Source organism: Pseudomonas wayambapalatensis, assembly GCF_049942315.1.
GTDB lineage: Bacteria > Pseudomonadota > Gammaproteobacteria > Pseudomonadales > Pseudomonadaceae > Aquipseudomonas > Aquipseudomonas wayambapalatensis.
Window position 1 is genome coordinate 1 of sequence record NZ_JBNFMU010000213.1, and the last position, 56230, is coordinate 56230.

Here is a 56230-nt window from a genome sequence, read left to right on the forward strand (position 1 = left end):
GGGTGTGCGGTTTTTTTTCTTTTTTTTTTTTTGTTTGTGGGCCCCCTCCCCCCCTTTTCTTTTTTTCCTCTCCTCCCCCCAGAAAGGACCCCGGACCTGCAAGACAAAAGGCTAATGGCCAGACCCCAAGCGGAACGAGAATGTTACCGGGTATGTCTAGAATTCACGGTAACCCTCGAGGAGTAAGCACGCCATGACCGCAATCCATTACACGGGCGAAGAGCGCAAAAGCCGTATCTTTGCCATCGTCGGGGCTTCTTCCGGCAACCTGGTGGAGTGGTTCGACTTTTATGTCTATGCCTTCTGCGCCATCTATTTCGCCCCGGCGTTCTTTCCCTCCGACGACCCTACCGTGCAACTGCTCAACACGGCTGGTGTGTTCGCCGCAGGCTTTCTGATGCGCCCCATCGGCGGCTGGATTTTCGGCCGCCTGGCCGACCGTCACGGTCGCAAGAATTCGTTGATGATCTCGGTATTGATGATGTGCGCAGGCTCGTTGCTGATTGCCTGCCTGCCGACCTATTCGAGCATCGGCACCTGGGCGCCGGCACTGCTGCTGTTTGCGCGGCTGGTCCAGGGCTTGTCGGTCGGCGGTGAGTACGGCACCACTGCGACCTACATGAGCGAGGTGGCCCTGCGTGGCCAGCGTGGATTCTTCGCCTCGTTCCAGTACGTCACCCTGATCGGCGGCCAGTTGCTGGCGGTGCTGGTGGTGGTGATCCTGCAGCAACTGCTCACCGAAGAAGAACTGCGCGCCTGGGGCTGGCGCATTCCGTTCGTGGTCGGTGCCGTCGCCGCGCTGATCTCGTTGATGCTGCGTCGGTCGCTGAAAGAGACCAGCAATGCCGAAACTCGCCAGGATAAAGATGCCGGCAGCATCAGTGGCCTGTTCCGCAACCACGCCGCCGCCTTCATCACGGTGCTGGGCTACACCGCTGGCGGTTCGTTGATCTTCTACACCTTCACCACCTACATGCAGAAATACCTGGTCAACACGGCTGGCATGAACGCCAAGAGCGCCAGCTTCGTGATGACTGGCGCGCTGTTCCTGTTCATGATCCTGCAGCCGCTGTTCGGCATGTTGTCCGACCGTATCGGCCGACGTAACTCGATGCTGTTGTTCGGCGCGCTGGGCACCTTGTTCACCGTACCGCTGCTGATGGCGCTCAAGACCGTGACCAGCCCGTTCATGGCCTTCGTGCTGGTGACCCTGGCGCTGTGCATCGTCAGTTTCTATACCTCCATCAGCGGCCTGGTGAAGGCCGAGATGTTCCCACCTCAGGTCCGTGCCTTGGGTGTGGGCCTGGCCTATGCCGTGGCCAACGCGGTCTTCGGCGGTTCGGCCGAATACGTCGCCCTGGGCTTGAAGACGCTGGGGATGGAGAACACTTTCTACTGGTACGTGACCGCCATGATGGCGGTGGCCTTCCTGTTCAGCCTGCGCCTGCCCAAGCAGGCGGCGTACCTGCACCATGACCACTAAGGACGTTGCATGAGCAACCAACTGTTCGACGCCTACTTCACCGCCCCGGCCATGCGCGAGGTGTTCAGCGACCGCGGCCGCCTGCAGGGCATGCTCGACTTCGAGGCGGCCCTGGCGCACGCCGAGGCCGACGCGGGGCTGGTGCCGCACAGTGCGGTGGTGGCCATCGAGGCGGCGTGCAAGGCCGAGCGCTATGACGTGCAAGCGCTGGCGCAGGCCATTGCAGTGGCTGGCAACTCGGCGATCCCGCTGGTCAAGGCATTGGGCAAGGTGGTCGCCAGTGGCGTGCCTGAGGCCGAGCGTTATGTGCACCTGGGCGCTACCAGCCAGGATGCGATGGACACTGGCCTGGTTCTGCAACTGCGTGATGCACTGGCGTTGATCGAGGCCGACCTTGGAAAGCTCGCCGACAGCCTGGCGCGCCAGGCTCTGCTGCATGCCGACACGCCGCTGGTGGGGCGCACCTGGCTGCAGCACGCCACGCCTGTGACGCTGGGCATGAAGCTGGCCGGTATGCTCGGGGCGTTGACCCGTCACCGCCAGCGCTTGCAGGAGCTGCGTCCGCGCCTGTTGTGCCTGCAATTCGGGGGTGCCTCTGGCAGCCTTGCGGCGCTGGGCAGCAAGGCGCTGCCGGTGGCCGAGGCGCTGGCGGCGCAACTTGGCCTCGCCTTGCCCGAGCAGCCCTGGCACACCCAGCGTGACCGCCTGGTGGAGTTCGCCTCGGTGCTGGGCCTGATCGCCGGCAGCCTGGGCAAGTTCGGCCGCGATATCAGCCTGCTGATGCAGACCGAGGCTGGCGAGGTGTTCGAGCCTGCTGCGCCGGGGAAGGGGGGCTCTTCGACCATGCCGCACAAGCGCAATCCGGTGGGAGCGGCGGTGCTGATCGGCGCCGCGACCCGCGTGCCGGGGCTGCTGTCGACGTTGTTCGCCGCCATGCCCCAGGAGCACGAGCGTAGCCTGGGTCTGTGGCATGCCGAATGGGAGACCTTGCCAGACATCTGTTGCCTGGTTTCCGGCGCCCTGCGCCAGGCACAACTGATCGCCGAGGGCATGGAGGTGGACGCCGAGCGCATGCGCCGCAACCTCGAGCTCACCCAAGGCCTGGTACTGGCCGAAGCGGTGAGCATCGTGCTGGCCCAGCGTCTGGGGCGCGACAAGGCCCATCACCTGCTTGAGCAATGCTGTCAGCGCGCGGTGGCCGAACAGCGCCACCTGCGTGCCGTGCTCGGTGACGAGCCGCAGGTCACCGAGCAACTGTCTGGCGAAGCGCTCGACCAGTTGCTCGATCCTGCCCATTACCTCGGCCAGGCCCGCGTCTGGGTGGCGCGCGCCGTGGCCGAACATCAACGCTTCACTGCCTGAAGGAGACCGCTGTGGCGCATTTGCAACTGGCCGATGGCGTACTGAACTACCAACTCGAAGGCCCCGAGCACGCCCCGGTGCTGGTGCTGTCCAACTCGCTGGGCACCAACCTGCACATGTGGGATACCCAGATGCCGCTGTGGACCGAACACTTTCGAGTACTGCGCTACGACACGCGTGGCCATGGCGATTCGCTGGTGACCGAAGGGCCGTACAGCATCGAACAACTGGGGCGTGATGTGGTGGCGCTGCTGGATGCCCTGCAGATCGAGCGCGCGCATTTCTGCGGGCTGTCGATGGGCGGCCTGATCGGCCAGTGGCTGGGCATCAATGCTGGCGAGCGCTTGCAGCGTCTGGTGGTATGCAACACGGCGGCGAAGATCGGCTCGCCTGAAACCTGGAATCCGCGTATCGAAATGGTCTTGCGCGACGGTGCCGAGGCCATGCGTGGGTTGCGCGATGCGTCCATCGAGCGCTGGTTCACCCCAGCGTGGTCGAGCGTGCACGCGGATCAGGTCCAGCGTATCACCGACATGCTCGCGACCACCTCGCCACAGGGCTACGCCGCCAATTGCGGCGCGGTGCGCGATGCCGATTTCCGCGATCAGCTGGGTGCGATCACTGCGCCGCTGCTGGTGATTTCCGGGGAGGCCGACGCGGTGACGCCGCCCTCGGGTGGCCTGTACATTCAGGAGCATGTGGCAGGCGCCGAGTACCAAGGCTTCCAGGCTGCGCACTTGTCCAACGTCGAAGTCGGCGAGCCGTTCAGCCGTCGCGTGCTCGATTTCCTGATGGCTCGCTGAGGACTACGCCATGGATGAGAAACAACGTTACGACGCTGGCATGCAGGTGCGTCGCGCGGTGCTGGGCGATGCCCATGTGGACCGCAGCCTGGAGAAACTCAACGACTTCAATGGCGAGTTCCAGGAGATGATCACCCGCCACGCCTGGGGCGATATCTGGACCCGCCCGGGGTTGCCACGCCACACCCGCAGCCTGATCACCATTGCCATGCTGATCGGCATGAACCGCAACGAGGAACTCAAGTTGCACCTGCGCGCGGCGGCCAACAATGGCGTGACCCGCGACGAGATCAAGGAAGTGATCATGCAGAGTGCGATCTACTGCGGGATCCCGGCGGCCAATGCGACCTTCCACCTGGCCGAGTCGGTGTGGGATGAGCTTGGGGTCGAGTCGCGTGCCTAGGCCATAGATCCCCACTGAATGCTTCGCGGGCAAGCCCGCGAAACATTCAGCACTGTTCCAGCGTCTACACAGCCGCCTTCTTCCCGCGCACCGCCACAGGTCCGGCATTGGCCTCCACGGCCTGCCTCAGCCCGGCACACAGCCCAAGCATGAACGCCAGTTCTGCAACCACGAACAGTGGCCCGATGATCAAGCCGCTGACATCGTCGACGAAGGCGGGCTTGCGGCCCTCGTAGGCATGCCCGACGAACTGGATGATCCAGCCCAGCACGAAGGCCCCGAGCCCGGCACTCAGCCACAGCCCTGTGCTTTGCAGCGCCAGCCATTCGCCTGCCCACAGGCACAGCCCCAGCAATATGCCCATGACCAGCCCGAAGCGCAGGTCCAGGCGCAGGTAGAACCATACCGACGCCGCCGCCACCAGCAGCGCTGGCGACAGCCAGATGCCGGCAACAGGCCAGCCGGGTCGTGACAGCAGGATGCTTACCGCCAGCACGATCAGTGGAATGCCGACGAAGTGCGTGGCGATGTTGCGCGGGTCGCGATGATAGGCCGCGTATTGACTCAGGTGTTCGACGAGGTTTTTCATTGTTGTTCCTCCATCAGGGGTAGCGACAGCTTGCCCCGTTCATCCGCCGTCGTCTGTCGCCTGGCCGACAGAGTCCGTTCAGAAGAGGTGTCATGGACAACCCCCAAGCCTGGCGTGCGCAGTTGAGCCACGGCCAGTGGTTTCGGCAGTTGCCCGCTCAGGTTCAGGATAGCCTGCTGGCACTGGCGCGTTCGCGTGAGCTGGCGGCCGGACAGTGCCTGTTCCAGCGTGGTGACCCGCCCTGCGGTCTGTATGCGGTGCTGGAGGGCGCCATGCGCGTCGGCGCGGTCAGCCGTGACGGCAAGGAAGCGCTGCTGACGCTGGTCGAGCCGCCTTACTGGTTCGGCGAGATCAGCCTGTTCGACGGCCAGCCGCGTACCCACGATGCCTTTGCCGAAGGTGTCACGCAGCTGTTGTGGATCCCTCAGGCAGCGTTGCTCGACTGGTTGGCACAGCATCCGCAGCACTGGCGCGACCTGGCCTTGCTGATGAGCCACAAGCTGCGCTGGGTGTTTGTTGCGCTTGAGCAGCAGCACCTGCTGGCCGCGGGGCCGCGTGTGGCCCATCGGCTGTTGCAGATCGCCGAAGGCTATGGCGAGCGCGATGTTGCCCAATGGCGGCTGCAGTTGTCGCAGGAGCAACTGGCGCTGATGCTGTCGCTGTCGCGCCAGACCATCAACCAGATCCTCAAGGCGCTGGAGCAGGCGGGGGTGGTGCAACTGGGCTATGGCGAAGTACTGATCCTCGATGCGCCGAGGCTGCGGGAGATGGCTGCGCATCCAGGCTGACCAGGGTATCGATCATCGCCCGTGCTGCCGGTGACAGGCGATAGCCGCTGCGGCTGATCACCCCGCAACGCACGCTCAGCACTTCCAGCCCCGGCGGCAGGTTGCGCCAGTGCAGGCGTACCAGGCGCCCGGCGGCCAGGTCCTCGGCCACGGCTTCCTCGCTGGCGCTGCCGAGGGTATCGCTGGCCAGCACCACGCTGCGCAGCACGGCCAGGTGTTCGGTCTGCAGGTGCGGGATGAAGTCGCTGCGTCCGCTGATGTTGGCCAGGCGCTTGCGTACACCGGGGGTGAGCAGGGCGCTGGCCAGGGGGTAGGCGAACAGGTCGTTGGTCGACAGGCTGTCCTTGGCCAACAGAGGATGGCCGGGGCGGCAGAAGAACAGGCCGGGGCGCGGGTTGAGCGGCTCAGTATGGAAGTTGGGGTCGGCCTCGAAGGGGCGTATATCGTCGACGAAGAACTCGATCTGTTCGCGGCGCAGGGCCTGGCCCAGGCGTTCGGCGTTGTCCACCTGCAGCTCGGTGCGGATTCCCGGATGCTGGGTGATGAACTGCTGCAGCGCGTCGGGCACCAGCCTTGCGGCCAGGGCCGGGCCGCTGCCGAAATGCAGCTCGCCGGCGTCGAGCTTGGTCATCTGCAGCACGTCGTTGCTCAGTTGTGCGGCCCCCTGAACCAGGCGTCGTGCATGTTGCAGCACCACCTGGCCCTCGGGTGTCGGTTGCAGCGTCTTGTTGCCGCGATCGACCAGGGCGCAGCCGAACTCCTGCTCCAGGCCCTGGATGGCGCGGCTGAACGCGGGCTGGGTAATGCCCATGGCTTCGGCAGCGTGGACGAAGCTGCGGTACTCGGTGAGGGCGATGAAATAGCGCAGTTGGCGAAGGTCCATATCGAGATTCTGCGGAGTAAAGAGGGCTCGTTTTAGACCTTGTTTCTTATTCCGTCAACGATGGTTTTGTTAGCTATTTAGCTGTTTTTGTTATTTGAAAAGGGGCGGACAAGCCCGCCCCCAAGCGCGCCGCGACTTTCACAACAGGCTGAACGGATAACTCACGATCAGCCTGTTCTCGTCGAAGGCGTTGGTGCTGAAGTCCCTGCGCATGGTGGAGTTGCGCCATTTCACCGACAGGTCCTTGAACGTACCGGACTGGATCACGTACGCCAGTTCGCTCTCGCGCGCCCATTCCTTGCCGTCGGTGATGCTGCCGACATGCACGTTGTCGCCTTTGATGTAGCGGTTCATCAGGGTCAGCCCGGGTATGCCGACGGTGGCGAAGTTGAAATCGTGGCGCAGTTGCCAGGAGCGTTCCTTGGCATTCTCGAAGCTGGCGTTGTAGCTGTCGTTGGCCAAGGTGCCGCCGCTGGTGCCGTTGACTCGCATCCACTCGTCATCGCCGCTGACCTTCTGCAGGCCGACATAGAACGTATGCCCCTGATAGCGTGCCGAAAGCATGGCCGAGGCGGTGCGGTTGTCCAGCTTGCCGGCGCGTTCGGCGCCGTCTTCCTTACCGATGAAGTAGCCCAGGTTCGCGCCCAGGGTCCAGTCGCCCAAGGGTTGGCTGTGCACCAGGTTGAAGTACTGCTGGCGGTAGATATCCTTGAGCTGGGCATCCCACACTCCGACCTGGGTGCGCTTGTCGTTGAAGCTGTACTCGCCGCCAGCAAAGTTGAAGCGGTCGGAGGTGAAGCCCGGGCGGCTGAACAGCGCCATATCCTCCATGCTCGCGTCGTTGCGTGGGCTGTTGCCACGGAACTGGCCGGCGTACAGGGTCAGCCCGGTGATCTCCCTGGAGGTGATCTGGCCGCCGCGGAAGGTCTGCGGCAGCGAGCGACCATCGTCAGAGCGCAGGATCGGCAGCACCGGCATCCATTCGCCGACCTTGAGTTCGGTCTGCGAAATCCTGGTCTTGAGTGCAACACCCAGGCGACCGAAGTCGTCGGCGGGGCGACCATCGTCGTGCACCGGCAACAGTTGCGTGCCGGCTGTCCCCTTGCCGCCATCGAGCTTGACCGAATACAGCCCCAGCACATCGACGCCAAAGCCGACGGTGCCCTGGGTGAACCCGGAGCGGGCGTCGAGGATGAAGCTTTGCGTCCATTCCTCGGCCTTGCCCTGGGCCTTGGCCGGGTCGACGAAGTTGCGGTTGATGTAGAAGTTGCGCAGGTTGAGGGTGGCCTTGGCGTCTTCCATGAAGCCGCCGTCGGCAGCGAGGACGGGCAGGGCGCAGGACATGGCCAGCAGGCCCGGCAGCAGCGGGCGGGTGGGTTGCAGAATGCTCATCTGTCGTGGATCTCTTGTTTTTATGGGCGAGTCGGAGCGCTGCAGGGTACGAGCCTGCAGGTCGACGCTTTTTTTTGGGATGAACTGTGCAACGTTGCGCAAGCGATGGTGCGCGGAAGGGCGGTGGAGTGGCAATTCGTTGCAAACGGTTGCGGGCGATAATCGAACGCAATGTTCCGGGTGGTTAATTAGGTGGCGGTGTTGGCCCTATCGTCTGGCAATCACCGGCACCGCCAAAACAAAAAGCCCACCGCGAAGGGTGGGCTCGATGCTGCTGCCAGGCCAATCAGCCTTTCGGTGTGGCCACCGACGCCTGCTGGTTGGTCTGCTCGTACCAGCCACCGCCAAGCGCCTTGTACAGGTTGACCTCGCTGGTCAGCTGCGACAGGCGATCGCTGATCAGCGCCTGCTGGGCACTGAACAGGTTGCGCTGGGCGTCGAGGAAGGTCAGGTTGCTGTCGATACCGATGCGGTAGCGACGCTCGGCCAGACGGTAGTAATCCTGGTTGGCGGCAACCAGGTCACGCTGGGCCTGCAACTGCTCCTCGAAGGTCTTGCGCGCGGCCAGGCCATCGGAGACTTCCTGGAAGGCGGTCTGGATGGTCTTTTCGTACTTGGCGACGTTGATGTCCTTCTGGATCTTCGAGTAGTCCAGGCTCGCCCGCAGGCTGCCGGCGTTGAAGATCGGCAGGTTGATCTGCGGCTGGAACAGCCAGGTCCCCGAACCACCCTTGAACAGCCCGCCCATGTCCGGGCTCAGGGTACCGGCGTTGGCGGTCAGGCTGATGCTCGGGAAGAACGCGGCGCGGGCCGCGCCGATGTTGGCGTTGGCAGCCTTGAGCAGGTGCTCGGCTTCCTGGATGTCCGGACGCCGCTGCAGCAGGTCGGACGGCAGGCCCGCCGGCACGTCGGCCAGCTGGTCGGCGTCGAGCTTCAGCGGCGCCGGCAGGTCGGCCGGTACACCGGTCCCCAGCAGCACGGTGAGGCTGTTCAGGTCCTGCGCCACCAGGCGCTGGTACTGCGACAGCTTGACCCGCGCGCCTTCGACGGCGGTGCGCGCCTGGCTCAGGTCGAGCGCGGAAGCCACACCGACCTCGTTGCTGCGGCGGGTCAGGTTGTAGCTTTCCTCGTAGGTCTTGAGCGTTTCTTCGGTCAGCTTCAGCAGCGCCTGGTCGGCCTGCCAGGTGTAGTAGGCGTTGGCCACGCTGGCCACCAGGCTGATCTGCGTGGAGCGACGCGCCTGCTCGCTGGAGAGGTAGGTCTCCAGGGCCTGCTCGCTCAGGCTGCGCACGCGGCCGAACAGGTCCAGCTCGTACGCGCTGACACCCAGCGTTGCCGAGTACTGGCTGGTGATGTTCGCCTCACCGGTCTGCGACAGGTTGGCCGGAACCCGCTGGCGGCTGCCGCTGCCGGTGGCCGAGACCGCCGGGAACAGGTCGGCGCGCTGGATGCGGTACTGCGCGCGGTAGGCGTCGATGTTCAACGCGGCGACCCGCAGGTCGCGGTTGTTGACCAGCGAGGTCTGGATCAGTTTCTGCAGTGCCGGGTCGTGGAAGAACTGGCGCCAGCCCTGTTCGGCGGCGGCCACGTCGGCCGACTGGGTCGGCGAGTACGCAGGGCCTTGCGGCCACTGCGCGGCCACCGGTGCTTCCGGGGTCTGGTAGTCGGGAATCAGCGAGCAGCCGCCGAGAATGAAAGCGGTTACCGCCAGGGACAACAAAGACTTGGTCATTGCCCAGCCTCATTACGTGGAGTTTCAGGGGTGGCGTCTGCTTTCGGCTCTTTGCTGCCGAACAGCGACGACACTGCTACGAAGAACAGCGGTACCCAGAAGATCGCCAGCACAGTCGCACTGATCATGCCGCCGATCACCCCGGTGCCGATCGCGTGCTGGCTTCCGGCGCCCGCGCCGCTGGCGATGGTCAACGGTACCACGCCGAGGATGAATGCCAGCGAGGTCATGATGATCGGGCGCAGACGCATACGGCACGCCTCGATCGTCGCATCGAACAGGCTCTTGCCCTGTTCGTGCAGCTCTTTGGCGAACTCGACGATCAGAATGGCGTTTTTCGCCGCCAGGCCGATGGTCGTCAGCAGGCCGACGAGGAAGTACACGTCATTCGACAGCCCGCGCATGCTGGTGGCGATCAGTGCACCGATGATACCCAGCGGCACCACCAGCACGACGGCGATCGGGATCGACCAGCTTTCGTACAGCGCTGCCAGGCAGAGGAACACGAACAGCAGCGAAAGGGCGAACAGCGCCGGCATCTGCGAACCGGAGAGCTTCTCCTCGTAGGACATGCCGGTCCAGGAGTAGCCGATGCCCGACGGCAGTTCGCCGACGATGCGTTCGACCTCGGCCATGGCCTCACCGGTACTGTAGCCCGGCGCCGGGGCACCGAGGATCTCGACTGCTTCCACGCCGTTGTAACGCGACAGCTTCGGCGAGCCGTAGGTCCATTCACCGGAGGCGAAGGAGGAGAACGGCACCATCTCGCCCTGGCCGTTGCGCACGTACCACTTCTGCAAGTCTTCGGGGCTCATGCGGGCACTGGAGTCGCCCTGGATGTACACCTTCTTGACCCGGCCACGATCGATGAAGTCGTTGACGTAGCTGCCACCCAGCGCGATCGACAGGGTGTTGTTGATGTCGGCAATGGTGACGCCCAGGGCACTGGCGCGCTCATCGTCGACGATCAGCTGGTACTGCGGCTCGTCGTTCAGGCCGTTGGGGCGCACCGCAGAGAGGATCTTGCTCTGCGAGGCCTTGGCCAGGAACTGGTTGCGCGCTTCCATGAGCTTCTCGTGGCCGACGCCGGCACGGTCCTGGAGGAACACGTCGAAGCCGGTGGCGTTACCCAGCTCGAGCACTGCCGGCGGTGCGAAGGCGAACACCATCGCATCGCGGAAGCTGAAGAAGTGCTGCTGGGCGCGGGCCGAGAGATTGAACACGCTGTTCTCGGCCGAACGCTCGCCCCAAGGTTTGAGCATGATGAACGCCATGCCCGAGCTCTGGCCACGACCGGCGAAGTTGAAACCGGTCACGGTGAACACCGACGACACGGTGTCGGCTTCGTCCTTGAGAAGGTATTCGCGCATCTTGTCGACGACCACCTGGGTGCGTTCGGCACTGGAACCGGCCGGGGTCTGCACCTGGGCGAAGAGTACGCCCTGGTCTTCTTCAGGCAGGAACGCGGTGGGGATGCGACTGAACAGCCAGATCATGCCCACCACGATCAGCGCATAGGCCAGCAGGAACGGGATTTTGTTGCGCAGGATGGTGCCGACACTGCGCTCGTAGCCCTTTACGCTGCGGTCGAAGTTACGGTTGAACCAGCCGAAGAAGCCGCCCTTGGCCGTGTGGTGCTCACCCTTTTTCAGCGGCTTGAGCATGGTCGCGCACAGCGCCGGGGTGAAGATCAGTGCCACCAGCACCGACAGGCCCATGGCCGATACGATGGTGATCGAGAACTGCCGGTAGATCACGCCGGTGGAGCCGCCGAAGAAGGCCATCGGCAGCAGTACCGCCGAAAGCACCAGGGCGATACCGACCAGTGCGCCCTGAATCTGCTGCATCGAGCGCTTGGTCGCTTCCTTGGGTGGCAGCCCCTCTTCGGACATCACCCGCTCGACGTTTTCCACGACGACGATGGCATCGTCCACCAACAGGCCGATGGCCAGGACCATGGCGAACATGGTCAGGGTGTTGATGCTGAAGCCTGCGGCCGCAAGGATGCCGAAGGTGCCCAGCAACACCACCGGAACGGTCATGGTGGTGATGATGGTGGCGCGGAAGTTCTGCAGGAACAGGTACATCACCAGGAACACCAGGACCACGGCCTCGATCAGGGTGTGGATCACCCCGCTGATCGATTCGGTGACGACCGGCGTGGTGTCATACGGGAACACCGCTTTCACGCCCGGCGGGAAGAACGGTTCCAGGTCGCTGATGGTCTTGCGCAGCGCCTTGGCGGTATCCAGGGCGTTGGCACCGGTCGCCAGCTTGACCGCCAGGCCCGATGCCGGCTTGCCGTTGAACTGCGCGCTGACCGCGTAGTTCTCGCCGCCCAGGCCGACCTTGGCGACGTCGCGCAGGCGTACCTGCGAGCCATCGTTGTTGACCTTGAGCAGGATCTTCTCGAATTGCTCGGCGGTCTGCAGGCGGGTCTTGCCGATGATGGTGGCGTTGAGTTGGGTACCCGGCATGGCGGGCAGGCCACCGAGCTGGCCGGAGGAAACCTGCACGTTCTGCGCGGTGACTGCGGTACGCACATCGACCGGGGTCAACTGGTACTTGTTGAGCTTGGCCGGGTCGAGCCAGATACGCATGGCGTACTGGGCACCGAACACCTGGAAGTCACCGACACCTGCGGTACGCGAGATCGGGTCCTGCATGTTGGAGACGATGTAGTTGGCCAGGTCGTCCTTGGTCATGCTGCCATCTTCGGAGACCAGGCCGATCACCAGCAGGAAGTTCTTCACGGCTTTGGTGACGCGAATACCTTGCTGCTGTACTTCCTGTGGAAGCAGCGGGGTGGCCAGGTTGAGCTTGTTCTGCACCTGGACCTGCGCCGTGTCGGCGTTGGTGCCCTGCTCGAAGGTCGCAGTGATGGTCATGCTGCCGTCGGAGTTGCTTTCCGACGATACATAACGCAGGTTGTCGATACCATTGAGCTGCTGCTCGATGACCTGCACCACGGTGTCCTGCACGGTCTGCGCAGAGGCACCCGGGTAGGTGACGGCAATGGCGATGGCCGGCGGCGCAATGCTTGGGTACTGGTTGATCGGCAGCTTCAGGATCGACAAGGCCCCGACCAGCATGATCACCAAGGCGATCACCCAGGCGAAGATCGGGCGATCGATAAAGAACTTCGACATGGTTTACTCCGCTTTGGCGTCTGCTTTCGCTGCGCTGGCCTGTTCAGGGCTGGCCGGCTTCTTGACGTTGGTGGCTTCGCTGACCTTTACCTCGGCACCCGGGCGCACATATTGCAGCCCTTCGGTGATCAGGCGGTCGCCCGCGTTGAGGCCTTCCTCGACCAGCCACTCGTTGCCCAGCGTGCGGCTGGCCTTGAGCTGACGCAGTTCCACCTTGTTATCCTTGTTCACCACCAGTGCTGTGGGCGCGCCCTTGAGGTCGCGGGTCACACCTTGTTGCGGGGCGAGGATGGCGTTGGCATTGACCCCTGCCTGCAGGCGGGCATGCACGAACATGCCGGGCAACAGGGTGTGGTCGGGATTGGGGAAGACGGCGCGCAGGGTCACGGAACCGGTGGTCTCGTCGACCGAGACTTCGGAAAACTCCAGGCGACCTTCGCCGGCGAACTTGCTGCCGTCTTCGAGGACCAACTGGACCTTCGCAGCGTTGTCGCCGGCCTTCTGCAGCTTTCCGCTTTCCAGGTCACGGCGCAGCTTGAGCAGTTCGGCGGTGGACTGGGTCACGTCGACGTAGATCGGGTCGAGCTGCTGGATGGTGGCCATGGCATTGGTCTGGCCGTTGCTCACCAGCGCGCCTTCGGTGACCGAGGAGCGACCGATACGACCGCTGATCGGTGCCAGCACCTTGGTGTAGCGCAGGTCGATCTGCGCGCTCTTGAGCGATGCCTCGGCCTGCAATCGTTTGGCATTGGCGTCGTCGTATTCCTGCTTGGAGACGGCTTGCTCGTCGATCAGTTGCTTGTAGCGCTCGGCCAGCGATCGGGTGGCCTGCAGGTTGGCCTGGGCGTTGGCCAGGTTGGCCTCGTAGACGGCAGGGTCGATCTGGTAGAGCTGCTGCCCTTCCTTGACGTCGCTGCCTTCCTTGAACAGGCGCTTGAGAATGATGCCGTTGACCTGTGGCCGGACTTCGGCGATGCGGTAGGCGCTGGTGCGCCCCGGCAGTTCCGAGGTCAGGGTGAAGGCCTGCGGCTGCAGGGTGACGACGCCGACCAGAGGAGCCTGCGCTGCGGGCGCGGCTTCTTCTTTCTTGCAGCCACTGAGCAGGGTTGCCAGGGCGACGGCGGAAACCAGGGCGGTAACGGCTGGCTTGAATTGCATGAGGATCCTCGGGTCGCAGGAGCAGGGGGAGCTCAAGAATAGTGGAAGAGTCTTTTAAGAAAAATCGCTATCCGGTGGATTAGTAGCTTACTAACGAATATACTTACATTCATGGTTGTTTGTAAATACCGCGTGGTGGTACCAGGCTACTACCGCAAAACGTGATTAATGCACCCGGGAGCCGCCCTGCAGAGGTGAACCCGGTTTAAAGCCCGTGCGATCTTGTGCCGGGCTCAGATGAGGTTGAGCTGCCATGGTCCGTCGAACCAAAGAGGAAGCCCAGGAAACCCGCGCCCAGATCATCGAGGCGGCGGAAAAGGCTTTCTACAAGCGCGGAGTTGCGCGAACCACCTTGGCCGATATCGCCGAGATCGCGGGGGTCACCCGTGGTGCGATCTACTGGCATTTTAGTAACAAGGCCGAGTTGGTCCAGGCGCTGCTCGACAGTTTGCACGAGACCCATGACCACCTCGCGCGTGCCAGCGAAAGCGAGGACGAACTCGACCCGCTCGGCTGCATGCGCAAGCTGCTGTTGCAAGTGCTCAATGAGCTGGTACTGGACGCCAGGACCCGGCGTATCAATGAAATCCTGCATCACAAGTGCGAGTTCACCGATGAGATGTGTGAGATCCGCCAGCAGCGACAAGGCGCCATCGTCGAATGCCACGAAGGCATTTCCCGTGCCCTGGCCAATGCAGTACGCCGTGGCCAGTTGCCCGCCGACCTGGATGTCGAGCGTGCGGCCATCGCCATGTTCGCCTATGTCGACGGCCTTATCGGGCGCTGGCTGCTGCTGCCGGACAGCTTCGACCTGCTGCGCGATGCGGAAAAATGGGTCGACACAGGGTTGGATATGCTGCGCTTGAGCCCGGCCCTGCGCAAATGACACTTTGTTAAGGATTGTGAGGAAGTCTTTCCCGGCAGGATTAAGTCGGGGTTAAAAAGGGGCCGCGTTGCGGCCCTGGCCTTTTCAATGCCCGCGTAATTGCCGGTCCGGCAACGCCAGTGCTGCCAGCAGCCCCAGCAGTGCTGCGCCGGCACTGGCCAGCAGCAGGTATCGGAACGTCACCAGCAGGTGTGCCTGGGTCGCCGGGTCCGTCTCGCCGCCCTTCAGGCTGCCCAGCAGCGGGTTGCCCAGCACCTCCAGCCCTCCGACATGCAGCAGCGCCAGCAGCAGGCTGGACATGCAGGCCACACCCATCGCCCCGCCCAGGGAGCGAAACAGGTTGGTGGTGCTGGTGGCCACGCCGATATCCTTCATGTCCACTGCGCTCTGTGTCCCCACCAGCGAAGTCGGGAACTGCAGCCCGCAGGCGATGCCGGTCAGCAGCATGAACAGCCCGCCCAGCCAGGCTGATTGCGGCGGAGTTAGGGCCATGCCGAGGATCGCCAGCGGCATCAGCAGCGCGCCCGCCAGGATCTGTGGTTTGTAGCGCCCGGTGAAGGTGGTCAGGCGGCCTGCGCTGAAGGCGCCCAGCGGCAACCCCATCGCCAACGGCAGCAGGTGCAGCGCGGCGCTGTCGGCGCCGGCACCGGTGATGCTCTGGAAGCGCAGTGGCATGAGCATGGTCAGCGAGATCGACTGGAAGCTGGCGAAGAAGATCACGCACCAGCACAGCACGGCGACCCGGTTGCCGAACAGCTTCAGTGGCAACAGCGGTTCCTGGCAGCGGCGTTCGTGGGCGACGAACAGCGCCAGGCCCAGCACCGCGCAGGCAATCAGGGCCAGCACCGGCGGCGCGGTCCAGGCATGGCCCTGGCCGACCAGGGTGATGCCCAGCAACAAACTGCCCAGGCCCAGGATCAGCAGCAATGCACCGATATAGTCGACCTGCGCTTCCCGGCGTTGGACCGGCATGCCCATCAGCGCGCGGCGGATCACCCACCAGGCGCAAAGCCCCAGCGGCAGGTTGATCCAGAACACCCAGCGCCACGACAGGTACTCGGTCAGCCACCCGCCGAGCACCGGGCCAGCCACGCTGGCCAGCGCGTACATGCTGCTGAAATATCCCTGGTAGCGTCCACGCTCGCGAGGCGGGACGAAGTCGCCGATGATTGCCTGGCTGACCGAGACCATGCCACCCGCGCCGATACCTTGCAGCACCCGCGCCAGCACCAGTTGTTCCATATTCTGGGCCAGGGCGCAGAAGATCGAGGCCAGGGTGAACAGTGCGGTGCCGGTGAGGATCATGCGCCGACGGCCATAAAGGTCGCCCAGCTTGCCGTAGATCGGCACGGCCACGGTCATGGCCACCATATAGCCGGAGATGACCCAGGCCAGCAGGCCGACATCGTTGAACTGGGCGGAAATCGCTGGCATGGAGACGGCGACGATGGTCTGGTCGAGGGCACCAAGAAGAATCGCCAGCATCAGCGCGCTGAGCACGCTGCGCAAGACGGCGGGAGGCAGGGCGGCGGTCACGGGGTCACACCTTGTGGTCGGAGGTCGTGAAATTGTGCTGTTCGTCGGCGGCCCGTGGCGAGTGAAATGGCTGCAAACGCGATGAGGATTGTAACCTGAGTTAGGTAGCTTCCTATGTACTGTCTGCATCGCCTATGCGCGATCGGCATAAGCGCTTTCACACGAACGCGCATGGCTGCGTGATATCGTGCAAGTTCATAGCAGCCGAAATACACTGGTTTGCACCCATTTGGTGCATTGTGACCCAGGTTTCCGCATCGCTGTAATCCCCCACTTCTCTTCCACTCTCTGCATGTCATGTCTATGACAGGCGGAGGGTCCCGGTTCAGGGGCGGTAGTCAGCCAGTTCGATTTTTCACGTTTATGCGGAGTGATCATGCCCAAGGCTTCCCACCAAGATCTGCGTTTTGCCTTCCGCGAACTGCTCGCGTCGGGTTCGTGCTATCACACAGCTTCAGTCTTCGACCCGATGTCGGCGCGCATCGCCGCAGACCTGGGCTTTGAAGTCGGTATCCTCGGCGGCTCGGTCGCGTCCCTGCAGGTGCTCGCCGCCCCGGACTTCGCCCTGATCACCCTGAGCGAATTCGTCGAGCAGGCCACACGCATTGGCCGCGTCGCCCAGTTGCCGTTCATTGCCGATGCCGACCATGGCTATGGCAATGCGCTGAACGTCATGCGTACGGTGATCGAGCTGGAGCGCGCCGGCGTGGCGGCCCTGACCATCGAAGACACCCTGCTGCCGGCCCAGTTCGGTCGCAAGTCCACCGACCTGATCTCGGTGGAAGAGGGCGTCGGCAAGATCCGTGCAGCGCTGGAGGCACGTGTCGACTCGTCGCTGTCGATCATTGCCCGCACCAACGCCGGCGTACTGAGCACCGAGGAAATCATCGTCCGCACCCAGAGCTACCAGAAGGCCGGTGCCGACGGTATCTGCATGGTGGGGGTGAAGGATTTCGAGCAACTGGAGCAGATCACCGAGCACCTGAACGTGCCGCTGATGCTGGTCAGCTACGGCAATCCGAACCTGCGTGACGACGAACGCCTAGCGCGCCTGGGCGTGCGCATCGTGGTCGATGGCCATGCAGCGTACTTCGCCGCGATCAAGGCCACCTACGACTGCCTGCGTCTGCAGCGCGGGCAGCAGAACAAGTCCGAGAACCTCAGCGCCACCGAGCTTTCGCACACCTACACCCAGCCTGAGGATTACATCCGCTGGGCCAAGGAGTACATGAGCGTCGAGGAGTGACCGACAGGCGTTGTCGGGCTACCTGAGAGCGCTCAGCGTTGCAGTGTGCGGGACGCAGTGTTCGTGTGCGCAACTGGCCGCGGTACTGGGCTGGCTGCGCAGCAGCTCGACGCGCCAGCAGGCCGAACCGTAGAGCCCGGCCACGGCGACCAGGGCCAGGACGATCGCGCAGCGTCTGGATTTGATGCCCATGTTGCCTACCTCCTGCTGTGGCCACAGGTGATGCCTGTAAGCATAGGTCAGGGCGCAGCAATTGCCTGGAGCGAGCATCGAGATCGGTGTGATTTCCGTAGCAGCGGCGCGCTAATCCATCTCCCGATCCCACAGCGGTTCTTCACTGAACCGCTGGGCAAGAAAGTCCAGCATGCTGCGCAAGGTTGCCGGCATGTGTTTGCGTGAGGTGTAGACCGCATTGAGGTTCAGCTCCCGTGGTCGGGCCATGGGCAGTAACTTCACCAGCTCGCCGCGACGCACTGCGCAAGCGGCCTGGTAGGTCGGCAGCATGGCGATTCCGGCACCGGCCAGGGCAGCCTTCTGCAAGGTCAGGGCCTCGTTGGCGCTGATGTTGCCCTGCACGGGCACCGCGACCTGTTCACCGGCCACCTCGAAATGCCACAGGCTGTGGCCGAAGTAGGCGTGGGTCAGGCAGTTGTGCTGGGTCAAGTCCTCGACTCGCTGCGGCGTGCCGTACTCGTGCAAGTAGGCGGGGCTGGCGCAGACCACCGAACGGCAGACGCTCAGGCGCCGGGCAATCAGGTTCGGGTCCAGGTCGTTGCTGGTGCGGATCGCCAGGTCGATGCGCTCGTCAACCAGGTTGACCGTGCGATCGAGCATCTGCAACTCCACCTTCACTCCCGGATAGCGCTTCACGTACTCCGCCACCGCATCCACCAACTGCGCCTGACCGAACGAGGTGCTCACGCTGATGCGCAGCTCGCCGCGCGGTGCGTCTTCAGGCGCACGCACCGCTGTCTGCAGGTCGCAGGCCAGTTCCAGCATCTGTCGGCAGCGTGGCAGGGTGTCCAGGCCCGCGGCCGTCAGGCTCAGCTTGCGCGTGGTGCGCTGCATCAAGCGTGCGCCGACCCACTCTTCAAGCTCGGCGAGGTAGCGCGATACCACAGGCCTGGAAAGCTCCAGGTGATCTGCCGCGGCCGACTGGCTGCCCAGGTCGACGACGGTGACGAACACGCGCATGGCGTTAAGACGATCCATGATTTGCCCGATTTCAGAAACAAACTATGTTCAAGCATCGCATTTTTTGTGACGGATCGGGCAACTAAGCTGTGTTCCATCGTCCCGCTTTAGGAATCTCTCCATGTCGATTTTCACTCCACTGCGCAGTCTGATGCTGGCCTGTGTTGCCCTGACGGGCCAGGCAATGGCGGCCGATCCGCTGCACCTGGATGTCTACAACCCAGGCCATGACGCACTGTTCCCGGTCAGTTCGGTCATCGTCAGTGGCGAGCGGGAGGCCGTGCTGGTGGATGCGCAGTTCGGCAAGACCCAGGCCGAGCAGGTGGCCGAGCGCCTGCGCGCCAGCGGCAAGCGGCTGACCACCATCTACATCAGCCATGGCGATCCGGACTACTACTTCGGCCTCGACACCCTGACCCAGGCGTTTCCAGACGCCAAGGTGGTTGCCTCCGCTGCCACCGTGGCGCACATCCGCCAGACCATGGACGCCAAGCTGGCCTACTGGGGCCCGCAGATGGGCGCCGACAAGCCCACGAAACTGGTCTTGCCCCAGGTGTTGGCCGGTAACCGCCTGGAGCTGGAAGGGCAGACGCTGGAAGTCGTTGGCCTGGACGGCCCGCAGCCCGACCGCAGCTTCGTCTGGATTCCCTCGATCAAGGCGGTGGTCGGTGGTGTTGTGGTTTCCGAGAACATTCACGTATGGATGGCTGACACCCAGTCGGCCCAGTCCCACACCGACTGGCTGGCAACCCTCGCCCACATCGAAAAACTGGCCCCGCGCACAGTGATCCCGGGTCACTACCTGGGCCAGAGCAGCCGTTCGCTGGACGCCGTGCGCTTTACCGCAGGCTACATCCGTGCCTTTGACAGCGAGACGGCCAAGGCCCGCGATGCGGCGGCGCTGATTGCTGCAATGAGCAAGCGTTATCCGAACCTGGCCGATGAAAGCTCGCTGGAGCTCGGTGCCAAGGTCGCAAAAGGCGAAATGAAGTGGTAACCCCCTACAACCCTGATGGAGTGTTTCCCATGAGCAAGATCGCAATCATCGGTGCCACCGGCCGCGCTGGCAGCCAGTTGCTGAAAGAGGCCCTGCGCCGTGGCCACAGCGTGGTCGCCATCGCCCGCGATCCGTCTTCGCTGCAGGGCCGTGAAGGTGTCACGGTCAAGGCGCTGGATGCCAGGGACAGCGCTGCGCTGCAGGCGGCTGTCACGGGCGTGGATGCTGTGCTGAGCGCTGCACACTTCTCCACCCTCGAGCCGCAGGCAATCATCGAGCCGGTCAAGGGCGCCGGGGTCAAGCGCCTGCTGGTGGTTGGTGGTGCCGGCAGCCTGCTGCTGCCGTCGGGGCAGCGGGTGATCGACAGCCCGGACTTCCCTGAGGCCTACAAGGCCGAGGCCAGCGCCGGCGTGCGTTTTCTCGACACCTTGCGCCAGGAGCCGACCTTGGACTGGACCTTCCTCTCGCCTTCGGCCGAGTTCGTCGAGGGTGAGCGCAGCGGGCGCTATACGCTGGGCAAGGATCACCTGCTGATCGGGGCCGACGGCAAGAGCTGGATCACCTTCGCCGACTATGCCATTGCCTTGATCGACGAGCTTGAAAAGCCTGCCCATACGCGCCAGCGCTTCACTGTCGGGTACTGATGTCGCGCATCGGCTGTAGCAGCAACGGGCTTGTTCAAAAGCCAAAGGCCAGTCCAGTCCGCTCCTACAGGCCGGCGCGTGCCTGCAGCCAGTCCAGCAACTCGCCGAGCCCCGGTGGCAGGCTCTTCGACGGGCAGACCAGGTAGTAACCTTTGCCCGTCATCACCTTCAGCGCGAAGGGCATGCATAACCGCCCACTGCGCAGGTCATCGCCGATCAGCGCCCAGTCGCCGATGGCCACGCCGGTTCCCTGCGAGGCCATGGCCATCGCCATGTCCAGTGTCTCGAAATGCTGGCGTCGGCCCTGCGGCTCGAACGCAGCGCCAGCCGCCTGCAGCCACAGGCGCCAGTCATGTTCGTCGCGCGAGGGGTGCAGCAGCATGTGCTGCGCCAGGTCCTCCACTCGCTCCAGAGGCACCCCGCCTTGCAGCAACGACGGTGCGCACACCGGCGTCAGTTGCTCGTCGAACAGCTTGAGCACCAGCGAGCCCTGGGCGGGCGGGCTGCCATACACCACTGCAGCATCGAAACCTTCATGACGAAAATCCACGCCGTGCTGCACGGTGGTGGTCAGCTCCACCGGCACATCCGGGCGCAGCGCCTGCCACTCCATCAGCCTCGGCAGCAGCCAACGCATCACGCAGGTGGGTGCCTTGAGCTGCAAGGTCGCGGTGCGCGCGCCGACCTCGCGTACGCCCTGTTCGATCAGGGCGAACACCTGCTGCACCCGCGGCAGCCAGTCCTGGCCTTCACGGGTCAGGCTCAGGCCACGGGCCTGGCGCTGAAACAGGGGATAGCCGAGCTGCTCCTCGAGCCCGGCGATCTGCCGGCTGACAGCGCCCTGGGTGATGTGCAACTGCTGGGCGGCACGGGTGAAGTTGCAGTGCTGGGCGGTGACCAGGAAGGTGTGCAGCGCGGGCAGGGGAGGGAGTCGTTTCATCGCGTCAAGCCATGATCTGGAGACATGGCTAGTATGTGTTTTTTTGCATTGTCGCGGTAGCCGCGGCTTGGTTCCATGGGCACTGATTTCAACAAGAATCAGGGTAACGATGATGGCAACCTGTGGCGAAGTACTGGTCAAACTCCTCGAAGGCTATGGCGTAGATCATGTGTTCGGGATTCCCGGCGTGCATACCGTAGAGCTCTACCGCGGGCTTGCGCGCTCGTCGATCCGTCATGTCACGCCGCGCCACGAGCAGGGCGCCGGCTTCATGGCCGATGGCTACGCGCGCACGCGGGGCAAGCCGGGGGTGTGCTTCATCATCACCGGCCCCGGCATGACCAACATCACCACGGCCATGGGCCAGGCTTATGCCGACTCGATCCCGATGCTGGTGATCTCCAGCGTGCAGTCGCGCAATGCACTGGGCGGTGGGCGCGGCAAACTGCACGAGTTGCCGAACCAGTCTGCGTTGGTGGCCGGCGTTGCCGCGTTCTCCCAGACCTTGATGAGCGCCGATGACCTGCCCCAGGTACTGGCCCGTGCCTTCGCCGTGTTCGACGGTGCCCGGCCACGCCCTGTGCATATCGAGATCCCGCTGGATGTGCTGGTCGAGCCAGCCGACCACCTGCTACAGGCTCGACCGGTACGCACCAGCCGTGCGGGCGCCGCGCCACAGGTCGTGGCGCAGATGGCTGAGCGCCTGGCCAAGGCCCAGCGCCCGCTGATTCTCGCCGGTGGTGGGGCGCTGGCGGCAGGCGATGCCCTGGCGCAGTTGGCCGAGCAGCTCCAGGCACCGGTGGCCCTGACCATCAATGCCAAGGGCCTGCTGCCGGCTGCCCATCCGTTGCAGATCGGTTCGACCCAATCGCTGCCCGCAACCCGCGCCCTGGTTGCCGAGGCCGACGTGGTTCTGGCCATTGGCACCGAGCTTGCCGAAACCGACTACGACGTGACCTTCAAGGGCGGTTTCGAGATCCCTGGCGGCCTGCTGCGCATCGACATCGATCCGGACCAGACCGTACGCAACTACCTGCCTGAGCTGGCGCTGGTCGCCGATGCCAAGCTGGCTGCCGAAGCCCTGGTTGCGGCGCTGGCCGAGCAGCCTGCGGTGCGTGACCAGCGCTGGGGCGCTGCCCGTGCCGAGCGCCTGCGCAACGACCTGGCCGCTGGCTGGGACCAACCGACCCTGAGCCAGACCCGCCTGCTTGCCGCGGTGCTGGAAACCTTGCCCGATGCCGTGCTGGTGGGCGACTCGACCCAGCCGGTCTACACCGGCAACCTCACCCTCGACCTGGACCGTCCGCGTCGCTGGTTCAACGCTTCGACCGGCTACGGCACGCTCGGTTATGCCTTGCCGGCGGCGATGGGCGCCTGGCTTGGCAGCGCCGAAGTGATGGCTGAACGGGCCCCGTCGGTGTGCCTGATCGGTGACGGTGGCCTGCAGTTCACACTGCCGGAGCTGGCCAGTGCAGTCGAGGCACAGGTGCCGCTGATCGTCCTGCTGTGGAACAACCAAGGCTACGAAGAGATCAAGAAGTACATGGTCAATCGCGCCATCGAGCCCGTGGGCGTGGACATCCACACCCCGGACTTCATCACCGTTGCGCAGGGGCTGGGTGCGGCGGCCGAACATGTCGGCGATGTGGCGCAGTTGCAGGCCGCGCTGGCGCTGGCGGTGGAGCGCAAGGGGCCGACCCTGATCCAGGTGGACCAGGCTCAGTGGCAGGCAGCTGTGGCTGGCTGAGGTGCTCGCGCGGGGTCAACCCGCGCTTGAGCGCAGGCGCGCCATGTCGCGAATCGGCGGCGCGCCGTACAGCCGACTGTACTCCCGGCTGAACTGCGACGGGCTTTCATAGCCCACCCGATACCCCGCCACCGCAGCCTCCAAACCATCGTTGAGCATCAGCCGCCGGGCTTCCTGCAGGCGCAGTTGCTTCTGGTACTGCAACGGGCTCATGGACGTCACGGCCTTGAACCTGTGGTGCAAGGTCGAGGTGCTCAGGTTCACTTCCCGGGCCAGCTCTTCGATGCGCAGCGGCAGGTGAAAATGCTTGTTGAGCCAGGTGATCGCCTGGCTCACCCGGTGCGTCTGGCTGTTGGCCAGGGCAATCTCGTACAGGCGATGCCCCTGCGGCCCGCGCAGCAGGCGGTAGAGGATTTCGCGGCGAAACAGCGGGGCCAGCATCGGGATGTCGCGCGGGGTATCGAGCAAGCGGACCAGGCGCAGCAAGGCATCGAGCAGGTGCGCATCGGTCTTTTCCACATACAGCCCAAGCCCGGACTGCACGTTGGGCACCAGCATCGGGCCGCTTTCGGCAATCAACTGGCTGATCTCCGCCGCGTCCAGGTCGATCCGCAGCCCAAGCACAGGGTTTTCCGGGCTGGCGTCGAGCCTCACCCGACTGATCGGCATGGCCACCGACACCACCATGTAGTGCAGCGGGTCGTAGGCATACTGCTGATCGCCCAGGAACAAGCTCTTGCTGCCCTGGGCCATGACGCAGAGAGCCGGCAGGGCCAGGCCCGGCTTCGAACGGATGTTGTCTTCGTAACGCGACAGGTATAGCTGCTCGATGGCCGTCGGTGGTCCGTGGGGGTCGCCTGCGTGCCTCAGGATCAGGTCAGCGAGTTCCAGGCGCTGGTTTTCCAGGGTCGGGTCGAGAGCGGCAAGGGCAGTGGTCATGATCGAATTCCTTCAGGGACCGGGCCAGCATAGATTTGGGCAACATCCGGCGCTAGCCAAATGCTGCCGACCGATTGCCTGATCCTGCATTGCGACAGGATCAGGCAATCGGCAGACAGAAATGGCCTAACGCAGGGTGCGGGCGAAGACCTAATCTTGGCAGCCTGGCTTTTCCGTCCCGCCTGCTTCAAGGAGATCGTTCATGACCTTGCATCAACCGGTCACACACTTGGCTTTCATCCGTGCCAGCAGCGGTCGTTCGGTGGAACTCGGCATGCGCCTGCGCGACCTGCTCGAGCCTTCACTGCGCAGCCCCGGCTGCCTGGCATTCACCGTCCAGCGCTCCCAGGTTGACGCCGACCTGTGGCTGCTCAGTGGTAGCTGGCAGGACCAGCAGGCCCTGCGCGGTTACTTCGCCTCACCGACGCTCGAGGTGTTCGGCGATCTGGTGCAGGAGCGGGTGGTGGCGAGCATGGACCTGCAGACCTTTGATTGAGGGTTGGTTGGGGGGCTTTTTCGCGGGCACGCTTGCCCACGAAAAGGCCACTACCGTAACGCCTGCTGCAGTAGAATCCCGCCCCTCGATCAACAGCTGGAGCACAGCAATGGCACGCAGAGAATTCCCGGGCTTCGAAGCCGTTTCGGCGATGGTCCCGGTCGAAGGCGGCGGCTACCACGCGGCAATCGCGGTCAAGGCCCTGCACATGGGTGGGGCACCGCGCTTTCACAAAGTTCTGGAGGGTCAGGTGTTCAAGTCGGCACTGGCCGCTGACGAGGCGGCCTGTGCCGAGCTCGAACGCCTGCAGGGCGTCGGTGAAGAGGGCGAGCTGGCCTGGTGATCAGGCCAGCGGGCGGCGCATCTTGAACAGGTTGCCCAGCTCGAAGTAATCCGCCGGGCCACCGCCACGCAGGATCGGCTCGGCGGCAGCCGTGTCGTAGATACCCTCCTTGAGCAGGTGGTCGGCGATATGCACGGCCACCACCTCACCCAGGATCAGCCAGCTGGGCACCAGCTCCTGATCGGCGCGCTTGAGCTGAATGATCTGGCTCACCTTGCACTCGAAGTTCACCGGGCTTTCGCTCACCCGCGGCACGCTGACCACTTTCGAGGGGCTCGGCGTCAGTCCGCTCAGCTCGAATTCGTCGATATCCGCAGCCACTGCCGCGCAGCTCTGGTTCATCTGCTCGGCCAGCGGGCGCGTGGCCAGGTTCCAGACGAACTCGCCGGTCTGTTCGATGTTGTTCAGGCTGTCTTTGCGCCCGACGCTGCAGAAGCCGATGATCGGCGGAATGTAGTTGAAGGCGTTGAAGAAGCTATAGGGCGCCAGGTTCAGGCGGCCTTCGCGATCATGGGAAGAGATCCAGCCGATGGGCCGGGGGCCGACGATGGCGTTGAACGGGTCGTGGGGCAGGCCGTGGCCTTGGGCGGGTTCGTAGTAGTACATCTGCGCAGGGCCTTGGCCCTTCCTCTGGGACGGACGAGGCGCCTAGTGTGCCAAGCCTTGGGCTGGCTGGGAATGATCAAGCCCGGCCAAAGCCGGGCTGGGTGACACGCATCAGTGATCAGCTGATGCGGTGGGCGTTGGTGCGGCTGAAGCCATCTTCGGCGAAGCGCTGGCCGCCGGTGCGGTCGAAGCCGTCTTCGGCGAAGCGTTGGCCACCGGTGCGGTCGAAACCGTCTTCGGCGAAGCGTTGGCCACCGGTGCGGTCGAAACCGTCTTCGGCGAAGCGTTGGCCGCCAGTGCGGTCGAAACCGTCTTCGGCGAAGCGTTGGCCGCCAGTGCGGTCGAAACCGTCTTCGGCAAAGCGTTGACCACCAGTGCGGTCGAAACCGTCTTCAGCGAAGCGTTGGCCGCCAGTGCGGTCGAAACCATCTTCGGCGTAGCTGGCCGATTGGCTTTGTACAGCGGCGAAGGTGTGGGCGTTAGTGCGGTCAAAGCCGTCTTCTGCGAAGACGCCTGCGGCGAAGACGGAAAGGGCCAGGGTCAGGATCAGTTGGTTTTTCATGATTGTTGCTCCAGTAGATTCAAGGGGGTTTGTTCTTGCTATGGATCTCATGCTACGCCGATTAATTTGATTAAAAAGCGCAAAAAACTACGTTAAATAATCAGTTTAATTGATGTGTTTGCGCACGGAGCATCCAAGTAAGTAGCTGTTTGGCTCTATGCCGCAGGATGCGGCATTTCAGATTTCCGAAAGCGTTCTGCCAGTGCTTGTAGATTGCTCCCCTTCAATTAATAGCGAATTAAGGAGTCAACCCTTGGGTCGCGGTCGGTGCTGAACGGTTTTTTCATTCCCTTCCAACCGATTTTTCAGACGTTGATCTTCAACATCGCCGCATTCCAGAAACCGGAGCGGCACACGATGAATAAACTTCCGCAAATCACCTTGGCCTTCTGGGTCATGAAGATCTGCGCCACCACGTTGGGCGAGACGGCTGGCGACCTGCTGTCGATGACACTCGACATTGGCTACGCCATGAGTTCGCTGTTGTTGATCAGTGTGTTCTTGCTGACGTTGCTCACCCAACTTTATTCCCGCCGCTATCACCCAGTGCTCTACTGGCTGGTGATACTGTCCACCAGCACCGCTGGCACCACCATGTCCGATTTCATGGATCGCACGCTCGGGTTGGGTTACGCCGCAGGTTCAGCGCTGCTGATCGGCATCCTGCTGTTGACCTTCGTTCTGTGGCGGCTGAGTGGTAATCCGCTGGATGTCACACGCATCCGCAGTCGTGCGGGCGAGTTGTTCTACTGGGTGGCAATCCTGTTCTCCAACACCCTGGGCACTGCACTGGGCGACTACCTTGCCGATGATTCAGGCCTGGGCTTCGCGGGTGGCGCCCTGCTGATCGGTAGTGCCATCGTGTTGGTTGCTATGGCCCGTTACTGGACCCGCATCCCAGGTGTGGTGTTGTTCTGGGTAGCCTTCGTGCTGACCCGACCATTCGGTGCAACCCTGGGCGATTTCCTCACCAAGCCATACGAGAAAGGCGGTCTGGACTTTGGCACGATCGGCTCTTCCATGGTGTTGGGTGCGATCCTGCTGGCGCTGGTGCTGCTGGCTACCTACTACCAGCGTCGTCAGCCGCAGCAAGTGTTGGAAGTATCCTGACCTCAAGAAAAAGTGGACTGACGCGAACGGTAGAAGTGCCCGCAGCAGAGCTTTTTTGCGGCCGCAAAAAAAGGGCCGTTCCACCGGAACGACCCTTTTCATTTACAGCGAACGCAGAATCAATCAGTGGTGATGCGCGAGTGCTGCTTGGTGTCCTTCATGGTCGCGTAGACCAGCAGCGAGCAGGCGATGCAGCCGGTGACGTACCAGTAGAAACCGGTTTCCATGCCGATGCTCTTGAACCACAGGGCCACGTACTCGGCAGTGCCACCGAAGATCGACACGGTCAGGGCGTAGGGCAGGCCGACGCCCAGGGCGCGGATTTCGGTGGGGAACAGCTCGGCCTTCACCACGGCATTGATCGAGGTATAGCCGCTGACGATGATCAGCGCCGCCATGATCAGGAAGAACGCACCCCACCAGGTCTGGATGGTGTGCAGGGTGCTGAGGATCGGTACGGTGAACAGGGTGCCCAGCACGCCGAAGGCGATCAGGATCGGGCGCCGGCCGATCTTGTCGGACAGCCCGCCGATCACCGGTTGCAGGCACATGAACAGGAACAGGGTGGCCGCCGAGATGGTGGTCGAGTCACTGATGCTCATGCCCACGGTGTTGACCAGGTACTTCTGCATGTAGGTGGTGTAGGTGTAGAAGGCCAGGGTGCCGCCCATGGTCAGGCCGACCACGGTCATCAGCTCCTTGGGGTGGCGCATCAGGGTGCGCATCAGGCTTTCCTTGGACTTCTCTTTCTTGGTGAAGGAGGCAGTCTCTTCCATGCCGCGGCGCAGGTACAGCGCAACCACCGCGCACAGCGCGCCGATCACGAAGGGAACACGCCAGCCCCAGGCATACAGTTCTTCGGTGGTCAGCACATTCTGCAGGATGATCAGCACCGCCAGGGCGATGAGCTGGCCGGAGATCAGGGTGACGTACTGGAAGCTGGAGAAGAAGCCACGGCGTTCCTTGCTGGCCATCTCGCTGAGGTAGGTGGCCGAGGTGCCATATTCACCGCCAACCGACAGGCCCTGCATCAGGCGTGCGATCACCAGCAACACTGGCGCGGCGACACCGATGGTTTCATAGCCAGGGGTCAGGGCGATGACCAGCGAGCCTGCACACATCAGCAGTACCGAAGCCATCAGCGCAGCCTTGCGGCCCTTGCGGTCGGCGTACAGCCCCATCAGCCAGCCGCCGATCGGGCGCATCAGGAAGCCCACGGCGAAGATCGCGGCGGTGTTGAGCAGTTGTGCGGTGGTGTCGCCAGCGGGGAAGAAGGCTTTGGCGAAGTACAGCGAGAATGCGGCGTAGACGTACCAGTCGTACCATTCGACCATGTTGCCGATCGAACCGCTGAAGATCGACTTGAGACGACTGGCGGTGGTTTTTTCCGCGGCGGGCGCAGTGGCCGCCCCGGCGGGCAGGGTGGTGGCGTTATCCATCAGGGATACCTTCTCGTTGTTTTTGTGAGGCGCGCGGGACCGCGGCTTGAGAAGGGTTTTGCAGAAGGTGTGCCAAATGAGGGCGCAACGATCCGAATGAGGTGTCGGCTGCCCCATTCATGGGCACGCCAGCGCCACAGAAGCGCGATGGATCAAGGCCTGCACTGTATCCGTAGGAGCGGGCTTGCCCGCGAACAGCCGCGCTGCTCATCCCGGCCGAGTGCAGGCCATATGAGCGGTAACCCGCCTATTGGCAACTTTTGATCGGCAAGATTCCGCTCATTCGCGCTCGATAAAGTCCTCGCGCATCAGGCCATGGCGCTGCATTTTCTCGTTCAGTGTCCGCCGCGGCAGTTGCAGCGTTTCCATGACCCCTTTGATCTCGCCCTTGTGCTGGCGCAGCGCCGCACGCAGGCACTGCAGCTCGAACGCCTCCATCTGCTCGCTCAGCGACTGACCGCCCGGCGCCACCTCGATGCTCGATGAATCCAGCCCCAGCGCATGGCGCTCGGCGGCATTGGCCAGCTCGCGCACATTGCCCGGCCAGTCATGGGCCAGCAGTTGCGCCAGCTGCGCACCTGAAAGCGGCGGGGTGCTGCTGCGCCCCAGGCGCTCGGCGGCGGTACGGGCGAAATGTTCGAACAGCAGCGGAATGTCCTCGCGCCGCTCGCGCAGCGGCGCCAGACGCAGTTCGGCGACGTTCAGACGGTACGCCAGGTCTTCGCGAAAACGCCCGGCGCGGGCCTCGTCGAGCAGATCGGGTTTGGTCGCGGCGATGATGCGCAAGTCGACACTGATGCTCTGGTTGGCACCCAGGCGTTCGAGCTTGTGCTCCTGAATCACCCGCAGCAACTTGGCCTGCTGAGCCAGCGGCATGCTCTCGATCTCGTCGAGAAACACTGTGCCGCCGTTGGCATATTCCAGCTTGCCGATGCGCTTGCCCTGGGCACCTGTGAAGGCGCCGCTCTCATGGCCGAACAGCTCGGCCTCGAACAGGGCTTCGGGGATAGCCGCGCAATTGAGGGCGACGAAGGGTTTGTCGGCGCGCGGGCCGAAGTCGTGCAGGCAGCGCGCCACGCGCTCCTTGCCGCTGCCGGTCTCACCGCGAATCAGCACATTGACTGGCAATCCCGCCAGCTCCAGTACCTGCCGGCGCAACTGTTGCAGGCCCTGGGACATCCCCAGCAGGGTCGCCTGCAGGCGTTCCTTGAGGTCGGCCTGCTGGTGCAGCGCGCGGTTTTCCAGCACCAGTTGGCGCTTGTCCAGGGCGCGGCGCAGGCTGCCCAACAAGTGCTGTGGGGTGAAGGGTTTTTCCAGGAAGTCGTAGGCGCCGTTGCGCATGGCCTCCACTGCCATCGGCACATCGCCGTGGCCGGTGAGCAGGATCACTGGCAAGTCAGGGTCCTGTGCCTGCAGGCGTTCGAGCAGTTGCAGGCCATCCATGCCCGGCATGCGCACATCGCTGATGACCACGCCGGGGAAGTGTTGCGGCAGTTGTGCGAGGCATTCTTCTGCGCGGGCGAACAACTGCACGCTGAAGCCGGACAGGCTCAGCCACTGCTCCACCGCGGTGCGGATGCTGGCTTCGTCGTCGACGACGATCACTGAGTTCAACATGCAGGCTCCAGGTCGCGGGGCAGGGTAAGGCTGAAGCGGGCACCGCCAGGCAGGTTGTCGACCTGCAACTGGCCGCCGGCTTCATGGACGATGCCATAGGAAATTGCCAGGCCAAGGCCCAGCCCTTCGCCCACCGGCTTGGTGGTGAAGAAGGGATCGAAGACGCGGGCCAGGTCGGCATCCTTGATGCCGCCACCGGAGTCGAGCACGCTCAGGTGCCAGCGTTCGCCCTCGGCTTCGATGCGGATCTCCAGACGTTTGTAGCGCTTGTCGGCCATGGCGTCGAGGGCGTTGTGCAGCAGGTTGATCAGCACCTGTTCGAGGCGGATCGCATCGCCGCGCACCCACGCAGGACGCGCCAGGTACAGCGCCACCTCGACCTGCTCGCCGCGAATGCGGGTGTCGAGCAGGTGCAGGGCCTGGTCGACCACGGTGGCCAGGTCAAGACGCTCGCGCAGCCCACCTGGGCTATTGCGTGCGAAGGTCTTGAGGTGGCCGGTGAGGGCGGCCATGCGCGTGAGCATCTGCTCCAGCGGCTCCAGCGCCTGGCGCGCCTGTTCGTGGCGGCCATGGTCGAGCAGCAGGCGCAGGGTTTCCAGTTGCATGCGCTGGGTGGTCAGCGGCTGGTTGATCTCATGGGCCAGCGCCGCCGACATCTGCCCCAGCGCCGCCAACTTGGCCGACTGCACCAGGCCTTCCTGGGCGGTGCGCAGCTCGCGGGTGCGCTCCTCGACCAGGCGTGTCAGCTCTTCGCGGCTGCGCTGGCGCAGGCGGGCGATGCGCAGGCGCTGGCTGACGAACAGCACGGCGAACACCAGGCTCAGCCATACGGCTGCGCCAGACAACGCCGCGTTGCGGGCATCCTCGCTGACCTGCGGCTTGCGCAGCAGGTGCAGGGTCCAGCCCTCGGTGGTCAGCGGCAGGCTCTCCCACAGATAGTCGGCGCTACCGTCCGGCCCCTGCACGCGGCTGAATGTGCTGCGTTCGTCGAAGCGGGTCAGCAACTGGTGCTGCAGAGGGACCAGCGGCTGCTTGTCGTACTGGCGGGTTTCGGCCAGCTCGGCGCGGTCTGCGGCGGTCAGGGGCTGCAGCTCGCGGTAGCGCCAGCCGTTCTGGTTGGCGATGAAGATGATCCCGCGCGCATCGCTGACCAGCAGGATGTCGCTGCCCTGGCGCCATTCGCGTTCAAGCTCGGGGAATTCGAGCTTGACCACCATGGCACCGAGGAAGCGCCCGTGCTCGTCGTTCACTGCGCTGGACAGGAAATAGCCCGGCACGCCGCTGGTCACGCCGACGGCATAGAAGCTGCCCGAGCCCTGGCTGCGGGTCTGCTTGAAATAGGGGCGAAAGCCATAGTTGGAGCCGACGTATGTGGTCGGCAGGCGCCAGTTGCTGGCTGCCACGGCCAGGCCGGTGCGGTCGAGCAGTTCGAGGGTGGAGGAGTTGGCGGCGCCGTTGATGCGTTCGAGCTTGCGGTTCAGTGCATCCTGCAGCGATTCGCCGACCGGGCCGCGCAGGGCGTCGATCAGCTCCGGGTCCAGCGCCAGGACGGCGGGCAGGGCGCGGTAGCGTTCGATCAGCGTATGCAGGCCGTTGGCGTAGAGGGTCAATTGCTCGCTGGCCCGGCGTGCGTCGGTCTGCATCGCCTGGCGCTTGGCGTGGTGCATCGCCCAACTGGCGCTGAGGGCAGTGCCGACCAGGATCAGCAGAATGATCAAGGCCAGGCGCAGGGCGCGGAAGGGTGAGGGCATGGTGCGAGTCCGGGCGTTCTGTTTAAGGTGCCGGCCCCTTCGCGGGTAAACCCGCTCCCACAAGAGCACATGTGGCCCTGTGGGAGCGAGCTTGCCCGCGAAGGGGCCGCGGCGGTCTACAGCAACTCGAAGCTCTGCTGCTGCACGGCCTGCGAGTCCAGCCCGACCTGAACGTTGAACTGCCCAGGCTCGGCCACGTGCTGCAGCTGGCCATTGTAGAACTTCAGGTCATCCTCGCTGATGCGGAAGGTCAAGGTGCGGGACTCGCCCGCCTTGAGCAGCACCTTCTGGAAGTTCTTCAGCTCTTTCACCGGACGGCTCATCGAAGCGCTGACATCCTGGATGTACAGCTGCACAACGGTTTCGCCATCGACCTTGCCGGTGTTCTTCACCGTCACTTCGGCCTGCAGGTTGTCACCCCGCTTGAGCGCGGTCTTCGACAGCGCAAGGTCCGAGAGCTCGAAGCTGCTGTAGCTCAGGCCGTAACCGAACGGATACAGCGGGCCATTGGGCTCCTCGAAGTACTGCGAGGTGTAGTTGCCCGGCTTGCCCGGGGTGAACGGGCGGCCGATGCTCAGGTGGTTGTAGTACATCGGGATCTGCCCGACCGAACGCGGGAAGGTGATGGCCAGCTTGCCGGACGGGTTGTAGTCGCCGAACAGTACATCGGCGATGGCGTTGCCGCCTTCGGTGCCGCTGAACCAGGTTTCGAGGATGGCATCGGCCTGCTCGCGCTCCCAGGCAATCGAGAGTGGCCGGCCGTTCATCAGCACCAGCACCAGGGGTTTGCCGGTGGCCTTCAGCGCCTTGATCAACTCGCGCTGTACCGCCGGAATCTCCAGGGTGGTGCGGCTGGACGACTCGTGGGACATGCCGCGCGATTCACCTACAACCGCCACCACCACGTCCGATTGCTGGGCGGCCTTGACCGCTTCATCGATCAGCACGGCGGCCGGACGCGGATCGTCGATGATTTCCGGCGCCGCGAAGTTGAGGAAGTTCAGGTAGTCGAAGATCGCCTTGTCGCCGGTGACGTTCGAACCCTTGGCATAGATGACCTTGGCCTTGCCTTCGGTGGCGCGACGCAGGCCTTCGCGAACCGTTACCGAGTGTTCGGGGCGGCCGTCGGCGGCCCAGCTGCCCATCATGTCGATCGGGGCATCGGCCAGCGGGCCGACCAGGGCGATGGTGCCGGCCTTCTTCAGCGGCAGGGCCTGCTTCTTGTTCTCCAGCAGCACCAGGCTGCGGCGGGCCACGTCGCGGGCGGCCTCACGGTGCAGGCGGTCGTCGCCGTAGTAGTCCTTGAGGTCGGTCTCGGGCTTGCCGATGCGCACGTAGGGGTTCTTGAACAGGCCCATGTCGTACTTGGCACCCAGCACTTCGCGTACCGCCTGGTCGAGCTCGGCCTGGGTCACTTCACCGGACTTGAGCAGCCCCGGCAGCTCCTGGCCGTAGAGGGTGTCGTTCATGCTCATGTCGATGCCGGCCTTGATCGCCAGCTTCGCCGCTTCGCGGCCGTCGCGGGCCACGCCGTGGCGGATCAGCTCCTGGATGGCGCCGTGGTCGCTGATGGTCACACCCTTGAAGCCCCACTCCTTGCGCAGCAGGTCGTTCATCAGCCAGGTGTTGGAGGTGGCCGGCACGCCGTTGATCGAGTTCAGCGCCACCATCACTCCGCCCGCACCGGCGTCGAGGCTGGCGCGGTAGGGCGGCAGGTAGTCGTTGTACATTTTCGGCAGGCTCATATCGACCGTGTTGTAGTCGCGCCCGCCTTCCACTGCGCCGTACAGGGCAAAGTGCTTGACGATGGCCATGATGCTGTCGGGCTCGGCCGGGCTCTTGCCCTGGAACGAGCGGACCATCACCTGACCGATCTTCGAGGTGAGGTAGGTGTCCTCGCCGAAGCCCTCGCTGGTGCGGCCCCAGCGTGGGTCGCGGGCGATGTCGACCATCGGCGCGAAGGTCATGTCCAGGGCATCGGCCGAGGCTTCGATGGCCGAGGTGCGGCCGACCTTGGCGATGGCGTCCATGTCCCAGGTCGCTGCCAGGCCCAGGCTTATCGGGAAGATCGTACGTTCACCGTGGATGGTGTCGTACGCAAAGAACATCGGAATCTTCAGACGGCTGCGCATGGCGGCGTCCTGCATCGGCCGGTTCTCCGGCGCGGTGCGCGAGTTGAAGGTCCCGCCGATGCGACCGGCGGCGATCTCCTCGCGGATCTTTTCGCGCGGCATTTCCGGGCTGATACTGATCAGGCGCAACTGACCGATTTTCTCGTCGACGGTCATCTGGCTGATCAGATGGTCGATGAAGGCCCGCTTGTCTTCCAGGGGCGGTGCGGAGGTGGCGGCCACGGCCGCCTGACTGGCAAGGCCCATGGCCAGGCCCAGCAAGGACAGTTTCATCATCAATTCCGTTGTCGAGTGGTTCGCTCGCGGCCGATTTTTCGGACGGCTGTTGTTGTCTGGCCCGCTGGCGGTGTAACAGGTCGCTCCCCCATCCTCCCGCGGTCGCCGCGGATTATGCCTTATAAGTGGGGCTCGATGAGATACACTCTCGCCGACCGCGTGCCGGGCTAACAACTATAAGAACGATCGAGAGACCGAAGGCATGACCCTTCTCAATGAATACGAACAACGCCAGGTTGCCGAAGCCATTGCCCGTGCCGAACAGCGCACCGACGCGGAGCTGGTGACGGTGCTGGCGCGCCACGCCGATGACTATGCCTACCTGCCGTTGTTGTGGGCTGTGCTGCTGGCGCTGGCGCTGCCCGGGTTGGTGCAGGTGCTGCTGGGGTGGCCTGGGCTGCGTGGGCTGCTGGTGGCCCAGGTGCTGACCTTCATCGCCTTCAGCCTGTTGCTGCGCAACCCGCGCCTGGCCGGCTGGCTGGTCCCTCGGATGCTGCGCCACCGCCGTGCCGCCGCTCTCGCCCGGCGGCAATTTCGTGAGCAGAACCTGCAACGCACCGAGGGCGCCACCGGGGTGTTGATCTTCGTCAGCGAGGCGGAGCGCTATGTGACCATCCTGGCCGACGAGGGCATCGCCCGGCACCTGGACGAGCGGGTCCGTGCAGAACTGGTGGCGCGGTTTACCGCTCACGTCTGCGCGGGACGCACCTTGCAGGGGTTCGTCGAATGCATCGATGCGTGTGGCGAGTTGCTCAGCCAGCACCTGCCGCCGACGCGGCGGCGCAACCAGTTGCCCAACCAGTTGCTGATCCTGGATTGAACAGTGTGTGGCGGTGCAGGCCGACGATGGGGCCCGCACAGCCACTCAAGCCTGCAAACCTGTAGAATGCCCGCCATTGCGCATCTTGAGGCACCCCCTTCCCATGTCTTCCTCCACCCCCGCGGCGGACGCCCGCGCCCAGTTCCTGACCTTGCTGGGCGATGCCCTGCAGAGCGAAACCCTGACCAAGCTGGTCCTGGCGCGCCATGTCGGTGCCGACCAGAGCCTGCAGCGGATCATCGCCAAGCCTGTACAGATCAAGGGCCAGCCCTGCCTGTCGCTGGTCTACCGTCACCAGACCCGCGACATCACCCGCAACCTGCCGCGGGATCAGGCCCAGGCCCTGGTCGCCGAATTGCTGCCGGAGAGCTTTCGCAATGCCCACCTGTTCACCGCCGAAGGCGAGGTGCAACTGGGGTTCAGCAAGAAGGGCAAGCCGCTGTTGCAGCGTCACAGCACCCAAGTGCCGCGTGAGGCTGCGGCGAGCGGGCATGATCGCGAGAAGAAACGCTACCTGGAACTGTCGCGGCCATTTCTGCGCGATCTGGGCGTGACCGACGCCCAAGGTGCGCTGATTCCGTCGATGTCGCGCAAGTGGAAGCAGATCAACAAGTTCATCGAGGTCTTCGAGCATGCCCTGGGCAGCGCGCCGCTGGCGGCGGACCAGTTGCTGCGCGTCGCCGACTTCGGTTCGGGCAAGGGCTACCTGACCTTCGCCATGCACGACTACCTGCGCAATTCCCTCGGGCGCGAGGCGCAAGTGACCGGCGTGGAATTGCGCCCCGACATGGTCGAACTGTGCAACGCTGCCGCGGCGCGGCTGGAGCATCCTGGCCTGGAGTTCCAGTGCGGCGATGTGCGCAGCGTGGTGCCCGATGCCATCGAGGTGATGATCGCGCTGCACGCCTGCGACATCGCCACCGACTACGCCATCCATACCGGTATCCGCTGCGGCGCATCGATCATCATGTGCTCACCGTGCTGCCACAAGCAGATCCGCCCGCAACTGCACAGCCCAGGGCTGTTGCAGCCGATGCTGCAATACGGCCTGCACCTGGGTCAGCAGGCCGAGATGCTCACCGACAGCCTGCGCGCGTTGTACCTGGAAGCCTGTGGCTACGAGACCAAAGTATTCGAGTTCATTTCGTTGGAGCACACCAACAAGAACAAGATGATCCTGGCGGTCAAGCGCAGGCAGGCGGCGGATAACAGCGCGCTGCTGGAGAAGATCGCCCAGCTCAAGGCTTTCTATGGAGTGCAGGAGCATTGCCTGGAGAGCCTGTTGCGGGCGGATGGGCTCATTGCCGGCTGAGTATTGCCAGGCCCTGTGGGAGCGGGCTTGCCCGCGAAAAGCACACCGCCAATGTTCGCGGTGGTTCGGCGCCCCGACAAGCTCGCCTCCACCGCGACTGGCAACAATCAGAAGAACCGCGTCACGCTGATCTTGGCGTTGCGCCCCTGCACCAAGGCATTCTCCCCCGACAGTTCAGGCCGAATGGCCTTGTTGAACAGGTTGTCCACGGTGAAGTTGACCTCGGTGCCTTTCAGATAGGCCTGCTGCGGCTTCCAGTTGGCGAACAGGCCGTGGATCTGGTAACGGCTGTTGGCAAACTGATCGTAGTAGCGGTCACCCAGCACGCTAGCCGGGCCGTTGTAGTACTTGTCGCTGGGCAGGCGATCGGTCTGGCGCACGAACTGCGCGGTCCAGCCGATCCGCGCATCCCAGGCGGGGATCTTCACGCCCAGTGTGGTGATCCATTTCGGCGCAGGAATATCCTTGGCCCACACGTCCGGGCCCCAGGGGTTGGTGTAGGCGCCCTGGTGACGGCCGGTGATCCAGGAGAACGACGCCGAGCCGAACAGGTAGGTCGAATCGTAGAAGCTCTCCACCTCGAAGCCCTTGATCACCACATCACCAATGTTGCGGTAGTTGGACATCAGCCCGCCGCCACAGGTGTTGGCGATGGTGCCGCCGGTGACCAGCTGTTGCGGGCAACCGATGCCGGTGGCCTTGAAGATCTCGTCTTCGATGTGATTGCGAAACAGTGTGGTGCGCACCTGGGCGCTGTCGTTGGCCAGCACGAGGTTGTCGAAGTCGAACACGCTGCCCACGCGCAGGGCGGTGATGCGTTCCGGGTCCAGGTTGCGGCTGGTGGCGGTGCGGCTGCCGCTGCCCTGGACTTCGTACTGTTCGTCCAGCACAGGCGCCCGCCAGGTCTTGCTGTAGTCAGCGAACAGGGCGGTGTTGGGGGTGACCTTCCAGAACACCGACAGACGCGGCGACCAGCCGCTGTAGGTCTTGTCGCTGTAGTCGTGGCCAGCGGCCGGGTTGTTGTACAGCGGGGCATCGTTGGGCTTGCCCTCGTTGGTCACCTGGTCGTAGCGCAGCGACGGGGTGATGGTCACGTCACCCAGGGTGATGGCGTCCTGCAGGTAGTAACCCTGGCTCTGCACCTTGCCGCTGGGCATGAAGTAAGGCTGGTAGTGGCCGTAGTTGTAGCGCGGCGTGTCGTAGATGCCGCCGGGCATCCACATCTGCGTGTCGCGGTCGTGGCGGCGCACTTGCACACCGGCAGTCAGTGCGTGCTCCAGCGCGCCGGTCTCGAACAGGCTGGTGTTGGTCATGGCGAGCATGCGATCGCGGTACTCGGTGTCCATCTTGCGCCCGCCGGTAGCCGGCTGGAAGAACGCCGTGGCCAGGCGTTCGTCGGTCTGCTTGGTGTCGGAGTCGGAGTACTTCACCTCCAGGTCGACCCAACGGTTGTCGATCGGCTGATAGGTGTAGGTGGTCGACCAGGTGGTGTCGGTGGTGGTGCGGTTGGCCAGGAAGCGCTTGAGCGCAGCCTCGTAGCCGTACTTCTTGATGTCGGCTGCGGTAGGTGGCGTGGGGTAGGCGGTGGACGAGAACGGTGCCCAGCGTTCGCTTTGCGAGCGCGACCAGGAGAAGCCCAGGCTGTGTTCTTCGTTGAAGTGCACATTGCCCTTGAACAGCCCGCCGTCCAGGTCCAGGGCGCTGTTAGGCAGGCGCGTCGGGTTGATCGGGTAGCGGCCTTCCGGGTCGGGGATGTTGCTGGCCAGCTTCATGTCGCCGCCATCGCGCTTGGTCAGGTAGGCCAGGCCGTCGAAGCGGCCATCCTCGGTGCGGCCGAACAGCGCCGAGCTGTACACCTGCTGGTGGTCGTTGCTGGCGTAGCCGTACTTGATCATGGCGCCGCTGTTGCGGCCTTCCTGGAGCAGGTCGCCGGCGTCCTTGGTGGTCATGTTGACGCTGCCGCCGAAACCGCCATTGCCGGTCTTGACCGAGTGCGGGCCTTTTTCCACCTCGATGTGCTTGATCAGTTCCGGCTCGATGAACACCGTGCCTTGCTGGTAGCGTTCGAAGCCGCTCTTGGTGGCGCCGTCGACGGTCATCGGCACGTCTTCGGCGTCGCCCAGGCCCCAGATGTTGATGGTCTGCCCGCCCGGCTTGGCTGAGCCGCCCATGTTCACGCCTGGCAGGGTGGCGAGCACGCTGGGAATGTTGCTGGGCTGGTAGCGGTCGATCTGTTCCTGGTTGAGGGTCGAGCGTCCGACGTTCTGCGGTCCGATCTGCTGGCCGTCGCCGACGATGCTCATGGCGCCGAGCTGGATGCTGTTGTCGGCCTGTGGCTGCTCCTCGTTGAGCCGCACCACATAGGTGTTGCCCATGCGCACCATGCTGAAGCGGCTGCCGGCAAGCAGGCGGGCGATCGCATCCTGCGCCTCGAAGGCGCCCTGCAGGGCCGGGGCCTGGGCGTCGTGCAGGAGGGCTTCGTCGAACAGCAGCTGGACCTTGGCCTGTTGCGCCAGTTGGCTCAGCGAGCGCGCCAGCGGTTGGGCGGGCAGGTCGAACTGCTGCGGCGCGGCTTCGGCGGCCAGGCTGATGGCCAGGCACAGGGCGAGCAGGGTGGGACGAGTGGGCAAGGCTTTCAACGGACGCAACGCAGGCAACATGGATTCCCCCAAACGGCAAATGGCCGGAAAAAAGCCCGCCGTTCACGCGGCAGGCGGGGAGGAAGACGCGGCGTTGGGAAAAACCCTCACCTGCGAATGATAAAAATTCTCAAATTTATTTCGAACGATGCTCGATGCGCAGGCGACCATCGCCGAGCAAGGTGGTTTTTACCGGGAGCAACGCGGGCAGGGCGGTGAGCAGAGCATCAGGATCGTGCACATCGAGGTTGCCTGAAACCTTGTAGCGGCCCAGGCTCGGGTCGGCGAGCAAAACCGGTTGCTGGCGGTACAGGCTCAGTTCGTCGATCAGGCTCGCCAGTTCACGGTTGCGAAAGCTCACGTGGCCATCGCGCCAGTCGGCCACCGGCTGTTCTCCGAGCTCCTGGCGCACCAGTGTGCCGCGCGCCGGATCGTAGGTGACGCGCTGTCCGGCGCCGAGCAACAGCGCAGGCTGATGTTCGCCCGAAGTCTCGAAGGCAACCTGGCCGTGGGCCACGCTCAGAGCCAGCTCGCGGTCGCCACGGCGCAGGTCGAAGCCGGTGCCGACCACGCGCACGCGGGCACTGCCGGCATCGACGAACAGCGGGCGCTCCTTGTCGGGTGCCACTTCGATGTACAGCTGGCCGTGTTCGAGGCGGATCAAGCGTTGTTCGGCGGTGAAATCCAGGCGCAGGCGGGTCTGGGCGTTGACGAACAACTGGCTGCCATCAGGCAGGCGCAAGGTGCGCATGCTGTTGCTGGCCGCCAGGCTCTGGTGCATCGGTGCGGCGGTGCTGCCCAGGTTGCTGGCCAGCACCGCGCACAGCAGCGCCGCAGCCACCGCCAGGGCCGGACGCCAGCGCGGCGCCCGACGAACCGGCAGGGCGATGGGCTGGCTGGCCTGCTTGAGCGCCGCCAGGTCGTCCCACAGCTGTTCGAACTGGCGATAGGCGCGCGCATGCTCCGGGTGCTGGATCCACAGGGCGAAGGCCTTGCGTTCCTCACGCGACGGCGTATTGCGGTTGCGCGTGAACCAACTGGCCGCCTGAGCGTCGATCGGGCGCTGGTCGATGTCGTCGATATGGTTCATTACGGCTGCTCCCTGCCATTGTCACTGTCCAGCCGTTGCTTGCATTGCAGCAGGGCGGCGGCGATGTGCTTCTCGACCATGCTTACGGAAATGTCCATGCGTTCGGCGATCTGCGCCTGGGTCAGGCCTTCGAAGCGGTGCAGCATAAGGGCTTCTCGCCGCCGCGGCGAGAGTTCGGCGAGCACTTCGCGCAATTGTTCGAGGCGTTGCGCCTGTTGGGCGTGGTCGAGCGGGTCGTTGTCGGCTGCAGCCTCGTCGCTGGCCTCTGTTTCGAGCGCGGCGTGGCGCACCTTCTGCCGCCGCCAGTGGTCACTGAGCAGATTGCGCGCCATCTGGAACAGGAAGGCGCGGGGTTGCTCGACCTTGGCGCGGTCGCGGTAGCCCAGCCATTGGGTGAACACATCCTGGGTCATGTCGGCGGCATCGCTGGCATTGTCCATGCGCTTGCGCAGGAAATGCAGGATCTCGGCATAGAAACCGCGGCAGGTGTCCTGGGTGGCTGGGTCGGGCTTGAGGCGCTGCATGCACGCTTTCCGGGCTGGCCTGGGAAGGAAAGGGTGCGGATCTTATCGAGAATTATTTACATTTGCCAGATTGGCTCGCATGAATTCTCAGTGACGCCGGGCCTGGGCCAGTGGCACGGGCAGCGCCAGCTCCGCGGCACCCAGGGGGTGGCTGGAAGCATCGAAAAAATGCAGTGAGGTGTCTGGAATGTCGGCGAAGCGGTCGGTGAAGTGCTGTTTCTGGTTGAGAATCGAGGCTTCGTTGAGAGGGCGGATGGCGATGCTCAAATGTTTGGGACGAGCCTGGTGAATGGCGTGCAGCAGGTGGTGGTCGCTGCTGTCCAGATGTTGCCCGAACAGGCACAGGCCCTCGTGTTCCCGGGCCAGTTGGCCGAGGCTCCAGGACAGGTAGTCGGAGTGACGAATCGCCTGCAGTTTCTGTTCGCTGCGGCCTTCGTTGATGAACAACGGCACCTCGCCAGGAATGTTCACGGCGAAGCCGTCGAGCAACTCGCTGCCCTTGGCGCTGCGTTGGCGCGTGCTGCCGTCTGGCAGCTTGAGCAGGTGCATACCCCCGTGCAGATGCAGCACCCGCGTGCCTTCGCCGCGGGGGCGGCGCACGTCGAAGAAACCTTCATCATCGAACAGCGCTGCGAAACCTTGCGGGGCATGTTCGATGGCCCATGGCAGGATCAGGTCGTAGTTGCTGGTGTAGACGTTGCGGTATTGGCGCAGTGCGGCGTTGATCGAGGCCAAGGTCGCGCTCGACAGCAGTGCGTGCGGTGGGTGCACGGTCCGGGTCGCGTGGATCAGCGCTTCCTTGATCGAATAGTAGCGGTTCAGCGGTGCGGTGGCGTTGATCGCCAGGGCCGCGTTGGCGCGCACCGTGGTATTCAGGGTGCTCAGCACCGGCTCGAACAGTTCGGTGCCCAGCGACTTGAACAGCGCCTGGTCGCTGATTGCCAGGCCGGTCTTGCGACCGGCGCGCTGCGCCTGTTCGAACAGCGAGAAGTAGCCGAACGGCTTCCACAGGACCCGGCTGGCGCCATTCCCGACCAGCAGGGCGGTACAGGGGTGGCGGTCGTTGAGGTCGGGCCACTGGGCCAGCTGGGAATCGAGAGAGGGCATCGCGTATCCGGGGGCAGGGGGGAACGCGGGGGACTTTAGCATGTCATCGAAGCTGTGAGAGGCTTGCATCTCCAAGGAACCAGCCGCGCAGCATCCTCAGCAGGCGCGGCTCAAGAGGATCGATGAATGCGTATACCTGTACTTCCTGCCGTGGGCCTGGCTCTGTTTCTGTCTGCCGTGACCGCTGGCGCCAGCGATGGTCCCTCCCTGGCCAAGGCCCAGCATGTGCCCCACCCGGCGGTGATCGCCCACCGCGGCGCCTCCTTCGATGCTCCCGAATCGACCACTGCGGCCTACCTGCTGGCCCGTGAATTGGGCGCCGACTATCTGGAGCTCGACCTGCAGCGTACGAGAGACAACCATCTGGTGGTGGTGCATGACGACGTGCTGGCGCGCACCAGCGATGTCGCCGAGCGCTTCCCCGAGCGGGCGAAAAGCCCGGTCAGCGACTTCACCCTGGCTGAGCTGAAGTCGCTCGACGCTGGTAGCTGGTTCAACAAGGCCTATCCGGACCGAGCCCGCGATTCGTTCGGCAAGCTGCAGATCCTGACCCTCGACGAAGTGATCGATATCGCCGAAGGCAATCCCGAGCGTCATCCGGGGCTGTACATCGAGACCAAGGTGCCCAAGCAGTTTCCTGGCATCGAGCAGCAGCTCAAGGAAAAACTCCAGGCCCGTGGCTGGCTCGACAAGCCGGGGCGGGTGATCCTGCAGACCTTTGATCGCAACAGCCTGGCGCTGCTGCACCAACAGATGCCGCAAGTGCCGAAGATCCTGCTGCTGTGGATTGGCAAGGGCAGCATCGAGCCCAAGTCGGGCAAGGATTTTGCCGATTCCGGCGAGCACGACAAGGCGGCGTTCTACGCCCGCCAGGAACCCAAGGATCGTGAAGAATTCCTGCGCTGGCTCGATGCAGCGAAGGCCGGTGGTGCCATCGGCACAGGCCCGTCTGCGGTGCGCAGCAACCTGGGCGAGCAGAGCTATGCCGACCTGATCCAGCCGTGGATGAACCAGGCCAACCACGAGCGCGGGCTGCTGGTGCATGTGTATACCCTCGACGACCGGGTGGATTTCGAGAAGGCGATGAAGGCGGGAGTTGATGGCATCTTTACCAACCGGGCCGGGGAACTGCTACGTTTCTACGAGCGTACGCAGGTGCCGGTCGAAGCTCAGTTGCTGAAGAAGCTGGGGTACTGATCCCCGCAGCATGGAACCCCTTGTGGGCGCGGGCTTGCCGGTGGAGGGAGCATCGCTGTGGAGGACACTGGCTTAGCCGCTAATCGCAGGGCAAGTCCGCACCCATACTGCGCGATGTGTTGCTGGCCTAGGGGTATGAGGTGGGGCAATCGCGCTATTGGGTAGTACTGCTTGGGCGTGTATGGATGTCAGTGAGAGAGCGCCTTCAGTACATGATCAGGATCATTGTAGATCGCGCGTAACAGGGCTTTCGCCGGGCCTGTAGGCTCTCTGCGGCCTTGCTCCCAGTTACGCAAGGTCGCGACCTGCACATCGATCATTTCAGCGAACCGGGCCTGTGACAGGCCTGTTGCTTCACGAATGTTCTTCACTTGAGCGGCGTTCACCTCAAACTGGCGCGAAGCTTGGCGCTTGCCGTGAATGATCTCATCCATCTGTTGGACGCTTTCCATCAATTCGTCGAAGAAACGGTTCATATCGGGCTCCAATGTTTGATCAATTTCATCAATGCCTTGCGTTGCTCTGTGCAGAGGTCCACTTGCACGTTTTTCGGATAGATATAGAGCATGGCGATTTGGGAGGCAGAGACGAAATGGTAATAAATGACCCTCGCACCGCTGCGCTTCCCATGCCCTCTAGCAGCCACTCGAATCTTGCGTAAACCTCCAGTGCCCTCGATCAAGTCGCCATCAGTAGGGGATGTGGCAAGAGCGAGTTGCAAAAGTCGATAGCTCTCATCATCAAGCAGTTCTTTGACTCGTTTGGTGAAAAGTGGTGTTTCGATGAAAAGCATAGCACGGAGTACGTCAGTGGCGTAGTCGCTGGCAGGGCAGCGTCATGGAGAACGGGTGGGCTCGCACATTTCGGGTGCGGTGTAGCTCACGCTAACGACTGAAAGTAATTTACGCACCGTGCCGAGTTCTGATCCTCATGTAGTCTGCTTCTGTCATTCCGGCACTTGCCCACGCCGCTCCCGGTTACGCCACACCCGATAGGCGCGGATTCCTGCGCGGACCGAGCCGAACAGCAGCGTGTCTTCCATCTCCCGCGCCATCCCCGAGCGCACCAGCATGCGCAGGAAGGTGCCACGGGCGCGGGCGATGGCGAAGTGCACGCCTTGTGCTTGCAAGGTGTCGCGCACTTCGCGCAGGGCGGCGATGCCGCTGACATCGATGCTGGTCACGGCCTCGGCATCGAACAGCACAGCCTTGGGTTCAGGCTCGCGCTGCAGGGCTTCGAGCAAGCGCATCTTGAAGTAATCGGCGTTGAAGAACAGGATCGCGTCATCGAAGCGGTACACCACCAGGCCCGGTACGGTGCGTGCGTTCTGGTGCTGGCGTACGTCGACCTGGCCTTCGATGCCCGGTACCCAGCCGAGCACGGCGTCAGTGGGTTGGTAGATGGTGTAGAGCAGGCGCAGGATGGCCAGGGTCACGGCGAAGACGATGCCCGGCAGCACGCCCAGGCCGAGCACGCCGATGGTAGTCAGCAGGCACAGCCAGAACTCGAAGCGGCTCAGACGACGGATCTTGCCCAGCGACTTCACGTCGATGAGGCCCCAGCCGGCCATCAATAAAACGGCACCGAGAGCGGCCTGGGGGATCCAGGCCATGGGTGCGGTGAAGAACAGCAGGATCAGTGCGATCACCAGCGCGGCGATGATGCCCACCAACTGGCTCTTGCCACCGACCATATCGTTGACCGCGGTGCGCGAGTCCGCTCCGCTGATGGCGAAGCCTTGGGAGATGCCGGCGGCCAGATTGCTCACGCCCAGGGCGACGAACTCGTGGTTGGCATTGATCGCGTAGCCATGCCGCGCGGCGAAACTGCGCGCGGTGAGCATCGCGCTGCAGAAGCTGACCGTGGCGATACCCAGGGCATCGCGCAGCAGGCTCTTGGTTTCGGCCAGGTTGCTCTGTGGCCAGGCCAGCTCCGGGATGCCCGCAGGCACCGGACCGAGGATCGCCACACCGAAGCGATCGAGACCGAACAGCCCTGCGAGCACGGTGAACACTGCCACCGTGACCAGGGCGGCGGGCAGCCTCGGGTAGCGCCTTGGCAGCCAGATCAGCAGGGCCAGGCCGCCGAGCCCGATGGCCAGGGTCAGCCAGTGGATTTCACCCAGGCGCTCGAGGAAATTGATCAGGCTGAGGATGAAACCGTCACCTTCGATGCTGAAGCCAACCACTTTGGAGAGTTGCCCGGCGATCAGGCTCAGGCCGATGCCGTTGAGGTAACCGATCAGGATTGGCCGCGAGAAGAAGCTGGCGATGAACCCGGCGCGGGCCAGACCCGCCGCGATCAGCATTACTCCGACCAGCACCGTGACAATGACCGACAGCTCGGCGATGCGCTGTGGGTCGCCCATCGCCAAGGGCGCCACGGCCCCGGCGATCATCGCGCAGGTAGCGGCATCGGGGCCGACCATCAATTGCCGCGAACTGCCGATCAGGGCGTAGACCATCATCGGTAGCACGCAGGCATACAGACCGTACTGCGGTGGCAGGCCGACGATCTGCGCGTAGGCAATGGCGATCGGGATCTGGATCGCTGCCACCGAAAGGCCCGCCTGCAGGTCGGCGTGGAACCACTCGCGACGGTAGTGCAGAAGGTTGGCCAGGCCGGGCAACCAGCGGGAAAGAAACATGGGCAGTCCCTTGGAAATGTCTCTGGGTAGAGTAGGCGATATGCACCCGAAGCCGTCTCGCTTGCAAGCGAAATCCGGCTGCGCATTCAAGCCAATCGGCAAGGGAGTGGCCATGGGCCAGATCAATGGAAGATGCAGAAACGAAAAAAGAGCCGACGGCTCTTTTGACGGGCGCTGAAACCAGGGGTTTCAGGCGAGGAATCTGGAGCGGGTAGAGGGAATCGAACCCTCAACTAAAGCTTGGGAAGCTTTCGTTTTGCCACTAAACTATACCCGCTTCGCAGCGCGACTTTTTACCAGAACCCAAGCCTCATGAGAAGCCCAGGGTTGTAAAAAAGCCTGTCGACGACCTGAGCCGGCGGCTGACGGTCACAGATCGCCGGGCCGCTCAGATGGCCAGCGCATGCTGGTCCTGCACGTAGGTGTAGCGTTGGCGAGGCTCGCGTGCCGGCTTGAGGAAACCAAGTATCGCGCTGCGGGTGTCCTCGCAGGCGGTCTTGTGTTCCATGTCCAGGAAGTGGCCGGCATCGCGAATCACGCTGAACTGGCTCTTGCCCACATGGCGACTGAACTGCCGGGCATCCTCGACGGTGGTGTACTCGTCACGCTCGCCGTTGATGAACAGCACCGGGATGTCGATATTGCGCGCTGCCTTCAATGCCCGCTCAAGATCATGATCCAGCACCTGGTTGATGTGGAAGTGCATCTGTGCGTACTCGTGGCTGTCCAGGCTGCTCACGTGACGGTAGTTGAAGCGCTTGAACAGCGACGGCAGGTGCTTGCCAATGGTGTCGTTGACCAGGTTGCCGACCTGATAGCGGTCGCAGGCGGACAAGTACTGGCAGCCGCGCTCGAGGTAGTCGCGCATCGGATCGTTGATCACCGGCGAGAACGAACTGACGATCGCCTTCTTCACCAGGCGTGGCTGGTGCGCCAGTGCCAGCAGCGTGCACGCGCCGCCCCAGGAGAAGGACATCACGTGATCGGCACGGAAGTGCTCGACCAGCTCCAGCAGAATATGCGCCTCGGTCTCTTTCGTCAGCAGACGTTCCTGGCGGTTGTGTGGCTTGGACTTGCCGGCATAGGGCTGGTCGTAGAGCACCACGTTGAATTGCGGATACAGATTGCGCACCGTCTGGGCAAAAGACGCCGTGGTGGCCAGCGAGCCGTTGATCAGGACGATCGTCTTCTCTGCCGTTTCCGCGCGATAGAACTCCGTGTAAACCCGGTACTGACCTTGGATATCAAGTACAGCGATTTCTGGCCTCATGTCATCGACTCCTGGCGCAAAAAGGGCACTCGCGTCATCTAGTGGCCTGCCCAGTCGTATCGATCGTTCGAAATGGCTGCGCAGAACCCTAGGGTGCACGTCCTATATGACAGGTAGGCATTCGCCTTGAAGTGAAACCGGGGGGCCCAGTGCCGATCCCGGTTGCGCGGGTCGACGGGTATTGTTGTTGGCGGGCGATCTGCCGTGCCCCAGGGCATCGAGACCTTGGGTGGCCGGCAAAAAGGCGTCTTGGACTCCATGAGTGACCGATGAGTCACATGAAGACTGACGAATTGGATTCAAGCAGCAGCGTGCAGATCGTGCAAGTGCCGCTCGGGGGATCTTTTGCGCAAAACCGCTGGGCGGTCGTTCTGGCGGTGCCCATGGGCCTGGGCCGGGGTTGCATCGCGGGTGTTTGCCCGCGATGCATTTTCAGGCAGTTGCGGTGGGCGAATCAGAGTGCGCCGAACACTTTCTTGGCCAGGCTCGTCGCGGCCTGTGCCGGGTTCTGGCGGATACTCTGTTCTTGCTTGGCAATCATTTCGAACAGCCCATCCAGGGCCTTTTCGGTCACATAGTTCTCGATATTGGCGTCGTCCTTGATCAGGCCCAGCCCCTTGGCCTGGCCGGCGAAGCTGTTGTACTGCTGGGCCAGACCGACCTTGTCGGTGGCCTGCTTGACGATGGGCAGGAACTTGGCGCGAATCTGCTCGCGGCTGCTCTTGTTCAGGTACTGGGTGGCCGAATCCTGGCCACCGCTGAGGATGCCCTTGGCGTCGGTCACGGTCATCTTTTTCACCGCATCCACGAGAATCGCCTGGGCTTGTGGCACGGCAGCTTCGGCGGCCTTGTTCATGCTGGTTTCCAGGGCGTCGACCTGATCGCCCTTGCCAAACATCTTCATCGCCTTGGCGGCCTTGCCCAGGTTGCCGGGCAGTTCGATGCGCACGTCCGGGTTGTTGTTGAAGCCGCCGGGGGTGCTCAGCTGTTTGACGGCGATCTGCGCGCCCTGAGTCAGAGCGTCCTTGAGGCCGGCGGAGGCGTCGCTCTGGGACAGGTCGCCAAGCGACAGGGCCAGGGCGCTGGCCGACAGCAGCAGGCCGGCGCACAGGGTGGTGAAGCGCAAGGAGGAGCGAATCATGAAGACTTCCTTATGGGCAGAAATGAAGCGGGATCAACGTACTTGATCGACCTTGATCCGCACAGGTTGCGGGTCGCTGCCGTCGAGTCGGACGCCGTGGTGTTCGGTGTTGATGAACAGCAGCTTGCCATCGAGTTCGATGCGGGCGCTGACGGCGTAGCGATGGCCCGGCTGGACCTTGGCCGGATCGTAGCTGAGCTGGAACGGCAGTGGCACGTTGCCCTTGACCGGCCCGGACTGGCTGGCGAGGGTGACGGCCGGGGCGTCCATCAGCGAGACGTCCTGCAGGCTCACGCTGAGCGTGGCGGCAGGCGGCAGGGCAATGCGCTGCAGGTAGAAGACTTCGCCTTCCAGACTGGCCTGGTGCGGCGTGGTATGGCTGGAGCAGGCTGTGAGCAGGGTGGCGCAGCACAGCGTGAGAAGTTTTTTCATGGAACCTCCGCAGTCCTTGGCGTGGGCTTGTGGCCGACCACTGGGACTTTAGCGCAATGGCGGGTGGGGAAGGAAATCTGTCCGGTGCTCGGCACGCTGCTCGGAAAATTTGCCGCGCCGGCCTTTTCGCGGGCAAGCCCGCTCCCACAAAGTTTTGCAGGGGGGCTTGCCTGCGAAAAGGCCAACTCTGGATCAGACGATAGCCTGTTCTGCGGTGTCGTCCCTATGCAGCGCCACCTGTCGGATCGACAAGCGCAGCTCCGCCGACAGCACCCGCTTGGCGACGCCTTCGGCCAGCTCGGCGAGTTTGTCGTGGTAGCCAAGCTTGCCATTGCCATCCGGCAGCAGCACGCCTTCGTGCACCAGGGTCTGGATGAAGTGGCGGAACAGGGTCTTGTCGAAGAACTCCGGGGCATTGAGCCCATGCAGGATCGACAGGCGCTGGGCCATCATCACGCACAGGTCTTCCAGTTCCTCGGCGTTCAGGCTGTGCTGGCCACTGTTGAGCAGCAGCGAGGTGGCCATGTAGAAACGCTGTAGCGTCTGGGTGATGGCGCGGGCCAGCAGAGTGAGCAGCACGAACTGGCGCGAGCTCGGCGCCGGACGCAGGTACACGCCGTTCTCGAAGCGCAGCAGGCCTTGCTCGACCAGCGCGCCCAGCCATTGGTCGATGGCCTCCTCGAGTTGCTCCGGTGTCCAGCGCAGGAACAGTTCGGCCTGCAGGTAGGGGTACAGCGCCTGGACATATTGCCCCACCAGTTCGCGACTCATCCGCGAGCTGCTGAGGAAGAAACTTGCCAGCAGCGCCGGCAGGGCGAAGATGTGCAGGACGTTGTTGCGGTAATAGGTCATCAGCACCGCATTGGCTTCGTCCAGATAGAGGATGCGCCCGAGGGCGTCCTTCTGTTCGGCCAGCAACTCCATGCCCCTGACATGTTCGATCAGCGCCTTGCCGTCACCTTCGGGCAAGGTCACGTGGCTCGAATAGGGCACTTGGCGCAACAGGGCCAGGTAGAGGTCGAGCACGCGAACCAGGGCGCGTTCGTCGAGGGCCAGGCGGCTGGTCGAGAGCAGCGCCAGGGCCACCAGGTTGACCGGGTTGATGGCTGCCGCCCCGTTCAGGTGCTGGGCGACCGTCTGGCCCAGGCGGGTGGTGGTGTCGTTGAGCCAGGCCGGGCGGAACTGCGGGGCAAGGTCTTGCTCGCGCCAGCCTGGTTGCTGCTGGTCCAAAAACGCGCCCAGGCGGATCGGTTCGCCGAAGTTGACGTAGACCTGGCCGAAGCGCTGCTTGAGGGCGCCGATGACCTTGAAGATGTCGAAGATCGACTCTTTCTTCTTGCTCGCACCGCGCAGCTCACCCAGGTAGGTACGGCCTTCGAGCACGCGTTCATAGCCGATGTAGACCGGCACGAAGACGATCGGCGTGCGCGAGGAACGCAGGAAGCTGCGCAGGGTGATCGCCAGCATGCCCGGGCGTGGCTGCAGCATGCGCCCGGTGCGCGAGCGTCCGCCCTCGACGAAGTACTCCACCGGGAAGCCTTTGGTGAACAAGGTGTGCAGGTACTCGTTGAACACTGCGGTGTACAGCGGGTTACCCTTGAACGTCCGGCGCATGAAGAACGCACCACCGCGGCGCAACAGGCCGCCGATCACCGGCATGTTGAGGTTGATGCCGGCGGCGATGTGCGGCGGCGTCAGGCCATTGCGGAACAACAGGTACGACAGCAGCAGGTAGTCGATGTGGCTGCGATGACACGGCACGTAGATCACTTCGTGGCCCGGTGCGATGCCTTGCACCTGTTCGATGTGGTTGACCTTGATGCCGTCGTAGATCTTGTTCCAGAACCAGCTCAGCACCACTTCCAGGAAGCGGATCGCGGTGTAGGTGTAGTCCGAGGCGATCTCGTTGCCGTAGTGCAGCGCCTTGGCCTCCGCCTTGGCGTAGGGGATCTTCTCGCGCTCGGCCTCATCGCTGATCGCCTGGCGCACCAGCGGGTCATGGACCAGGCCTTTGACCAGGTTGCGCCGGTGCGAGATGTCCGGCCCGATCACCGCGGTCTTCAGGTTGCGAAAATGCACGCGAAGCAGGCGTTGGGCCATGCGCACGGTGCGTTCCTGGCCCTTGTTTTGCTGCACCAGTTCACGCAAGTGGATCGGCGCGGAGAACTGCACGCGGGTCTTGCGACCAAGGATCAAGACACTGAGCAGGCGGCGCAGACGACCGGTGACCGCCCAGCTGTCGGCGAACAACAGTTTCCACGGGCTGGATTCGCTGGCCGGGGTCTGCCCCCAGAACACGCTGACCGGAATGATCTGCGCATCCTCTTCGGCATGCTCGCCGATCGCCTCGATCAGGCGCTCCAGGGTGGGGGGCGCGCCGCGTTTGTCCTGGCGGCCTAGCCAGTCCGGGTCTGGCGTGAGGTAGAAGAACGCCGCAGGTTCGTGCAGCGGTCCGACGGCAACGGGCAGTATGGGGCGTGGCAGCCCCGCCTTGGTGCACTCGCGGTCGACCACCGCCAGATCAGTGAGCGACGGCGAGGGCAGGGCATAGAACACCGGGCGACTGCGGTCGAGCTTGAGCGTCAGCGAGGACTGGTTGATGGTTTCGGAGCGCACCCACAGGTAGAGCACGCGACGCAGGGCGCCGAAGATCAGGCGGCGCAGGGGGGAACGGGTCATGGGGTGTTTGCCCTGGAAAATGTATCAGGTGATATACCAGCAAGTTAGGCTGCTGTATCTGCATAAGTTCAGCAAAAATCGTCCATCCACGGACCCGTCATCAATTTTTTTTGTTCTCTGTCATATACTCGGTCCGCACCTTGCAGGAAATTTCCTCAAGCAGTGTCGGCACAGGGAGGAGACCCTGTGCCTGCAAGGCGATCTTCAAAATAAAAATCCGGAGTGTTTCAGATGTCGTCTCGTGAGACTGGGAATGTGAAGTGGTTCAACGATGCCAAGGGTTTTGGCTTCATTCAGCGCGACGGGGGAGCGGATGTGTTCGTCCACTATCGTGCGATCCGCGGTGAGGGGCATCGTACCCTGGTCGAGGGACAGCAGGTGGAGTACTCCCTGGTGCAGGGCCAGAAAGGCCTGCAGGCAGAGGACGTGGTCGGTCTCTGACACGTAGTCGGCACGCTTCAAGCTGCAGGTTGTCCGTGGAACTTGCAGCCTGATGCGAGCTTTTTCAGCTGGTGCGCCAGGTGATTTCCTCTTCACCGTCGGCGCTGATGCGGATCCAGCGATCGGCATCCTCTTCACCATCTTCCTCGACCCAACTGCCCGGCGCGCAGCGCACTTCGACCTCGAGCGCAGCGAAGGCGGCACGGGCGCAAGCAACGTCATCGGCCCACGGTGTCTGATCGCTTTCCAGGTACAGGCTGTTCCATTTCCCTACAGCCTTGGGTAACCAAGTGACCGGAATGTTACCGGCTGTGCACTTGAAGGTCTGGCCTTTCTGTTTCCATTCGCTGCATGGGCCCAGGGCCTGGGCCAGCCAGTCGGCGATCTGTTTGTGATCGACGTCGGCGTCCTTGAGGTAGATCTCGATATCGGGTTGGCGCATTTCAGGGCTCCGGGTGTGCTCAGTCTTGGCGCACGAAATAGTCATAACGCATGGAAACCGTGACGTCGAACGGCTCAGGCTGCTCGATCACGCGGGCACGTTTCTCGGCGCTGGCGCGCCAGCCGTGCGGGGTCATGGCCAGCAGGTCCGCGCGGGCTTTGGCCTCGCTCAGTGTCAGGGTGAACTCGAGCACCTCGCCGTGGGCGTGCTGCATGCCGTCCGGGACCAAGGCCAGGTGCTTGTCGTCGGCGTAGTGGCGCACTTCATCGTAGAGCATCTGGCGCAGCTCCATCAGGTGGCCGCTGGTCGGTCCGACCCGCATCAGGCCGCCACCCGGGGCGAGCAGGCGCTTGGCTTCGGCCCAATCCAGCGGGCTGAAGACACTGGCGATGAAGTTGCAGCTGGCGTCCGCCATCGGCACGCGAGCCATGCTGGCGACCATCCAGGTCAACTGCGGTGCGCGGCGGCAGGCCCGCTTGACCGCCTCGCGGGAGATGTCCAGGGCATAGCCGTTTGCCGTAGGCAGCGCCTGGGCGATCTGCGCGGTGTAGTAACCCTCGCCGCAGCCGATATCGAGCCAGGCGCTGGGCTGGCGTGCTGCGGCCAGTTGCGCCAGGCGCGCGGCCACCGGGGCGTAGTGACCGGCGTCGAGGAAGTCGCGACGAGCCTCGACCATGGCCTGGTTGTCGCCCGGGTCGCGGCTGTTCTTGTGCTGCACCGGCAGCAGGTTCAGGTAGCCCTGGCGGGCGCGGTCGAAGCGGTGGCCGGCAGGGCAGGCCACACCGTTGTCGAGCTGCGTCAGGGGCGCCTGGCAGAGGGGGCAGGCAAGCATCAGGCGAGCAACCGCACCAGGGTCTGGTAATAGATTTCGGTCAGCAGGTCCAGGTCGCTGGCCAGGATACGCTCGTCCACCTGGTGGATGGTGGCGTTGACCGGGCCCAGTTCGACCACCTGGGTGCCCAGGGTGGCAATGAAACGGCCATCGGAGGTGCCGCCGCTGGTGGACGGCTGGGTGTCGCGACCGGTGACGGCCTTGATGCTCGATGACACCGCATCGAGCAGTTCACCTGGTTCGGTGAGGAACGGCAGGCCCGACAGCGCCCAGTCGATCGACCAGTCCAGCTGGTGCTTGTCGAGGATTGCCGCCACCCGCTGTTGCAGGCCTTCGACAGTCGACTCGGTGGAGAAGCGGAAGTTGAACAGCGCGACCAGGTCGCCCGGGACCACGTTGGTGGCGCCGGTGCCGGAGTTGAGGTTGGAGATCTGGAAGCTGGTCGGCGGGAAGAAGGCATTGCCCTCGTCCCAGTGCTCGGCAGCCAGTTCCGCCAGGGCCGGCGCGGCCAGGTGGATCGGGTTGCGGGCCAGGTGCGGGTAGGCCACGTGGCCCTGCTTGCCGCGCACGGTCAGCTTGGCGCCGAGCGAGCCGCGACGGCCGTTCTTGACCACGTCCCCGAGCAGCGTGGTGCTCGACGGCTCGCCGACGATGCACCAGTCCAGGCGCTCGTTGCGGGCCTTGAGCAACTCCACCACGGCCTTGGTGCCGTGATGCGCCGGACCTTCCTCGTCGCTGGTGATGAGGAAGGCAATCTTGCCGCGGTGGTCGGGGTGATCGTTCACGAAGCGCTCGCTGGCGATGACCATCGAGGCCAGGCTGCCCTTCATGTCGGCAGCGCCGCGGCCGCAGAGCATGCCGTCGGCGTCGATCAGCGCGTCGAAAGGCTCATGCTGCCATTGCTGCACGGGGCCGGTGGGCACCACGTCGGTGTGGCCGGCGAAGCACAGCACCGGACCGTCCTGGTTGCCATGGGTGGCCCAGAAGTTGTCGACGTCCTCGAAGCGCATCGGCTCGAGCTGGAAGCCGACGGCACCCAGGCGGTTCATCATCAGGGTCTGGCAGTCGGCATCGACCGGCGTCACCGAGGGGCGACGGATCAGGTCGCAGGCCAGTTGAAGGGTAGGCGAGAGCTCGGCTGGGGCCGTCATGGGGGACTCCGGGGCAAGGCAAGGCGGGAAATCTGAGGGGCGTTATCTTATATCAAATGATTTCAGGCTTCACGGCCCATTCGCCGGCAAGTCGCAGCGGCGAATGGGCTGCGAAGCAGCCCGGCTACATCAGGCCTGCTGCGGTTCGGCGGCCTTTTCTCCAGGCTTGGGCAGCGACGACAGCAACGCCATCACCAACGCCGCCAGGTACGGCAGCGACTGCACCAGCAGCATCGCTACCCAGAAGCGCATGTCGGAGCTGGGCAGCCCCTGCACCAGGTAGATCCCGGCTGCCGCGCTCCACAGCAGCAACATGATGAACAGCTCTTCGCGCGCCTCGGAGATCGCCACCAGCACGCCATGGCTGTCGGCGTTCTTCGGGGTGCGGAAGAACGGCATGCTGCTGGTGAAAAAGCCGTACAGCACCGCCTTGGCGATGGTGTGCGACAACGCCAGTCCCGCCAGGGCGGCGGCGAAGGCGTCCTTCATGTTGACTCCCACCGCACGGCGATAGAGGAACACGATCTTGCCGACCTTGAAGAAGAACAGCGCCAGCGGCGGGATGGCAAAGATCATCAGCGGTGGATCGACGCGATGCGGCACGATGATCATCGCCGCCGACCACAACAGTGCGCCGACGGTGAAGAAAATGTTCATGCCATCGGCGATCCATGGTAGCCAGCCGGCCAGGAAGTGGTAGCGCTGGCCACGGGTCAGCTCGCTGTTCTTGCCGCGCAGCAGGGCGCCGGCGTGGTGCTTGATGATCTGGATCGCACCATAGGCCCAGCGGAAGCGCTGTTTCTTGAAGTCGATGAAGGTGTCTGGCATCAGGCCCTTGCCGTAGCTGTTGTGGGCATAGGCGGCCGACAGGCCCTTCTCGAATACCCGCAGGCCCAGCTCGGCATCCTCGCAGATGCACCATTCGGCCCAACCCAGCTCTTCGAGCACGCTGCGTCGAGTCATGGTCATGGTGCCGTGCTGAATGATTGCGTCACGGTCGTTACGGGTGACCATGCCAATGTGGAAGAAGCCCTTGTATTCGCTGTAGCACAGCTTCTTGAAGGCGCTCTCGTGCTGGTCGCGGTAGTCCTGCGGCGACTGCACCACGGCGATCTTCGGATCGGCGAAGTGCGGCACCATGTGCTTGAGCCAATTAGGGTCGACGCAGTAGTCCGAGTCGATCACCGCGATCACTTCGGCATCCTTGGCGGTGTGCGGGATCAGGTAGTTCAGTGCACCCCCCTTGAAGCCTGCCAGCGGGGCCACATGGAAGAACCTGAAGCGCTCGCCGAGCTTCTCGCAGTGGGCCTTGAGCGGCTCCCACACGGCCGGGTCCTTGGTGTTGTTGTCGATCACCAGCACTTCGTAGTCGGGATAGTCCAGGGCGGCGAGGGCATCGAGGGTCTGTTTCACCATCTCCGGTGGCTCGTTGTAGCACGGCACGTGCACCGAGACCTTGGGTCGGTAGGCGCTGTCGCCTTGCACCGGGAGGAATTCGCGTCTTCGCTTGTGAATCCATACGGCCTCGGCCAGCTCGTGGGCCTCGGTGAGCAAGACGATGAACACACCGATGGCGCCGAGGGCCAGAAGCAAGCCTACGGTCAGGCTGAACCAGGTGCTGTACTGCTGGCTGTAGTCGTAGGCGATCCACACCAGCACCGATCCGCAGAGGAAGGTGATGAAGGTCAGGAAGGTGCGTCCGCGTTGGCGCAGCGCCGAGCCGTCGATCAGCAGCACGGTCAGTGCGATCATCGCCAGCACCACCGATGCCACGGCCAGGGCTCGCCATTGTGGAATGGCCACCACTGGCCCTTCGAAGTTGAATTTCTGCTGGCGTTCGGCGTTGAACACGCCCCAGTACGCGCCCACTGAACCTTCGTCGCTGGCTTTCCAGGGCTGGTCGTAGGCTTCGATCACGAAGTAGTTGAAGCCGCGGCGGTTCAAGGTGTTGACCAGGGTGCGCAGGTAGATCGCCTGGTCGGCCTGGGTCGCATCGGCGCCGCCGCGCATGCGGCCATTGCTCGGCCAGCCCACTTCCGACAGCAGCAAGGGTTTGCGCGGGAACTGGCGCTTGAGGTCGCGGGCCCGGTCGAGCACGAACTGGATCGAATCGCCCACCGGCACGAACTCCCAGTAAGGCAGGATGTGCGCGGCGATCAGGTCGACGTGCTTGGCCAGTTCCGGGTGCTCTTTCCAGATGTGCCATTGCTCACTGGTGGTCACAGGTACTTTGACCGCGGCCCGCACCCGATCCAGGTATTTGATCAGTGCCTCTGGCGTGATTTCTTCCCGGAACAGGGCTT

At 63.7% G+C, this 56230-nt stretch carries 49 protein-coding genes and 1 tRNA gene (1 of these 50 cut by a window edge); 17 read left to right on the forward strand and 33 right to left on the reverse strand.

Annotation, left to right across the window (positions count from 1 at the left end; genetic code table 11):
* Positions 1-193: 193 nt before the first annotated feature.
* The 4 genes from ACPZMI_RS18910 to pcaC are packed head-to-tail and all read left to right on the forward strand — an operon-like array spanning position 194 to position 4051.
* Positions 194-1483: an MFS family transporter gene (locus ACPZMI_RS18910; protein WP_186711881.1), complete on the forward strand. Its 1290-nt coding sequence runs from the start codon at positions 194-196 to the stop codon at positions 1481-1483.
* 9 nt (positions 1484-1492) lie between these two features.
* Positions 1493-2845, forward strand: coding sequence for a 3-carboxy-cis,cis-muconate cycloisomerase (locus ACPZMI_RS18915; RefSeq protein WP_288374720.1), 1353 nt, complete (start codon positions 1493-1495; stop codon positions 2843-2845).
* 11 nt (positions 2846-2856) lie between these two features.
* Positions 2857-3648 carry a 3-oxoadipate enol-lactonase gene (pcaD, locus tag ACPZMI_RS18920; protein WP_426352814.1) on the forward strand — a complete coding sequence of 264 codons (792 nt, stop codon included), beginning with the start codon at positions 2857-2859 and terminating at the stop codon, positions 3646-3648.
* A 10-nt stretch (positions 3649-3658) separates the two neighbouring features.
* A complete protein-coding gene (pcaC, locus tag ACPZMI_RS18925) occupies positions 3659-4051 on the forward strand; it encodes a 4-carboxymuconolactone decarboxylase (protein WP_411383149.1) in 393 nt (130 codons plus the stop codon).
* Positions 4052-4115: 64 nt separating this feature from the next.
* Here the strand turns inward: pcaC and ACPZMI_RS18930 are convergent, their stop codons facing one another.
* The gene (locus ACPZMI_RS18930) at positions 4116-4640 is read right to left on the reverse strand and encodes an Mpo1 family 2-hydroxy fatty acid dioxygenase (protein ID WP_411383148.1); all 525 of its coding nucleotides are present in this window, start codon (positions 4638-4640) and stop codon (positions 4116-4118) included.
* A gap of 92 nt (positions 4641-4732) precedes the next feature.
* On the opposite strand from ACPZMI_RS18930, the gene ACPZMI_RS18935 reads away from it, so the two are divergent.
* A complete protein-coding gene (locus ACPZMI_RS18935) occupies positions 4733-5428 on the forward strand; it encodes a Crp/Fnr family transcriptional regulator (protein WP_186667284.1) in 696 nt (231 codons plus the stop codon).
* On the opposite strand, the gene ACPZMI_RS18940 is transcribed toward ACPZMI_RS18935, so the two are convergent.
* The 5 genes from ACPZMI_RS18940 to ACPZMI_RS18960 form a co-directional block, all read right to left on the reverse strand.
* Positions 5328-6311, reverse strand: coding sequence for a LysR family transcriptional regulator (locus ACPZMI_RS18940; protein WP_426352815.1), 984 nt, complete (start codon positions 6309-6311; stop codon positions 5328-5330). The two genes, ACPZMI_RS18935 and ACPZMI_RS18940, sit on opposite strands and share 101 nt — an antisense overlap.
* Positions 6312-6449: 138 nt before the next feature.
* On the reverse strand, positions 6450-7703 hold the full coding sequence (locus ACPZMI_RS18945; RefSeq protein ID WP_426352816.1) for an OprD family porin: 1254 nt from the start codon (positions 7701-7703) through the stop codon (positions 6450-6452).
* A 286-nt stretch (positions 7704-7989) separates the two neighbouring features.
* Positions 7990-9435, reverse strand: a complete 1446-nt coding sequence (locus tag ACPZMI_RS18950; protein ID WP_186667281.1) for an AdeC/AdeK/OprM family multidrug efflux complex outer membrane factor — start codon at positions 9433-9435, stop codon at positions 7990-7992.
* On the reverse strand, positions 9432-12584 hold the full coding sequence (gene ttgB / locus ACPZMI_RS18955; RefSeq protein ID WP_426352817.1) for a multidrug efflux RND transporter permease subunit TtgB: 3153 nt from the start codon (positions 12582-12584) through the stop codon (positions 9432-9434). Before ttgB ends, ACPZMI_RS18950 begins: the two co-directional genes overlap by 4 nt.
* A 3-nt stretch (positions 12585-12587) precedes the next feature.
* Positions 12588-13742 carry an efflux RND transporter periplasmic adaptor subunit gene (locus tag ACPZMI_RS18960; RefSeq protein ID WP_186667279.1) on the reverse strand — a complete coding sequence of 385 codons (1155 nt, stop codon included), beginning with the start codon at positions 13740-13742 and terminating at the stop codon, positions 12588-12590.
* A 253-nt stretch (positions 13743-13995) separates the two neighbouring features.
* Here ACPZMI_RS18960 and ACPZMI_RS18965 point away from each other — a divergent pair, with 253 nt between their 5' ends.
* Positions 13996-14628 carry a TetR family transcriptional regulator gene (locus tag ACPZMI_RS18965; RefSeq protein ID WP_186667278.1) on the forward strand — a complete coding sequence of 211 codons (633 nt, stop codon included), beginning with the start codon at positions 13996-13998 and terminating at the stop codon, positions 14626-14628.
* A gap of 84 nt (positions 14629-14712) precedes the next feature.
* On the opposite strand, the gene ACPZMI_RS18970 is transcribed toward ACPZMI_RS18965, so the two are convergent.
* The gene (locus ACPZMI_RS18970) at positions 14713-16164 is read right to left on the reverse strand and encodes an MDR family MFS transporter (protein WP_186709308.1); all 1452 of its coding nucleotides are present in this window, start codon (positions 16162-16164) and stop codon (positions 14713-14715) included.
* A gap of 376 nt (positions 16165-16540) precedes the next feature.
* Between ACPZMI_RS18970 and ACPZMI_RS18975 the strand changes: the two genes are divergently transcribed.
* Entirely contained in the window at positions 16541-17410 is an 870-nt protein-coding gene (locus ACPZMI_RS18975) for an isocitrate lyase/PEP mutase family protein (protein ID WP_288374730.1), read from the forward strand.
* An 18-nt stretch (positions 17411-17428) separates the two neighbouring features.
* Here ACPZMI_RS18975 and ACPZMI_RS18980 read toward each other — a convergent pair whose 3' ends face one another.
* Both ACPZMI_RS18980 and ACPZMI_RS18985 read right to left on the reverse strand, forming a co-directional pair.
* Positions 17429-17602 carry a hypothetical protein gene (locus ACPZMI_RS18980; RefSeq protein WP_186667276.1) on the reverse strand — a complete coding sequence of 58 codons (174 nt, stop codon included), beginning with the start codon at positions 17600-17602 and terminating at the stop codon, positions 17429-17431.
* Between the two features lie 111 nt (positions 17603-17713).
* Positions 17714-18622 carry a LysR family transcriptional regulator gene (locus tag ACPZMI_RS18985; protein WP_186667275.1) on the reverse strand — a complete coding sequence of 303 codons (909 nt, stop codon included), beginning with the start codon at positions 18620-18622 and terminating at the stop codon, positions 17714-17716.
* A 103-nt stretch (positions 18623-18725) separates the two neighbouring features.
* Between ACPZMI_RS18985 and ACPZMI_RS18990 the strand changes: the two genes are divergently transcribed.
* Positions 18726-19601: an MBL fold metallo-hydrolase gene (locus tag ACPZMI_RS18990; protein ID WP_426352818.1), complete on the forward strand. Its 876-nt coding sequence runs from the start codon at positions 18726-18728 to the stop codon at positions 19599-19601.
* A 29-nt stretch (positions 19602-19630) separates the two neighbouring features.
* A complete protein-coding gene (locus tag ACPZMI_RS18995; RefSeq protein ID WP_426352819.1) occupies positions 19631-20245 on the forward strand; it encodes an NAD(P)-dependent oxidoreductase in 615 nt (204 codons plus the stop codon).
* Between the two features lie 64 nt (positions 20246-20309).
* Here ACPZMI_RS18995 and ACPZMI_RS19000 read toward each other — a convergent pair whose 3' ends face one another.
* A complete protein-coding gene (locus ACPZMI_RS19000; RefSeq protein WP_186667272.1) occupies positions 20310-21185 on the reverse strand; it encodes a LysR substrate-binding domain-containing protein in 876 nt (291 codons plus the stop codon).
* A 112-nt stretch (positions 21186-21297) separates the two neighbouring features.
* Here ACPZMI_RS19000 and ACPZMI_RS19005 point away from each other — a divergent pair, with 112 nt between their 5' ends.
* The gene (locus ACPZMI_RS19005) at positions 21298-22932 is read left to right on the forward strand and encodes a 5-guanidino-2-oxopentanoate decarboxylase (RefSeq protein ID WP_186667346.1); all 1635 of its coding nucleotides are present in this window, start codon (positions 21298-21300) and stop codon (positions 22930-22932) included.
* 15 nt (positions 22933-22947) lie between these two features.
* Here the strand turns inward: ACPZMI_RS19005 and ACPZMI_RS19010 are convergent, their stop codons facing one another.
* On the reverse strand, positions 22948-23871 hold the full coding sequence (locus ACPZMI_RS19010; RefSeq protein ID WP_186718827.1) for an AraC family transcriptional regulator: 924 nt from the start codon (positions 23869-23871) through the stop codon (positions 22948-22950).
* A gap of 202 nt (positions 23872-24073) precedes the next feature.
* On the opposite strand from ACPZMI_RS19010, the gene ACPZMI_RS19015 reads away from it, so the two are divergent.
* The gene (locus ACPZMI_RS19015) at positions 24074-24367 is read left to right on the forward strand and encodes a putative quinol monooxygenase (protein WP_186667270.1); all 294 of its coding nucleotides are present in this window, start codon (positions 24074-24076) and stop codon (positions 24365-24367) included.
* Positions 24368-24476: 109 nt separating this feature from the next.
* Positions 24477-24710, forward strand: a complete 234-nt coding sequence (locus ACPZMI_RS19020) for a hypothetical protein (protein WP_065862393.1) — start codon at positions 24477-24479, stop codon at positions 24708-24710.
* Here the strand turns inward: ACPZMI_RS19020 and ACPZMI_RS19025 are convergent, their stop codons facing one another.
* Both ACPZMI_RS19025 and ACPZMI_RS19030 read right to left on the reverse strand, forming a co-directional pair.
* Positions 24711-25316 carry a flavin reductase family protein gene (locus ACPZMI_RS19025; RefSeq protein WP_426352820.1) on the reverse strand — a complete coding sequence of 202 codons (606 nt, stop codon included), beginning with the start codon at positions 25314-25316 and terminating at the stop codon, positions 24711-24713.
* Between the two features lie 118 nt (positions 25317-25434).
* Positions 25435-25878, reverse strand: coding sequence for a heme utilization protein (locus tag ACPZMI_RS19030; RefSeq protein ID WP_426352821.1), 444 nt, complete (start codon positions 25876-25878; stop codon positions 25435-25437).
* A gap of 357 nt (positions 25879-26235) precedes the next feature.
* Between ACPZMI_RS19030 and ACPZMI_RS19035 the strand changes: the two genes are divergently transcribed.
* Positions 26236-26988, forward strand: a complete 753-nt coding sequence (locus tag ACPZMI_RS19035) for a COG4705 family protein (RefSeq protein ID WP_426352822.1) — start codon at positions 26236-26238, stop codon at positions 26986-26988.
* Positions 26989-27107: 119 nt separating this feature from the next.
* On the opposite strand, the gene ACPZMI_RS19040 is transcribed toward ACPZMI_RS19035, so the two are convergent.
* From ACPZMI_RS19040 to bglX, 4 genes are all read right to left on the reverse strand, one after another.
* Positions 27108-28427 carry an MFS transporter gene (locus ACPZMI_RS19040; protein WP_186667267.1) on the reverse strand — a complete coding sequence of 440 codons (1320 nt, stop codon included), beginning with the start codon at positions 28425-28427 and terminating at the stop codon, positions 27108-27110.
* A gap of 279 nt (positions 28428-28706) precedes the next feature.
* A complete protein-coding gene (locus tag ACPZMI_RS19045; protein ID WP_426352823.1) occupies positions 28707-30044 on the reverse strand; it encodes a sigma-54-dependent transcriptional regulator in 1338 nt (445 codons plus the stop codon).
* Entirely contained in the window at positions 30038-31795 is a 1758-nt protein-coding gene (locus tag ACPZMI_RS19050; RefSeq protein WP_426352824.1) for a sensor histidine kinase, read from the reverse strand. The genes ACPZMI_RS19045 and ACPZMI_RS19050 overlap by 7 nt, the downstream gene beginning before the upstream one ends.
* Positions 31796-31911: 116 nt before the next feature.
* On the reverse strand, positions 31912-34203 hold the full coding sequence (gene bglX / locus ACPZMI_RS19055) for a beta-glucosidase BglX (RefSeq protein ID WP_186667264.1): 2292 nt from the start codon (positions 34201-34203) through the stop codon (positions 31912-31914).
* A gap of 202 nt (positions 34204-34405) precedes the next feature.
* On the opposite strand from bglX, the gene ACPZMI_RS19060 reads away from it, so the two are divergent.
* Together ACPZMI_RS19060 and ACPZMI_RS19065 are read left to right on the forward strand one after the other, a co-directional pair.
* Entirely contained in the window at positions 34406-35023 is a 618-nt protein-coding gene (locus ACPZMI_RS19060) for a TPM domain-containing protein (RefSeq protein WP_426352825.1), read from the forward strand.
* Between the two features lie 103 nt (positions 35024-35126).
* Positions 35127-36335 (forward strand): class I SAM-dependent methyltransferase, encoded by a 1209-nt coding sequence (locus ACPZMI_RS19065; RefSeq protein ID WP_426352826.1) that lies wholly within the window; start codon positions 35127-35129, stop codon positions 36333-36335.
* Positions 36336-36442: 107 nt separating this feature from the next.
* Here the strand turns inward: ACPZMI_RS19065 and ACPZMI_RS19070 are convergent, their stop codons facing one another.
* The 4 genes from ACPZMI_RS19070 to ACPZMI_RS19085 form a co-directional block, all read right to left on the reverse strand.
* Positions 36443-38995 (reverse strand): TonB-dependent receptor, encoded by a 2553-nt coding sequence (locus ACPZMI_RS19070; protein WP_411383137.1) that lies wholly within the window; start codon positions 38993-38995, stop codon positions 36443-36445.
* Positions 38996-39110: 115 nt separating this feature from the next.
* Positions 39111-40064, reverse strand: a complete 954-nt coding sequence (locus ACPZMI_RS19075) for a FecR family protein (protein WP_186667260.1) — start codon at positions 40062-40064, stop codon at positions 39111-39113.
* Positions 40064-40588 carry an RNA polymerase sigma factor gene (locus ACPZMI_RS19080; protein WP_186667259.1) on the reverse strand — a complete coding sequence of 175 codons (525 nt, stop codon included), beginning with the start codon at positions 40586-40588 and terminating at the stop codon, positions 40064-40066. The genes ACPZMI_RS19075 and ACPZMI_RS19080 overlap by 1 nt, the downstream gene beginning before the upstream one ends.
* A gap of 87 nt (positions 40589-40675) precedes the next feature.
* Positions 40676-41695, reverse strand: a complete 1020-nt coding sequence (locus tag ACPZMI_RS19085) for a DUF4917 family protein (protein WP_426352827.1) — start codon at positions 41693-41695, stop codon at positions 40676-40678.
* Positions 41696-41821: 126 nt separating this feature from the next.
* Between ACPZMI_RS19085 and ACPZMI_RS19090 the strand changes: the two genes are divergently transcribed.
* Positions 41822-42892 (forward strand): glycerophosphodiester phosphodiesterase, encoded by a 1071-nt coding sequence (locus ACPZMI_RS19090; protein ID WP_426352828.1) that lies wholly within the window; start codon positions 41822-41824, stop codon positions 42890-42892.
* A gap of 188 nt (positions 42893-43080) precedes the next feature.
* Here the strand turns inward: ACPZMI_RS19090 and nadS are convergent, their stop codons facing one another.
* From nadS to plsB, 8 genes are all read right to left on the reverse strand, one after another.
* The gene (gene nadS / locus ACPZMI_RS19095) at positions 43081-43368 is read right to left on the reverse strand and encodes a NadS family protein (RefSeq protein WP_426352829.1); all 288 of its coding nucleotides are present in this window, start codon (positions 43366-43368) and stop codon (positions 43081-43083) included.
* Positions 43365-43685 carry a type II toxin-antitoxin system RelE/ParE family toxin gene (locus ACPZMI_RS19100; RefSeq protein ID WP_426352830.1) on the reverse strand — a complete coding sequence of 107 codons (321 nt, stop codon included), beginning with the start codon at positions 43683-43685 and terminating at the stop codon, positions 43365-43367. The genes nadS and ACPZMI_RS19100 overlap by 4 nt, the downstream gene beginning before the upstream one ends.
* Before the next feature lie 153 nt (positions 43686-43838).
* A complete protein-coding gene (locus tag ACPZMI_RS19105) occupies positions 43839-45539 on the reverse strand; it encodes a SulP family inorganic anion transporter (protein WP_426352831.1) in 1701 nt (566 codons plus the stop codon).
* A gap of 203 nt (positions 45540-45742) precedes the next feature.
* Positions 45743-45816 (reverse strand) — tRNA-Gly (locus tag ACPZMI_RS19110).
* 111 nt (positions 45817-45927) lie between these two features.
* Positions 45928-46809 (reverse strand): alpha/beta fold hydrolase, encoded by an 882-nt coding sequence (locus tag ACPZMI_RS19115; protein WP_186709284.1) that lies wholly within the window; start codon positions 46807-46809, stop codon positions 45928-45930.
* 454 nt (positions 46810-47263) lie between these two features.
* The gene (locus tag ACPZMI_RS19120; RefSeq protein ID WP_186667254.1) at positions 47264-47950 is read right to left on the reverse strand and encodes a DUF4197 domain-containing protein; all 687 of its coding nucleotides are present in this window, start codon (positions 47948-47950) and stop codon (positions 47264-47266) included.
* 33 nt (positions 47951-47983) lie between these two features.
* Positions 47984-48382 (reverse strand): YbaY family lipoprotein, encoded by a 399-nt coding sequence (locus ACPZMI_RS19125; protein ID WP_186718836.1) that lies wholly within the window; start codon positions 48380-48382, stop codon positions 47984-47986.
* Between the two features lie 192 nt (positions 48383-48574).
* Complete coding sequence (gene plsB / locus ACPZMI_RS19130; RefSeq protein WP_426352832.1) at positions 48575-51061, reverse strand: glycerol-3-phosphate 1-O-acyltransferase PlsB; 2487 nt, start codon at positions 51059-51061, stop codon at positions 48575-48577.
* A 231-nt stretch (positions 51062-51292) separates the two neighbouring features.
* Here plsB and ACPZMI_RS19135 point away from each other — a divergent pair, with 231 nt between their 5' ends.
* Entirely contained in the window at positions 51293-51502 is a 210-nt protein-coding gene (locus tag ACPZMI_RS19135) for a cold-shock protein (RefSeq protein ID WP_065862298.1), read from the forward strand.
* A 64-nt stretch (positions 51503-51566) separates the two neighbouring features.
* On the opposite strand, the gene ACPZMI_RS19140 is transcribed toward ACPZMI_RS19135, so the two are convergent.
* From ACPZMI_RS19140 to ACPZMI_RS19155, 4 genes are all read right to left on the reverse strand, one after another.
* The gene (locus tag ACPZMI_RS19140; RefSeq protein ID WP_426352833.1) at positions 51567-51944 is read right to left on the reverse strand and encodes a hypothetical protein; all 378 of its coding nucleotides are present in this window, start codon (positions 51942-51944) and stop codon (positions 51567-51569) included.
* Between the two features lie 19 nt (positions 51945-51963).
* A complete protein-coding gene (locus tag ACPZMI_RS19145) occupies positions 51964-52776 on the reverse strand; it encodes a putative RNA methyltransferase (RefSeq protein WP_426352834.1) in 813 nt (270 codons plus the stop codon).
* The gene (dapE, locus tag ACPZMI_RS19150) at positions 52776-53927 is read right to left on the reverse strand and encodes a succinyl-diaminopimelate desuccinylase (RefSeq protein ID WP_186667249.1); all 1152 of its coding nucleotides are present in this window, start codon (positions 53925-53927) and stop codon (positions 52776-52778) included. The genes ACPZMI_RS19145 and dapE overlap by 1 nt, the downstream gene beginning before the upstream one ends.
* 129 nt (positions 53928-54056) lie before the next feature.
* The coding region annotated (locus tag ACPZMI_RS19155; RefSeq protein WP_426352835.1) for a glycosyltransferase crosses the window boundary (this coding region is incomplete at its 5' end): on the reverse strand, positions 54057-56230 show 2174 of its 2591 nt. Its footprint extends 417 nt past the window's final position.

Excerpts from the sequence above, each read along its gene's own strand:
- ACPZMI_RS18910 (WP_186711881.1), top strand. The coding sequence starts at position 194 with ATGACCGCAATCCATTACACGGGCGAAGAGCGCAAAAGCCGTATCTTT.
- ACPZMI_RS18915 (WP_288374720.1), top strand. The coding sequence starts at position 1,493 with ATGAGCAACCAACTGTTCGACGCCTACTTCACCGCCCCGGCCATGCGC.
- pcaC (WP_411383149.1), top strand. The coding sequence starts at position 3,659 with ATGGATGAGAAACAACGTTACGACGCTGGCATGCAGGTGCGTCGCGCG.
- ACPZMI_RS18930 (WP_411383148.1), bottom strand. The coding sequence starts at position 4,640 with ATGAAAAACCTCGTCGAACACCTGAGTCAATACGCGGCCTATCATCGC.
- ACPZMI_RS18935 (WP_186667284.1), top strand. The coding sequence starts at position 4,733 with ATGGACAACCCCCAAGCCTGGCGTGCGCAGTTGAGCCACGGCCAGTGG.
- ACPZMI_RS18940 (WP_426352815.1), bottom strand. The coding sequence starts at position 6,311 with ATGGACCTTCGCCAACTGCGCTATTTCATCGCCCTCACCGAGTACCGC.
- ACPZMI_RS18945 (WP_426352816.1), bottom strand. The coding sequence starts at position 7,703 with ATGAGCATTCTGCAACCCACCCGCCCGCTGCTGCCGGGCCTGCTGGCC.
- ACPZMI_RS18950 (WP_186667281.1), bottom strand. The coding sequence starts at position 9,435 with ATGACCAAGTCTTTGTTGTCCCTGGCGGTAACCGCTTTCATTCTCGGC.
- ttgB (WP_426352817.1), bottom strand. The coding sequence starts at position 12,584 with ATGTCGAAGTTCTTTATCGATCGCCCGATCTTCGCCTGGGTGATCGCC.
- ACPZMI_RS18960 (WP_186667279.1), bottom strand. The coding sequence starts at position 13,742 with ATGCAATTCAAGCCAGCCGTTACCGCCCTGGTTTCCGCCGTCGCCCTG.
- ACPZMI_RS18965 (WP_186667278.1), top strand. The coding sequence starts at position 13,996 with ATGGTCCGTCGAACCAAAGAGGAAGCCCAGGAAACCCGCGCCCAGATC.
- ACPZMI_RS18975 (WP_288374730.1), top strand. The coding sequence starts at position 16,541 with ATGCCCAAGGCTTCCCACCAAGATCTGCGTTTTGCCTTCCGCGAACTG.
- ACPZMI_RS18980 (WP_186667276.1), bottom strand. The coding sequence starts at position 17,602 with ATGGGCATCAAATCCAGACGCTGCGCGATCGTCCTGGCCCTGGTCGCC.
- ACPZMI_RS18985 (WP_186667275.1), bottom strand. The coding sequence starts at position 18,622 with ATGGATCGTCTTAACGCCATGCGCGTGTTCGTCACCGTCGTCGACCTG.
- ACPZMI_RS18990 (WP_426352818.1), top strand. The coding sequence starts at position 18,726 with ATGTCGATTTTCACTCCACTGCGCAGTCTGATGCTGGCCTGTGTTGCC.
- ACPZMI_RS18995 (WP_426352819.1), top strand. The coding sequence starts at position 19,631 with ATGAGCAAGATCGCAATCATCGGTGCCACCGGCCGCGCTGGCAGCCAG.
- ACPZMI_RS19000 (WP_186667272.1), bottom strand. The coding sequence starts at position 21,185 with ATGAAACGACTCCCTCCCCTGCCCGCGCTGCACACCTTCCTGGTCACC.
- ACPZMI_RS19005 (WP_186667346.1), top strand. The coding sequence starts at position 21,298 with ATGGCAACCTGTGGCGAAGTACTGGTCAAACTCCTCGAAGGCTATGGC.
- ACPZMI_RS19010 (WP_186718827.1), bottom strand. The coding sequence starts at position 23,871 with ATGACCACTGCCCTTGCCGCTCTCGACCCGACCCTGGAAAACCAGCGC.
- ACPZMI_RS19015 (WP_186667270.1), top strand. The coding sequence starts at position 24,074 with ATGACCTTGCATCAACCGGTCACACACTTGGCTTTCATCCGTGCCAGC.
- ACPZMI_RS19020 (WP_065862393.1), top strand. The coding sequence starts at position 24,477 with ATGGCACGCAGAGAATTCCCGGGCTTCGAAGCCGTTTCGGCGATGGTC.
- ACPZMI_RS19025 (WP_426352820.1), bottom strand. The coding sequence starts at position 25,316 with ATGTACTACTACGAACCCGCCCAAGGCCACGGCCTGCCCCACGACCCG.
- ACPZMI_RS19030 (WP_426352821.1), bottom strand. The coding sequence starts at position 25,878 with ATGAAAAACCAACTGATCCTGACCCTGGCCCTTTCCGTCTTCGCCGCA.
- ACPZMI_RS19035 (WP_426352822.1), top strand. The coding sequence starts at position 26,236 with ATGAATAAACTTCCGCAAATCACCTTGGCCTTCTGGGTCATGAAGATC.
- ACPZMI_RS19040 (WP_186667267.1), bottom strand. The coding sequence starts at position 28,427 with ATGGATAACGCCACCACCCTGCCCGCCGGGGCGGCCACTGCGCCCGCC.
- ACPZMI_RS19045 (WP_426352823.1), bottom strand. The coding sequence starts at position 30,044 with ATGTTGAACTCAGTGATCGTCGTCGACGACGAAGCCAGCATCCGCACC.
- ACPZMI_RS19050 (WP_426352824.1), bottom strand. The coding sequence starts at position 31,795 with ATGCCCTCACCCTTCCGCGCCCTGCGCCTGGCCTTGATCATTCTGCTG.
- bglX (WP_186667264.1), bottom strand. The coding sequence starts at position 34,203 with ATGATGAAACTGTCCTTGCTGGGCCTGGCCATGGGCCTTGCCAGTCAG.
- ACPZMI_RS19060 (WP_426352825.1), top strand. The coding sequence starts at position 34,406 with ATGACCCTTCTCAATGAATACGAACAACGCCAGGTTGCCGAAGCCATT.
- ACPZMI_RS19065 (WP_426352826.1), top strand. The coding sequence starts at position 35,127 with ATGTCTTCCTCCACCCCCGCGGCGGACGCCCGCGCCCAGTTCCTGACC.
- ACPZMI_RS19070 (WP_411383137.1), bottom strand. The coding sequence starts at position 38,995 with ATGTTGCCTGCGTTGCGTCCGTTGAAAGCCTTGCCCACTCGTCCCACC.
- ACPZMI_RS19075 (WP_186667260.1), bottom strand. The coding sequence starts at position 40,064 with ATGAACCATATCGACGACATCGACCAGCGCCCGATCGACGCTCAGGCG.
- ACPZMI_RS19080 (WP_186667259.1), bottom strand. The coding sequence starts at position 40,588 with ATGCAGCGCCTCAAGCCCGACCCAGCCACCCAGGACACCTGCCGCGGT.
- ACPZMI_RS19085 (WP_426352827.1), bottom strand. The coding sequence starts at position 41,695 with ATGCCCTCTCTCGATTCCCAGCTGGCCCAGTGGCCCGACCTCAACGAC.
- ACPZMI_RS19090 (WP_426352828.1), top strand. The coding sequence starts at position 41,822 with ATGCGTATACCTGTACTTCCTGCCGTGGGCCTGGCTCTGTTTCTGTCT.
- nadS (WP_426352829.1), bottom strand. The coding sequence starts at position 43,368 with ATGAACCGTTTCTTCGACGAATTGATGGAAAGCGTCCAACAGATGGAT.
- ACPZMI_RS19100 (WP_426352830.1), bottom strand. The coding sequence starts at position 43,685 with ATGCTTTTCATCGAAACACCACTTTTCACCAAACGAGTCAAAGAACTG.
- ACPZMI_RS19105 (WP_426352831.1), bottom strand. The coding sequence starts at position 45,539 with ATGTTTCTTTCCCGCTGGTTGCCCGGCCTGGCCAACCTTCTGCACTAC.
- ACPZMI_RS19115 (WP_186709284.1), bottom strand. The coding sequence starts at position 46,809 with ATGAGGCCAGAAATCGCTGTACTTGATATCCAAGGTCAGTACCGGGTT.
- ACPZMI_RS19120 (WP_186667254.1), bottom strand. The coding sequence starts at position 47,950 with ATGATTCGCTCCTCCTTGCGCTTCACCACCCTGTGCGCCGGCCTGCTG.
- ACPZMI_RS19125 (WP_186718836.1), bottom strand. The coding sequence starts at position 48,382 with ATGAAAAAACTTCTCACGCTGTGCTGCGCCACCCTGCTCACAGCCTGC.
- plsB (WP_426352832.1), bottom strand. The coding sequence starts at position 51,061 with ATGACCCGTTCCCCCCTGCGCCGCCTGATCTTCGGCGCCCTGCGTCGC.
- ACPZMI_RS19135 (WP_065862298.1), top strand. The coding sequence starts at position 51,293 with ATGTCGTCTCGTGAGACTGGGAATGTGAAGTGGTTCAACGATGCCAAG.
- ACPZMI_RS19140 (WP_426352833.1), bottom strand. The coding sequence starts at position 51,944 with ATGCGCCAACCCGATATCGAGATCTACCTCAAGGACGCCGACGTCGAT.
- ACPZMI_RS19145 (WP_426352834.1), bottom strand. The coding sequence starts at position 52,776 with ATGCTTGCCTGCCCCCTCTGCCAGGCGCCCCTGACGCAGCTCGACAAC.
- dapE (WP_186667249.1), bottom strand. The coding sequence starts at position 53,927 with ATGACGGCCCCAGCCGAGCTCTCGCCTACCCTTCAACTGGCCTGCGAC.